The organism is Rhizobium sp. 10PS4, assembly GCF_032464805.1.
Classification (GTDB): Bacteria; Pseudomonadota; Alphaproteobacteria; order Rhizobiales; family Rhizobiaceae; genus Rhizobium; species Rhizobium laguerreae.
Genome location: NZ_JAWDIW010000009.1, coordinates 229,108 through 286,043, shown reverse-complemented (window position 1 = coordinate 286,043; position 56,936 = coordinate 229,108). Strand labels below are relative to the sequence as shown.

Genomic DNA, 56,936 nt, shown 5'->3' with positions numbered 1-56,936 from the left:
GAGGAGCAGCCCTGCGACGTGAAGAGTTCGACGACACCTTTCGGCGTGCCGTCTTCGGCCTGCAGCGGGCCTGAGAGAACAACGCCGGCGATTAGCGGAAGCAAAAAACGGGGGGACATTCACCTGCACCTCTTTTTCAGCGCCGACGGCATGTTTGAACCGGCGGCCCTGACATATGAACGTACGAATAATCCTTCCGGGTCCAAACGAAAAGTCACGAACGGGTGAGACGAAGCTCGACAGGAACTTGCGCAAAACAAATCATCGTGAGTGCCGTTTGAATACTGCCGCCGCAAAGAAAAAGCCGCCGGAAACTGCTCTCCGGCGGCCATTATCATGCGAGTTTCTTAAAAATCAGGCAGCGAGATCGCGCAGAACCGTCTGCAGGATGCCGCCATTGTTGAGATAGATCACCTCGTCGAGCGTATCGACGCGCGACAGCAGCGGAACCTCCTTCACGGTGCCGTCGCCATAGGTGATCCTGGCGATCTTCTTCTCGCGCGGCTTGATCTTTTCGAGGCCTTCGATGGTGACGAGTTCATCGCCCTTGAGGCCGAGGCTCTGCCAGGTCGTGCCCTCTTCGAAGACGAAGGGGATGATGCCCATGCCGACCAAGTTCGAGCGATGGATGCGCTCGAAGGACTGGGCGATCACCGCCTTGACGCCGAGCAGGTTGGTGCCCTTGGCAGCCCAGTCGCGCGAGGAGCCGTTGCCGTATTCGACACCGGCGAAGATGACGAGCGGCACGCCTTCCTGCTTGTACTGCATCGCGGCGTCGTAGATCGAGGTCTCTTCCTTCGAAGGGTAGTGGATGGTGTAGCCGCCTTCCTTGCCGTTCGGGCCGAGCATGTGGTTGCGGATGCGGATATTGGCGAAGGTGCCGCGCATCATCACTTCATGGTTGCCGCGGCGCGTGCCGTACTGGTTGAAGTCGGCAACGGCGACGTCATGGCCGATGAGGTAGGCGCCGGCCGGCGATGCCGCCTTGATCGAACCGGCCGGCGAGATGTGGTCGGTGGTGATCTTGTCGCCGAACAGGCCGAGAACGCGGGCGCCCTTGATATCGGAGACGCCGGTGCCCTTCTTGCCCATGCCAACGAAGTAGGGCGGGTTCTGCACATAGGTCGAATTGTCGTCCCAGGCATAGGTCTGACCCGGCGGGACCTGGACGGCCTGCCAGTTGACGTCCCCCTTGAAGACATCGGCATATTTGCTTTCGTAGAGTTCGCGGGTCACGTATTTCAGGATGAATTCCTGGACTTCCTTCGAGGTCGGCCAGATGTCCTTGAGATAGACCGGATTGCCGCTCTGGTCCTCGCCGATCGGCTCCTTGGTCAGATCCATCTGCACCGTACCGGCAAGCGCATAAGCGACGACGAGCGGCGGAGATGCGAGGTAGTTCGCCTGCACGTCGGGCGAGATGCGGCCTTCGAAGTTACGGTTGCCGGAGAGAACGCCGGAAACGATAAGGCCCTTGTCGTTGATCGTCTTCGAGATCGGTGCCGGCAGCGGGCCGGAATTGCCGATGCAGGTGGTGCAGCCGAAGCCGACGAGGTTGAAGCCGAGTTTGTCGAGATCGGCCTGCAGGCCCGATTTGGCGAGATATTCGCCGACGACCTGCGATCCCGGTGCCAGCGAGGTCTTCACCCACGGCTTCGTCTTCAGGCCCTTGGCAACGGCGTTGCGGGCAAGAAGGCCGGCGGCGATCAGCACTGACGGGTTGGAGGTGTTGGTGCACGACGTGATGGCAGCGATCGCCACGTCGCCGTGGCCGAGATCGAAGTCGGTGCCTTCAACGGCATAACGATTGTTCAACTGGCCGGGCTTCTTGTAGTCGGCATCCATGGAGCCGGCAAAACCGGTCGCGATGTTCTCGAGCGAAATGCGGCCTTCCGGACGCTTCGGGCCGGCCATCGACGGCACGACGTCGCTAAGATCGAGTTCCAGCGTATCGGTGAAGACGAGCTCGGAGCCGTCGCCCTCACGCCACATGCCTTGCGCCTTCGAATAGGCTTCGACGAGGGCGATCCGGTCATGCGTGCGGCCGGACATGGTGAGATAGTTGATGGTTTCGCCGTCGACCGGGAAGAAGCCGCAGGTGGCGCCATATTCCGGACCCATGTTGCCGATCGTCGCGCGGTCGGCGAGCGGCATGTTATCCATACCGGGGCCGAAGAATTCGACGAACTTCGAAACGACGCCCTTCTTGCGCAGCATCTGCACGACGGTGAGAACGAGGTCGGTCGCCGTGACGCCTTCCTTGAGCTTGCCGGTCAGCTTGAAGCCGATGACTTCGGGCAGCAGCATCGAGACCGGCTGGCCGAGCATCGCAGCTTCCGCTTCGATACCGCCCACACCCCAGCCGAGAACGCCGAGACCGTTGATCATCGTCGTGTGGCTGTCGGTGCCGACGCAGGTATCGGGATAGGCGATCGTCTCGCCGTCCTCTTCCTTGGTCCAGACGGTCTGGCCGAGATATTCGAGATTGACCTGATGACAGATGCCGGTGCCGGGAGGCACGACGCGGAAATTCTTGAAGGCCTGCTGGCCCCACTTCAGGAAGCGGTAGCGCTCGCCGTTGCGCTGGTATTCCAGCTCGACATTCTTGGCGAAAGCCTGCGGCGTGCCGAATTCGTCGACGATGACGGAGTGGTCGATGACGAGATCGACGGGAACGAGCGGGTTGATCTTCTCGGGATCGCCGCCGAGCGACACCATCGCGTCGCGCATCGCGGCAAGATCGACGACGGCGGGAACGCCTGTGAAGTCCTGCATCAGCACGCGCGCCGGGCGATAGGCGATTTCGTTTTCGACCGCACCCTTGTTGTTCAGCCATTCGGCAACGGCCAGGATGTGCTCCTTGGTAACCGACTGGCCGTCCTCGAAGCGCAACAGGTTTTCGAGCAGCACCTTCATCGAATAGGGAAGCTTCGACACGCCGGCCAGACCGTTTGCCTCAGCCTTGGGCAGGCTGTAATAGACATAGTCCTTCCCGTTCACGGAAAGCGTGGAACGACAATTGAAACTGTCAAGAGATTTAGACACGAGATACCCCGTTTCTGATAGCCAACACAGTCGTGCGAACGCCTATGCACTTAATGCACATCAGGATGCGGGTACGGCCATTTCCGCTGTCCGCACGTGGAACAGACGCTCCAAGTTCGGCGCAAGGATGAAATTCACGCCGACCGCTGGCGTGGTTGCAGGTCTTATAGATAATTTCCTAAAAACTTGCCATACCCGAGCACAGTCAAAATCGGACATTTTTTGACCCCGCCGCAAGCCGAAACCAAGAAAGAGCCGACGCATGCATCTCACCGCCGACAATCTGGCTGCAAGGCGCGGTGAGGATCTCATTTTCGTTAACATTTCCTTTCACTTGGCAGCCGGCGAGGCGCTTGTGCTGACGGGAAAAAATGGATCGGGAAAGTCCACTTTGCTTCGTGTCGTCGCCGGCCTCCTCAGGCCGGAAAAAGGCACTGTCATATTTCACGGCGAAGAGAGCCCGGGAGGCAGGCATCCCGGTGAGGTCAGCCACTACCTCGGCCATCGAAATGCGATGAAGAATGAACTTACGGTTGCAGAAAACCTCGATTTCTGGCGCACCTTTCTCGGCAATACAGACTCAGCCGCCGCCCTCTCCGTCGAAGACGCCACTGACGCCGTCGGTCTTTCCGGCATCACTCACCTTCCCTTCGGTTATCTCTCCGCCGGCCAGCAACGCCGGATAGCCTTCGCCAAACTGCTCGTCGCCCACCGCCCCGTCTGGATACTCGACGAACCGACCGCCGCCCTCGATGCCAGCGCCGACCGGCTGTTTGCCGATTTGATCACGGCGCATCTGACAAAGGGCGGCATCGTGCTGGCGGCAACGCATCAGCCGCTGGGGCTGGAGAATACGCAGGAATTGAAGATGGCGGGCTTTGCCGGCGTGGATCATGGGGTATGGGGTTGAGCTTGTCAGCGCATGACGTCAAGACCCCTCCCCAACCCCTCCCCACAAGGGGGAGGGGCTACGGTGCCGCGCTGTCTCGCACAAACCTCATCGTAGCAGTCGGCAGAACCGTAACAGCCGGCGAAACCTTTGCTTTCGGCCACCGGCGCGGACCACAGCTTAGCCCCTCCCCCTTGTGGGGAGGGGTTGGGGAGGGGTCTTCCTCACATCCCCGCAACGAGTGCCCCGCATGACCGCCCTCTTCCTCCGCGACCTGAAACTTTCCATCCGCGCCGGCGGCGGTGCGCTGATCGGCGTGCTGTTCTTCCTGACCATCGTCGCCGTCATCCCCTTCGGCGTCGGCCCCGATCTCAAGCTGCTGTCGCGCATCGGCCCCGCCATCGTCTGGATCGGGGCGCTGCTTGCCGCCCTTCTCGGCCTCGACCGCCTGTTCCAGGCCGAGCGCGACGACGGATCGCTCGACTTGATGCTGATGCAGGAAACGCCGCTGGTCCTCACCGTGCTGGTCAAATGCTTCGCCCATTGGACGGCCACCAGCCTGCCGCTGGTCATCGCCTCGCCGCTGCTCGGCCTCTTCATGAACATGGACGAAACGGCGATTGCTGCCACCATGCTGACGCTGCTGGTCGGCTCGCCCGCCATCACCTTCATCGGCGCCGTCGGTGCTGCCGTTGCCGTGGCGTTGCCCCGCGGCGGCCTGCTGGTCTCGATCCTCGTGCTGCCGCTGACCATTCCGGTGCTGATCTTCGGCGTCAGCGCCACCTATGCCGCAGTCGAGGATCCCGCCCCCTTCCTGCCGCCCTTTCTGATCCTCCTTGCGCTGACACTCTTCTTCGCCGTCATCGGCCCGGCAGCTGCGGCGCTTGCGCTACGAAACACAGCGGATTGATGGGCCATTCGATTGCGGGAAAAGCCGGATCAAGGTAAGGAAGCGGATATGAGCGAAGCCAGCCTTGCCATCAGCAAATTCAGTGATCTCGCCAACCCGACGCGGTTTCTGGCGCTGGCGGCGCGCGCCATTCCGTGGCTGGCCGGCATCACCGCCCTCTGTTTCGCGGTCGGCCTCTATCTGAGCTTCGCCACCGAAGGCGATTATCAGCAGGGCGAGACCGTGCGCATCATGTATGTGCATGTGCCCTCGGCCTGGCTTTCGATGATGTGCTATACGATCATGAGCCTCTCGGCGATCGGTACGCTGGTCTGGCGCCATCCGCTGGCCGATGTTTCCGCCAAGGCCGCAGCGCCGCTCGGCGCCGCCTTTACCCTGCTTGCACTCGTCACCGGTTCGCTCTGGGGCAAGCCGATGTGGGGCACCTGGTGGGTCTGGGATGCGCGGCTCACCTCCGTCTTCGTTCTCTTCCTGATGTATCTCGGGCTGATTGCGCTCGGCCGCGCCATCGACGATCCGTCGAAGGCCGCACGCGTCAGCGCCGTGCTCATCCTCGTCGGCTTCGTCAACATCCCGATCATCAAATTCTCGGTCGAGTGGTGGAACACGCTGCACCAATCGGCAAGCGTGCTGCGCCTCGACGGCCCGGCGATCGATCCGGAATTCCTGCGGCCGCTCTTCGTCATGGCGATCGCCTTCACCCTGCTCTTCTTCACGCTGCACATCATGGCGATGAGGAATGAGATCTGGCGCCGCCGCATTGCCGCTCAGCGCCGTCTTGCCGCCCGCATGGCGAGCCGGGAGGATTAATCGTGACGCATGCCTTCTACGTCTACGCTTCCTATGGTTTTGCAGCCCTGGTGACGGTCGCCGTCACGGTCTGGACCTGGGCCGACGGCCACGCCCGCCGCACGGAACTCGCCGCCCTTGAGGCTGCCGGCATTCGCCGCCGTTCGGCGCGCCCTAAGGACAGTGTGGGGGATGGCGAATGAACGACACGCCGGAAAACACCGTCGCCAAGCCGCGCGGGCTGAGCCGTTACGCATTGGCGCTGCTGCCGCTCGTCGTCTTCGGCGGCATTGCGGCCACGGCCGCAAAGATGCTCTACGACCAGGATTTCCATGGCAAGAACATCGCCGAAATTCCCTCCGCCCTGATCGGCACCAAAGCGCCGGCGCTGAACCTGCCGCCGCTCGACGGCTCCAACCTGCCGGCGCTGACCGATGCCGCAATCAAGGGCAAGCTGACCCTCGTCAACGTCTTCGCCTCATGGTGCCTCCCCTGCCGGGACGAACATCCGATATTGAAAGAACTGGCAAAAGACGGACGGCTGAACATCGTCGCCATCAATTACAAGGACCAGAACGACAACGCCCTGCGTTTCCTCGGCGAACTCGGCAACCCCTTTCGGGCGATTGGCATCGATCCGAACGGCAAGGCGGCGATCGACTGGGGTGTCTACGGCATTCCGGAAAGCTATCTGGTCGCGCCTGACGGCACGATCCTCTACAAGCGCGTCGGACCCTTCGACGATATCAGCCTCAAGGAAGGGCTTTTTCCTGCGATGGAAAAGGCGCTCGGGAAGCCGGCTTCGTAACGATCGCGCCCACAAAGACCCCTCCCCACAAGGGGGAGGGGCTAAGTTGTGGCACCCGCCTCACAAACAAATAGCCAACCGCACAGTCGATGTTCAATAGGGCTCACGACGAGAGCCGCCTGTTAAGCCCCTCCCCCTTGTGGGGAGGGGTTGGGGAGGGGTCTTGTTAGAACAAAGAAGCCCTACACCCCACCCTGCCAGACCTTGATCGCCTCCACCGGCCAGATCAGCATCACAACGTTGAGCGTCAGGTTGTCGCGGATTATGTAGCCGGTGAAAATCTCGAAGAAGATGGCGATCGCCACCGTGAGCGCCACCGGTGCGCGCCGCGCGAAGAAGAAGCCGACGCACATGAAGACGGTGTCCATCGCCGAATTCAGGATGCTGTCGCCGTAATAATCGAGCGCGATCGTCGCCGTGCGGTAACGGTCGATGATGAGAGGGGAGTTTTCGAGCAGTTCCCAGCCGGATTCAATCACCAGCGCCAGCAGCAGCCTTGCCGCCAGCGGCTTGCCGCGCAGGATGAGATGCGCGAGGCCGTAAAACAGGAAGCCGTGGATGATGTGTGACGGCGTGTACCAATCCGACAGGTGCTGCGAGTTGCCACTGGTATTGACCCCGCCCTCCCACAGCTTCACATAACCGCAGGCGCAGATCGGCACGCGGCCCATCATATATTCGGCGGCGATCTGAATGACCAGGATCGCAAGGCAGGCGACAAACCAGAAGTTCTGGTGTCTTACGCGAGATTCTACGTCGACAGCGCTCACTTCTCGCCTTCCGTTTCCAGGTTGACGCTATGTTTCAGCACCAGCGGCATCTGCGCCAGCGTGAAGATAATGGTGATCGGCATCGTGCCCCAGACCTTGAAGGCGACCCAGGTACCGTCGGAAAAATTGCGCCAGACGACTTCGTTCAGCACGGCAAGGAAGAGAAAGAAGATACCCCAGCGGATGGTGAGCTTGCGCCAGCCCTCGGCATCGAGCTGGAAGGCGGCGTTGAAGACATAGCCGAGCAACGACTTGCCGAAGGCCAGCCCGCCGAGCAGCGCCACGCCGAAGAGCGCGTTGACGATCGTCGGCTTCATCTTGATGAAGGTCTCGTTCTGCAGCCAGATCGACAACGAGCCGAAGATGACGACGACGATCCCGGATACAAAAGGCATGATCGGCAGATGGCCGAGCACGATCTTCGAAACGATCAACGAGATGATCGTCGCCGCCATGAAGAGGCCGGTCGCGACGAACAGCGGCCCGCCCAGCTCGGAAAGACCAGGAAATTTCTCCACCAGCCACTGGCCGCGCAGATTGGCGAAGAAGAAGATCATCAGCGGCCCGAGTTCCAGCGCCAGTTTCAGCAGCGGGTGATGCCGGTCGGCAGCAGACGGGGTGATATCGCTCTCGGTGCTCATGCGTTCTTAAACCTGTTTTCCTGGAAACTGTTTCCGGCCGTGCCCTGCAGGCTTTCGGCGGCATATCTGTGGCATCATTGTCCAAGTCCGGCAATGGCATGGGCAAAATCCTCGGCCTCGAACGGCTCCAGGTCCTCGACGCCCTCGCCGACACCGATGAAATAGACCGGCAGCTTGTGCTTGGCGGAGATGGCGACGAGAATGCCGCCACGCGCCGTGCCGTCGAGCTTGGTCATGATCAGCCCATTGACGCCGGCGACGTTGCGGAAGATCTCGACCTGGCTCAGCGCATTCTGCCCCGTCGTGGCATCGAGCGTCTGCAGCACGGTATGCGGCGCGTCGGGATCGAGTTTTCCGAGCACGCGCACGATCTTCTCAAGCTCGGCCATCAGCTCTGCCTTGTTCTGCAGGCGGCCGGCGGTATCGACGATCAGCACGTCGCATTTTTTCGCCTTTGCCTGTTCGAAGGCATCATAGGCAAGGCCGGCGGCATCGGCGCCGAGCTTGGTGCCGATGAATTCGGAATTTGTCCGATCGGCCCAGATTTTCAGCTGCTCGATTGCCGCTGCCCGGAACGTATCGCCGGCAGCCAGCATCACCTTCAACCCGGCGCCGGAAAGCTTTGCCGCAAGCTTGCCGATCGTCGTCGTCTTGCCGGTGCCGTTGACGCCGACGACGAGGATGACATGCGGCTTGTGCGAGAGGTCGAGCTGCAGCGGCTTGGCGACCGGCTTCAGCACCTTGGCGATTTCCGACGCCATGATCCGGCTGACATCCTCGCCGGTGACATCCTTGCCATAGCGCTCGGAAGAAAGCGTGTCGGTGACGCGCATGGCGGTCTCGACGCCGAGATCGGCCTGGATCAGCAGGTCTTCGAGATCCTGCAGCGTCTCGTCATCGAGCTTGCGCTTGGTGAAGAGCGCAGTGATCTGGCCGGTCAGTTGCGAAGAGGTGCGTGCAAGGCCGTTGCGCAGACGCTGGAACCAGCTGAGTTTCGGCTGCAAAACAAGCGGCGCCGGCTCGACGACCTTCGGGCCGGTGGCAAAGCCCCTGGGGAGGATGGGAGAGCCGGTCTCCGGTTCTGCTGCGGTCGTTTCGGAGGGCTCGCCGGGTGCGATACCCCCCTCTGCCCTGCCGGGCATCTCCCCCACAGGTGGGGAGATTGGCTGGGAGGGCGAATCCAACCCCGCATCATCCTCAGTCGGAATCTCTTCCGGAAGCTTTTCAACGATCTCTTCGAGGTCAGTCGGCTGTTCTAGCGCTCCGGTCTCCAGAGGACCTCCCGCCTCGTCGGGGAGATGTTCCAGAGGGACAGAAGCGGGTCTTTCCGTAACGGGTTCGGCGACCGTCTGGCTTTCAGCCTCCACCTCCGCTGCCGCCTCGGCTTCCAGCAATGAGAGCGGCACAACACTCATGTCGCTCAACTGGTCGGCGGCGGGCAGGATTGCGGATTCGACATCATCGTCAGCAACCGGTGCTTCGACTCCGCCGTCGTCAATATCGGCAGCCGGCCCGCCGGCCGTATCCATTTCCTCGGCCAGCACCGGATCGTCGGCAACCGGCAGATCTTCGTCGCGCGAACGCGGCTCCAGCTCCCTTTCCACGGCCGCAGGCACAGGTTCTTCAGCCGGCTTGCCGAAGGTGAAGACCTTTTTGATGAAACTGAGCGCCATGGGGATTCCGTGAAAGTCAGGCCGCTGCTGCAGCCGTCAATTGCATGTCGAGATGTTTGCCATTGTGGCCGGTGATCGTGACCGGCACAAGTTCGCCGGGACGAAGGCCGGGGGCCGCGACCAGCGTGAAGTTCTCCGTATGCGCCAGGCCGTTGTTTTCAACAAGCAGCCATTGCCGGGTTCCGATCATCCCATCGAGATGGGATTGATGCAGCATATGTCCAGCGGCGCGCAGCCTTGCGGCGCGATCCTTGACCAGCGACCGGTCGAGCTGCGGCATGCGGGCGGCCGGCGTGCCGGGACGCGGACTGTAGGGGAAGACATGCAGATGAGCGATGCCAGCCTCTTCGGCCAGCCTCACGGCATTCTCGAACATCTCTTCGGTTTCGGTGGGAAAGCCGGCAATCATATCGGCGCCGAAGCTCATCTCGGGGCGGAGGCGGCGCGCATCCTCGATGAAACGCAGCGCATCGGCGCGCAAATGCCGGCGCTTCATGCGCTTCAGGATCATGTCGTCGCCATGCTGCAGCGACAGATGCAGATGCGGCATGAAACGTGGCTCTCCGGCGATGAGATCCATCAGGTGGGCATCGGCCTCGATGCTGTCGATCGAGGAAAGCCTGAGCCGGTGGATATCGGGGATCTGTTTCAGCAGCGTCTTCGCCAGAAGCCCGAGCGTCGGGGCGCCCGGCAGATCGCCGCCATAGCTGGTGGCATCGACGCCGGTCAGTACGATCTCGCGATAACCGCCGTCGACGAGCTTGCGGGCCTGGTCGACGACGGCTCCCATCGGTACGGAGCGGGAATTGCCGCGGCCATAGGGAATGATGCAGAAAGTGCAGCGATGGTCGCAGCCATTCTGCACCTGGATGAAGGCGCGCACATGGCCGTCGATGTGCCTGACCATCTGCGGCGCCGTCGCCTCGACGCTCATGATGTCGTTGACCCGGAGCTTCTCTTCGGCCGAAACGCCGAAATCCGGCAGGCTGCGATAGGAGGCGCTCGTCAGCTTCTCCTCGTTGCCGAGCACAGCATCGACCTCCGCCATCGCGGCGAAGGTCTGCTTTTCCGTCTGCGCGGCGCAGCCGGTGACGATGATGCGGGCATGCGGATTGTCGCGCCGTGCCCGGCGGATCGCCTGGCGGGCCTGGCGCACGGCCTCGCCGGTCACGGCACAGGTGTTGACCAAGATGGCGTTGTTGACCCCGGCCTTTTCAGCCTGCGCCTTCATCACTTCGGATTCATATGTGTTGAGGCGGCAGCCGAAGGTAATGACCTCGATGCCGCTCACTGCGCCTCCGCCTCTCGGGTACCATCGCGCGACCAGAGACCGGTCGAAGGATCGACCCTGCCCGACCATTCCCATTCGGCCGGGCCGGTCATGATGACATGATCGTCGTGCTCGCGCCATTCGATGGAAAGCGTGGCCGGCGGCTTGGCGCTTGCCACATTGATCGTCACCTTGCGGCCGGTGCGGCCGGTGCGCGCAGCACTGACGGCAGCAGAACAGGCAGCCGAACCGCAGGCAAGCGTCAGTCCCGCGCCGCGCTCCCAGGTGCGCGTCGTCACCGATGTCGGTGACGTCACTTGCGCCAGCGTGATATTGGCGCGCTCGGGAAACATCGGATGGTTTTCGAGCAGCGGTCCGAAGCGGGCGAGATCATAGGACATCACATCCCTGTCCACCCAGAAGATCGCATGCGGATTGCCCATCGACACCACTGAGGGCGAATGCAGCACCGGCTTGTCGATCGGGCCGATCTGCAACTCGATGCGGCTGGTGTCGTGGAATTCTTCCGCCAGCGGAATCCTGTCCCAATCGAACACCGGCCGGCCCATATCGACCGAGATCGTCCCGTCCTCGTGCTCGACGGCGTTGAGGATGCCGGCGACCGTCTGGAAGGTAAAGACCTTCCTGCCGGTCTCGGCGGCAAGCGCCTGCACCACGCAGCGCGTGCCGTTGCCGCAGGCCTGCGCCTTCGAGCCATCGGAATTCAGGATATCGATGAAGGCATCGGTGCCTTGGGCCTTCGGATCATGGACCGCCATGATCTGATCGAATTCAGTCTGCGGATCGGCATTGAGCGCGACCGCCGCCGCCGGCGTCACCTTGTCCGGCCGGCCGCGCATGTCGACGACCAGGATCTTGTTGCCAAGCCCGTTCATCCTCACAAATTCGACCGTTGCGCTCATGGGTATCATTCCGTCTGTCTTTCCGGTGTATATGGCGGAAATGCGAAGGAATTACCAGTGGGTGAGTGCCGGGCAGGCGTTGCGGCCCGCTGACCCGTCGAGGCAGCGGTTCGGCTTTTACCGCTGCGCACCGTCGGGATCGAAGGACGCAGCATGGGCTTCGACAATAGCTGCGGTGATGACCTTTCTCAGCTCGTAGACCAGCGAACGGGACCGCTTGCGATCCAGATCCTGTGCCGCCTTCGCAAGATTCAGGCCTTCGTTCAGGACAATATGATGGGCCCGCGCCAGCGCCCAGCTCTCAATATCAGCATTTAGCATTCGATATCTCCGCCGATTCATTCGGCATCAAGGATATTCACGAATCATTTTACAGGACGCACTTAAGTAGAAAGTAGAATCATAAGCAGAATAATTTGCAACTGGCATTGACAGCGAATTCGGCCGCCGGGGTAGCAATATATATCGGCAAAACCTGAAACGCTGGCGGATTGCGCAAGCCAATACATCACTTTGTTTGAGTATGTACTTTCGCTGCAACCATTGGATGAAACACTGCCGCCCTCTCGTCAAACGGCTTCCGAGAAGTCGGTCATGCGGTCATTTGTCCGCATCGCCTTGACTTTCGCGCGGCTTTCCTGTTTATCGCGCCCAATCCGCGACGAGCCACACGACTCCGAGCCGCCGACCGGGACTTAGAGATCCCGGAGGTCAACACCCGACAGCGCGACGCGCCCTCGGGTGCTTTTTGGCTTTGCGTCTTGTTTTCGTCAAGGAAAAGCACGACGTTTCCGGGCATATCCCAACCTGCCCGAAACGTATCAAGGAAGAGCCGATGTTTGAAAACCTCCAGGACCGTCTTGGATCCATTCTGAATGGACTGACAGGCCGTGGCGCGCTTTCGGAAGCCGATGTTTCCGCAGCGCTGCGCGAGGTTCGCCGTGCGTTGCTGGAGGCCGATGTCGCGCTCGACGTCGTGCGTTCCTTCACCGACCGCGTGCGTGAGAAGGCCGTCGGTGCCGAGATCCTGAAGTCGATCAAGCCCGGCCAGATGGTCGTCAAGATCGTGCATGACGAACTGATCGAGATGCTGGGCGGCGAAGGCGTTGGCGTCGACCTTCATGCCGCTGCCCCTGTCGTCATCATGATGGTCGGCCTGCAGGGCTCCGGCAAGACGACGACGTCGGCGAAGATCGCCCATCGCCTGTCGACGCGCGAGAAGAAGAAGGTGCTGATGGCGTCGCTCGACACGCGCCGTCCGGCAGCCCAGGAGCAGCTTCGCCAGCTCGGCGCGCAGGCCAATATCGACACGCTGCCTGTTATATCAGGCCAGTCGCCGACCGATATCGCCGCCCGCGCCGTGCAGGCGGCCAAGCTCGGCGGCCATGACGTCGTCATCCTCGACACCGCCGGCCGCACGCATATCGACGAGCCCTTGATGGTCGAGATGGCCGACATCAAGAAGCGGTCGAACCCGCATGAAATCCTGCTGGTCGCCGACAGCCTCACCGGCCAGGACGCTGTCAATCTCGCCCGCAGTTTCGACGAACGCGTCGGCATCACCGGTCTGGTGCTGACCCGCATGGACGGCGATGGCCGCGGCGGTGCCGCCCTTTCGATGCGCGCCGTCACCGGCAAGCCGATCAAGCTGATCGGCGTCGGCGAGAAAATGAGCGAGCTGGAGGAGTTCCATCCACGCCGCATCGCCGACCGCATCCTCGGCATGGGCGACATCGTCTCGCTCGTCGAGCGTGCGTCCGAAAACATCGACGCCGAGAAGGCGGCCGCCATGGCCGCCAAGATGGCCAAGGGCAAGTTCGACCTCGACGATCTCGCCGACCAGCTGCGCCAGATGCAGAAGATGGGCGGCATGGGCGGTATCATGGGCATGATGCCCGGCATGGCCGGCATGAAGGACAAGATGGCCGCAGCCGGCCTCGACGACAAGCTTTTCGGCCGACAGATCGCCATCATCCAGTCGATGACCAAGGCCGAGCGCACCAATCCCGACCTGCTCAAGCATTCGCGCAAGAAGCGCATCGCCGCCGGTTCCGGCACCGATGCCGCCGCCATCAACAAGCTTCTGAAGATGCACCGCCAGATGGCGGACATGATGAAGATGATGGGCGGCAAGGGCAAAGGCGGCATGATGAAGCAGATGATGGGCGGCCTAGCCGGCAAGATGGGGCTCGGCGGCGGCATGGGTGGCGGCATGCCCGATCTTTCGAATATCGATCCCCGGCAGCTCGAGGCCTTGCAGAAGCAGGCGGAAGCGGCGGGGCTTGGAAAACCGGGTGGGGGCATGCCCGGTCTCGGCGGTCTGCCGGGTGGTTTGTCGGGCCTCGGCGGTGCCAAGCTGCCGGGCCTTGGCGGTGGTTTCCCGGGATTGCCCGGATTGCCGAAGAAGAAGTGAAAGGATCGCTTGCCCCATGATTGATCCAGACGTCAAAGCCCAGCTCGCGAGCTATCGTCAGTCGATCGACAATATCGATGCCGCTCTCGTGCACATGCTGGCCGAACGCTTCCGCTGCACCAAAGAGGTCGGCGTGCTGAAGGCCAAATACAATTTGCCGCCGGCCGACCCGGCGCGCGAGGAATACCAGATCGAACGCCTTCGCCAGCTGGCGAAAGCCGCCAATCTGGACCCGGATTTCGCCGAGAAGTTCCTGAACTTCGTCATCAAGGAAGTCATCCGGCATCATGAGCAGATCGCTGCGGATCACGCTGAACAGAGCGCTGCAGCCCGATAACCGTACCGCTCAAGAAAGCGGTCAAGAAAAGCCCAAGGAGTAAACAACATGGCACTGAAAATTCGTCTCGCCCGCGGTGGTTCCAAGAAGCGCCCGTACTACCACGTCGTTCTCGCCGATGCGCGCAGCCCGCGTGACGGCCGCTTCCTCGAAAACCTCGGTTCCTGGAACCCGATGCTTGCCAAGGGTGATGAGAAGCGCGTTCAGCTGAACGCCGAGCGCATCAAGCACTGGATCGAACACGGCGCCCAGCCGACCGACCGCGTTCTGCGCTTCCTCGACGAGGCAGGCGTTGCCAAGCGCGAAGCCAAGAACAACCCGGTCAAGGCAAAGCCCGGCAAGCGCGCCCAGGAACGCACCGCCGAAAAGGCTCAGAAGGTCGCCGACGCCGCCGCTGCTGCAGCAGACGCCGCGGAATAATCGCGACATTCCCTTCGAGCGGGCGGCATGGCGACATGCCGCCCGTTTTCGTTTCCAATCGCACGCACTTCGTTTATGAGAAACCTGTCTTTCGGCTTCACATGAAGGAACCCATGACAAAGCTTGAAAACCCCGTTCTGATGGCGACGATCGGTGGCGCGCAAGGCCTCCGGGGCGAGGTGCGCGCCAAGGCCTATACGGCCGATCCCGGCGCGCTTGGCGACTACGGCCATCTGCACAGCATGGACGGCCGCAGCTTCGAAGTCCTCGAAATCCGCGAGATGAAGAATGTCGTCGTCGTCCGTTTCCGCGGCGTCAACGACCGCAATGCCGCCGAGGCCCTGAACGGGCTTGAACTCTATATCGAGCGGGACAACCTGCCGGACGAGGAGCTGGAGGACGACGAGTTCTACTATGCCGATCTCGAAGGGCTCGAGGCGCGCGACGACAAGGGTGTCAGCTATGGCACGGTTACCGGCGTCTTCGATTTCGGCGCTGGCGACCTGCTCGAGCTCAAAGGTCCGGGCAAGCGCCCGGTGCTGATCCCCTTCTCCGAAGCCTCGGTGCTGGAGATCGACCTGGAGGCCGGCACGCTGCTGATCGATCCGCTGGCGGCGGGGCTGGTCGACGATCCCGAAGAGCTTTCGAAATTCACTCCCGACAAGCCGAAAAAGAAGAAGTAATGGCTTTCCGGGCGAGCGTGCTGACACTTTATCCGGAAATGTTTCCGGGGCATCTGGGCTTCTCGCTCGCCGGCAAGGCGATGGAGCGGGGGCAATGGTCGCTGGACACGGTGCAGATTCGCGACTTCGCCACCGACAGACACCGCACCGTCGACGACACCCCGGCAGGCGGCGGCGCCGGCATGGTGCTGAAACCAGACATTCTCGCCCGCGCGATCGACAGCGCCTCAGAAAACGATACCCGCCCGCGCCTGCTGATGAGCCCGCGCGGCAAGCCGCTGACGCAGGAGCGTGTGCGCGCGCTCGCGGCGGGCGACGGCGTCATCATCGTCTGCGGCCGCTTCGAGGGCGTCGACCAGCGGGTGATCGAGGCGCGCGGACTGGAAGAGGTCTCGATCGGCGACTACGTGCTGTCAGGCGGCGAGCCGGCGGCGCTGATCGTGCTCGATGCCATCATCCGCATCCTGCCCGGCGTCATGGGCAACGATCTTTCCGGCCTGCACGAAAGCTTTGAAGGCGGACTGCTGGAACATCCGCATTATACCCGGCCGCAGGAGTGGGAAGGCCGGGAAATCCCCGCGATCCTCACCTCGGGCAACCACGGCGCGATCGAGAAATGGCGGCATCAGGAAGCGGTGCGGCTGACGCAGGAGCGGCGGCCGGATCTGCTGGAAAAGGCCGGCGCATCGCCCGGAAAATCGGGATCGAATTTCGGAAAGCACGATGCGTAGATTCAAAATGCTACAGCGTCCTTTGCGCGTCTGAAAACACGCGGCTGCGCTATAAAGTGAGAAAAACGGCTGATTTCGCAGCCCTTTTCACAAAAATGCCGTCCAAGGGATGACAAGCCCTGGCCTTTCGTGTATTGGCGCACGCGGAAATGGGGTTTATCCCCGTCTGCCAGCAAACAAAGAATGGCGAATCCGCTCCCGCCCTTGACGGGCAAAGTCCTGAGGCCAGTTCCAAGGGATCAGTGTCGAGCGCTCTGGCTGTTTCAGAAGAACCAAAGGTTAAGACGATGAACATCATTCAGCAGCTTGAGGCCGAACAGGCCGCCAAGATCGAAGCCAAGCGCACGCTTCCCGAATTTTCCCCCGGCGACACCGTCCGCGTCAACGTCAAGGTCACGGAAGGCACCCGTACCCGCGTTCAGGCCTATGAAGGCGTCTGCATCGCCCGCTCCGGCGGCGGCCTGCAGGAAAACTTCACGGTCCGCAAGATCTCCTACGGCGAAGGCGTCGAGCGCGTATTCCCGGTCTACTCGCCGATGATCGAAAGCGTCGACGTCGTTCGCCGCGGTAAGGTCCGTCGCGCCAAGCTCTATTACCTGCGCGACCGTCGCGGCAAGTCTGCCCGTATCGTTGAAGACACCGGCGTCCGCGCCCGCAAGCTCAACGACGCCGAGCGCGCCGCCATTGCCGAGGAAAAGGCACGTATCGAAGCTGAAAAGGTTGCAGCAGCTCAGGCGCTCGCCGCCGAGAAGGCAGCAGCCGAAGCTGCGGAAGCCAAGGCCGCTGCCGAAAAGGCCGCCGCAGAAGCAGCCGCCGCTGCAGCGGAACCGGCCGCAGAATAAGATCTGCGCTACGCAAAATTCTTTGCTTGGAAAGGCGGCCTTCGGGTCGCCTTTTCTATTTTTTGCTTCGGTGCGCAGCCGGCGGCCTTGCCTCAGACCTATCTTCCGTGACAGTTTTTGCCGTTCAATTTGGGGGACCGTTCAATGTTGTTTCGTCGTACCGTTCTTGCGAGCTTCGCCGCCCTTGCTCTCGCACCCCTCGCCGCATTAGCCGCCGAGCTGCCCGATCTCGGCGGTAAGAGCGTCGTCGTCGTCACCGAGAATGCCTATCCGCCGCTGCAATTCGTCGATCCGAAATCCGGCAAGGCGATCGGCTGGGAATATGATGCGATGAACGAGATCGCCAAGCGGCTTAATTTCAAGGTCGAATACCAGAACATCAGCTGGGACGCGATGATCCAGGCGGTGTCCGACGGCCAGTACAACATCGGCATGACCGGCATCACCATCAAGGAAGACCGCAAGCAGAAGGTGGACTTCTCCGATCCCTATATGCGCTCGCAGCAGTTCATGCTGGTGCGCGGCGATGAGAAGCGCTTCACCGATGCCAAGTCCTTCGGCGAATTCAAGGATGGCCTGGTCGGCGCACAGCCCGGCACCACGCCCTTCTACACCGCCGTCTATGAAGTGCTTGATGGCAACGAGCAGAACCCGCGCATCAAGCTCTTCGAAACCTTCGGCGCCACCGTCCAGGCCCTGAAGGCCGGCGACGTCGACGTCGTGCTGACCGACGGCACCGCCGGCAAGGGCTATGTCGACGCCTCGAACGGCGCCTTGAAGCTGATCGGCGAGCCGCTCGGCACCGAAGATTTCGGCTTCATCTTCCCGAAAGGGTCCGACCTCGTCGCCCCTGTCAACGCCGCCATCGCCGCACTCAAGGCCGACGGCACGCTCGATGGGCTGAACAAGAAGTGGTTCCTCGACTACAAGATGGGCGAATGACGCCGAGCAGCCGCTGATGGCGTCGCGACCATCTCCCGACAGACACGTCAAGGACGACTATCCCTGGTGGCTGGTCGCCCTCCTCACGATCGGCATCGTCCTTGCCGCCGTCATCGTCGCCAACGATATCTATGCCCAGGTCTTCCGCACCGTCGTCAACGGTGTCGGCGTCACCGTCTTCGTCACGCTGGTCGCCTTCGTGCTCGCCACCGTGCTCGGCCTCGGCATCTGCCTGCTCGGCATGGCCGACAGTCAGGTGTTGCGTCAGATTGCGCGGTTCTACATCGAGATCATCCGCGGCATACCGATCCTCGTGCTGCTGTTCTACGTCGCCTTCGTCGGCGCGCCGGCTCTGGTCGTAGCCTATAATTTCCTGATTTCGCCGCTGGTGATTTCAGGCATGGCCGAGCCCATCCTGGTGCGCGACCTGTCGCTGATGTGGCGGGCGATCATCGCGCTGACGATCGGTTATTCCTCCTTCATCGCCGAAATCTTCCGGGCCGGTTTCCAGTCAGTCGATCTCGGTCAGATCGAGGCGGCCAAGGCGCTCGGCCTGTCGCGCTACCGGCGCTTCCGCTCCGTCGTCTTCCCGCAGGCGATCCGGGTGATCTTCCCGCCGCTCTCCAACGATTTCGTCTCGATGGTGAAGGACAGTTCGCTCGTCTCCGTGCTCGGCGTCGCCGACATCACCCAGATGGGTAAGGTCTATGCCGCCGGCTCTTTCCGCTTCTTCGAGACCTATTCGATCGTCACCTATATCTATCTGATCCTGACGATCGGCCTGTCGCTGGCGCTGCGGCGGACGGAGAAGTGGATGAAGTCGCGGTAAGCGATCAATAGCCGCCGCGCCGCTGAGAGGCCGGAGAGCGTCTGCTGATGATTCAAATTGAAGCCGCCGCGAAAAATCGCTATATGCAGGCCATGGAATCCAAGTTCAGATGCATTGGCGCGCATATTTTCGTGCTGCAGGATCATTATCGCCTGCCGGCGCGGTTTTTTGCGTGCGTGTCCGGCGCGCCCAACAGCCGACTTCGTTGATCGAATGACGGCCGGCGGAGCCTGATCCGCCATGTCTCGATTTTCCAAAGCTTCCAAAAAACGGACTTAACGCCATGAGCGCACCGCGTACCCTCTACGACAAGATCTGGGACGATCATCTGGTCGACGAACAGGCAGACGGCACCTGTCTTCTCTACATCGACCGCCACCTGGTCCACGAAGTGACCTCGCCGCAGGCGTTCGAAGGCCTGCGCATGACCGGCCGCAAGGTTCGCGCGCCGGAAAAGACGCTCGCCGTCGTCGACCATAACGTTCCGACCTCGCCTGATCGCCATCTCGGCATCAAGAACGAGGAAAGCCGAATCCAGGTGGAAGCGCTGGCGACCAATGCCGCCGAATTCGGCGTCGAATATTATTCGGCAAGCGACAAGCGCCAGGGCATCGTCCACATCGTCGGTCCGGAACAGGGCTTCACCCTGCCCGGCATGACCATCGTCTGCGGCGACAGCCACACCTCGACGCACGGCGCCTTCGGCGCGCTGGCGCACGGCATCGGCACCTCCGAGGTCGAGCATGTGCTGGCGACCCAGACGCTGATCCAGAAGAAGGCAAAGAACATGCTGGTGCGGGTCGACGGCGTGCTTCCGCCGCATGTCACCGCCAAGGACATCATCCTTGCCATCATCGGCGAGATCGGCACGGCCGGCGGCACCGGCCACGTCATCGAATTTGCCGGCGAAGCAATCCGCGCGCTGTCGATGGAAGGCCGCATGACCATCTGCAACATGACGATCGAGGGCGGCGCCCGCGCCGGCCTGATCGCCCCTGACGAAAAGACCTTCGAATATATCAAAGGCAAGCCACGCGCGCCGAAGGGCGAGGCGCTGGAACAGGCGATCGCCTACTGGAAGACCCTGCAGACCGACGAGGGCGCTCATTACGACCGCGTCGTCGTGCTCGACGCCGCCAGCCTGCCGCCGATCGTTTCCTGGGGCTCGTCGCCTGAGGATGTCATCTCCGTCCAGGGCATCGTTCCGAACCCGGATGACATTCCGGACGAAACCAAGCGCACCTCCAAGTGGCGCGCGCTCGACTATATGGGCCTGAAGCCGGGCACGAAGATGACCGACATCACGCTCGACCGCGTCTTCATCGGCTCCTGCACCAACGGCCGCATCGAGGATCTGCGCGAAGTCGCCAAGGTCGTCGAAGGCAAGACGGTTGCCCCAACCGTCGATGCGATGATCGTGCCGGGTTCCGGCCTCGTCAAGGAACAGGCGGAAGCCGAAGGCCTCGACAAGATCTTCAAGGCCGCCGGTTTCGACTGGCGCGAGCCGGGCTGCTCCATGTGTCTTGCGATGAACGACGACCGCCTAAAGCCGGGCGAACGCTGCGCTTCGACCTCGAACCGCAACTTCGAAGGCCGCCAGGGCTTCAAGGGCCGCACGCACCTCGTCTCGCCGGCGATGGCCGCCGCAGCCGCGATCGCCGGTCACTTCGTCGATATCCGCGAGTGGAACTGATCCGTCAAAACGGATGACGATCAAAAAGCCCACCGATGCCGCTGCGCATCGGTGGGCTTCACATTTTATGCCGCCCTGCCTCGGTCGCCTTATAAAACAGCTACCGCATGCGGTCTTTTGCGGGACGACCCTTGCCTGGCGATAATCGAGACGACGATCAGAAGGTTGCCGTCATCGGATCCGGCCCCATGCGGGCACCGGCGCTGTCGAGCCTGGCGATCGCGGCCATATCGTCGGCATCGAGCTTGAAGTCGAACACCTGGAAATTCTCCTCGATACGCGACGGCGTCACCGATTTTGGGATAACGACGAGGCCGGTGTCGATGTGCCAGCGAATGATGACCTGAGCCGGCGTCTTCTGATGTTTTTTGGCGATCTCGCCGATATCGGCGTTCGAGATGAACTTGCCCTGGCCGAGCGGGCTCCAGGATTCGGTGACGATACCAAGCTTCTTGTGAACCTCCTGCGCCGCCTTCTGCTGGAAATCGGGATGCAGCTCGATCTGGTTGATGACGGGAACGACGCCGGTTTCGCCGATGATGCGCTCGAGATGTTCAGGATTGAAATTCGACACGCCGATCGAGCGGGCACGGCCCTCTTCCCGGATGCGGGCGAAAGCCTTCCAGGTCTCCGTATAAAGGCCGCGATGCGGCGACGGCCAGTGAATGAGGTAGAGGTCGACATATGCGGAACCGAGCTTCTTCAGGCTGCCGTCGAAGGCCCGCAGCGCATTGTCGTAGCCCTGGTCGTCGTTCCTGAGCTTGGTGGTGACGAAGATATCCTTGCGGTCGAGGCCGGCAGAGCGGATGCCTTCGCCGACGCCCTCTTCGTTGTCGTAACCGGAAGCCGTATCGATATGACGATAGCCGGCGGCGATTGCCGTGCGCACGGTGGGAGCGGCAATGTCCTGCGGCGTCTGCCAGACGCCGAGGCCGACTTGCGGAATGGAATGTCCGTCATGGAAAGTGATGATGGGTTGAGCGGTCACAATATATCTCCGGGAGTTTGAAGAATTGGACGAGGCATGAATTGCGCCCGCACCTACGGGGCGTCCCAGAACGCATTTCAGCCGGAGCGTTCGGTCACCGCAAGCATATAGGTGACCGCATCCGGAAGACAATCAGACGATGCGGACAATCGTTCCCTTCCGAAGGTAAGGCAGCAGTCGGCGCATGTCGCGCAGGCTCACCGCCACGCAGCCCGCCGTCGGCTCGTAGCCCGGCCTGATGAGATGGAAGAAGATCGCCGAGCCGCGATTGCGCGCACGCGAGGAGATGTTCCAGTCCATCACCAGGCAGATATCGTAGAGCCCGTCGCTGCGCCGCATTTCCTCGTGACTTGCACTGAACGGCGCCCTGACGAGGCGGTTGTAGCTGGCACTGTCAGACTGATCGCACCAGAGCATGTCGGGGCGGATGCGGCGGATGGAAAGTGGAGTGACGAGCCGGCCGTTCCGCTCGCCGCGCCGGAAGCCTGATATCAGCTTCATCGAAGCGATCGGCGTGGCGCCGTCGCCCTCTCGTTTCATCACGGTGCGGCCGGAGCGGCCGATCGCAGCAGGCACGGTGATGGCGCCGAGCCGGACGATCGCCCGGCTCTTGCGCCCCGGCGCAGGACGCACCACGATCGTCGGCCGCTTTATCCCCCGCCTCTGCCTTGCTTTTTCCATTTTTCTCGCATGTCGTGCCTTGTCTGGGGCTTCGATTGAAATCATATCGAAACCGACCCGGCAACAGCCCGCTGCCCGATCCTTGCCAAACCAGGAATTTGGCGTAGGACTAGGGGACTTAACACGAGGACGCAAACGGCATGACCGCACGCACCATTCTTCTGGTGGATGACGACGATGACCTTCGACAGACGCTGACGGAGCAATTGTCGCTGTATGAGGAATTCACGGTTCTGCAGGAAGCCAACGCCGGCAAAGGTGTCGCGACCGCCCGTGCGACGCCGATCGACCTGCTGATCATGGATGTCGGCCTGCCCGATATGGACGGCCGCGAGGCAGTGAAGCTGCTGCGCAAGGGCGGTTTCAAGGCGCCGATCATCATGCTGACCGGCCACGATACCGACTCGGATACGATCCTCGGCCTCGAAGCCGGCGCCAACGACTATGTCACCAAGCCTTTCCGCTTCGCCGTGCTGCTCGCCCGCATCCGCGTGCAGCTGCGCCAGCATGAGCAGAGCGAGGACGCGACCTTCACCGTCGGCCCCTACCTTTTCAAGCCGAGCCAGAAGCTTCTGACCACCGATAACGGCCAGAAGATCCGGCTGACGGAAAAGGAAGCGGCAATCATCCGCTATCTCTACCGCGCCGAACAGAAGGTCGTTACCCGCGACGTACTACTCGAAGAGGTCTGGGGCTATAATTCCGGGGTGACGACGCATACGCTGGAAACCCACGTCTATCGCCTGCGCCAGAAGATCGAGCGCGATCCCTCCAATGCCGAAATCCTCGTCACGGAAAACGGCGGCTACAAGATCATACCCTAGAGCAGTTCCGTTTTCCTCCGAATCGCGGGAATGCTCTATCTCTTTGTTTTCACTCAATTTCGGACGCAGAACCGCGACGCGGTTTTGCTGGAATTGCTCTAAGGCGAAAAGCCCGCATGGCGCTGACCGACGACATCCACATGCTCGCGCAGCTTCCTCTGTTCAAGGACATGAGCGAGGATCAGCTGCGGTTGATCGCCTTCGGCGCCGACCGGCGCATGATCGCTGCCGGCCAGATGCTGTTTCGCCAGGGCTCGCCCGCCGAGAGCGCCTATGTCATCCTCAGCGGCAGCCTGGAGCTGAGCGCGACGAGCAGTGACGGCATGCAGAGGACAGAGGGAATCGCTGGCCCCGGTACCCTGGTTTCCGAGCTGGCGCTGGTGACGCTGGTGGAGCGCAAATTCACCGCGGTAGCGCGCGAGGATACCAGCATCATCCGCATCACCCGCGCCCTCTTCCACCGGCTGATCGAAGAATATCCGGACGCAGCCCGGCTGATCGAGAACCGCATTCGCGACAATCTCGCCGAGCTTGCGGCAAAGGCCGCAAGCCAGTTCTACCGCTTCAGCTGATCCCTGTTAGCGATAAGAATCCCTGCGCTTCCACGAAGCTGCACCGCTTAGAAATCGAAATGCGCCGTCACCGGCACGTGGTCGGAGGGACGATCCCAGCCGCGCGCCTCCTTCAGGATTTCTATCCGCTTGAGATGCGGCCCGAGATCCGACGACGACCAGATATGGTCGAGACGACGGCCGCGATCGGCGGCCTCCCAGTCCTTGGCGCGATAGCTCCACCAGGTGTAGAGCTTCTCGCTTTCAGGCACATGCTGGCGCATCAGATCGAGCCAGGCGCCGCGTTTCATCACCTCGAGCAGTCCGTCGGTTTCGACGGGCGTATGGCTGACGATCTTCAGAAGCTGCTTGTGCGACCAGACATCGTGCTCCAGCGGCGCGATATTGAGGTCACCGACGAGGATGGCTGAGGTGTCGGCCTCGCCATTGGCTTTCAGCAGCTTCATCTCCTCGATGAAATCGAGCTTGTGGCCGAATTTCGGATTGATCGTGCGATCCGGCTCGTCGCCGCCGGCCGGGACATAGAAATTATGCAGCCGAACGCGGCGATTGCCGTGCTCGAAGATCGCCGAGATGTGGCGCGCATCGCCGACACCGCAATAATCCTGCCGGTGATCCTCGGTTAGCGGAATGCGCGAGGCGATCGCCACGCCGTGATAGCCCTTCTGGCCATGGATGATGATGTGATTGTAGCCCATCGCCCTGAGTGGTGCCGCGGGAAACAGGTCGTTCGTCACCTTGGTTTCCTGCAGGCAGAGGATATCGGGCCTGTGCTTGAGAACGAGCTGCTCGACGATGGGCATGCGCAGCCGCACCGAATTGATGTTCCACGTGGTGATCGAAAAACCCATGCCCATACCCCTTCACGCTTTCATGAAAGGGCTTTAAAACAAAGGCGGACGCGAGGGAACCGGCCGCTTGTAAAAGGAGCGGCCGATCAACCGAAAAGGTTCAATCGCGCGACTGAGGCGTGCCTGGAATGGTCTCATAGGGCACACGGAAGACGCGATCCTCGAACTGCATGCCGGTTTTGACATTGAAGATCATCACCGAGGTGTCCTTGCCCTGATTGTCGGTGATCGTCCACTGCCGCAGATCGTAGGTCTTCGGGTCGAACATCATGGTAATGGTCGAGTTTCCGAACACCGTATTGTTGCCGAGTGCGATCGTCGTCAGGTCAGACTCTTCCTTCACGCCCTTCACCATGCCGGCCGACAGATCTATGCGCTGCGCCAGGAGCAGGCTGAGCGGGGTCTTGGAGAGCGGATAGAGATCCCAGGTTTTGAGCTTCATATTGCCGATGGCGACGTTCTTGCCGTCGGCGATCACCCGCATCGGCGACGGATCGTCATAGTTGAAGCGCAGCTTGCCGGGGCGCTGGATGAAGAACTTGCCGCCGGTCTGTTCGCCGCGCGGGCCGAACTGCACGAATTCGCCCTGCATCGTCGTAACGCCGGAAAAATGATCGGCGATCGCCTGCGCCGTGCCGGAGGCGGGAGCGGCCGCCTGCGCATAAGCGCCAAGGGGAATGGCGCTCGCTATCGCAGCGACGACAAAGGCGCCGAGAAGGTCGCGGCGCGTTACCGTCAGGCCGGAGAGGAAGGTATCGGAGTGACTCATCTAAATCTCCTTTATGCGATCTGCATGCTGCCGAAAGGCGGCGTCTTCAAGGCGTTGCGATCGGCCTGCGAGAGGTAACGGCTTCGATGCTATCAGGTTTCCGCAAAAGCGGCTGTATTGGAAATATATGCCTGTTATGTCAGCGGTCGAGGATGTCGCCTTCGGTCGGAACCAAAATTTCGCGTTTGCCGGCGTGGTTGGCTGGTCCGATGATACCCTCCTTCTCCATGCGCTCGACGAGCGAGGCGGCACGGTTGTAGCCGATACCCAGCCGGCGCTGCACGTAGGAGGTCGACGCCTTGCCGTCGCGCAGCACGATGGCGACCGCCTGATCGTAGGGATCTTCCGATTCGGAAAGATTGGACGTGCCGGCCGGACCGCCTCCACCACCGCCGTAATCGCCGTCTTCATCGTCATCGGCGGTAATCGCGTCGAGATATTGCGGCGAGCCCTGGGTCTTCAGGTAGGAGACGATCTCTTCCACCTCGACATCAGAAACGAACGGGCCGTGCACGCGCTGGATACGCCCGCCACCCGCCATGTAGAGCATGTCGCCCATGCCGAGCAGTTGCTCGGCGCCCTGTTCGCCGAGAATGGTGCGGCTGTCGATCTTCGAGGTCACCTGGAAGGAGATGCGGGTCGGGAAGTTCGCCTTGATCGTGCCGGTGATGACGTCGACCGACGGACGCTGTGTCGCCATGATCACGTGGATGCCGGCCGCACGCGCCATCTGCGCCAGACGCTGGACGGCGCCTTCGATATCCTTGCCGGCGACCATCATCAGGTCGGCCATTTCGTCGATGATCACGACGATATAGGGCATCGGCCGCAGATCGAATTCCTCGGTCTCGTACATCGCTTCGCCGGTATGGCGGTCGAATCCGGTCTGCACCGTGCGCGAGATCGCCTCGCCCTTCGACAGCGCCTGCTCGACGCGGGTGTTGAAGCCATCGATGTTGCGCACGCCGATCTTCGACATCTTCTTGTAGCGCTCTTCCATCTCGCGCACGGTCCATTTGAGCGCGACGACGGCCTTCTTCGGATCAGTGACGACAGGCGAAAGCAGGTGCGGGATGCCGTCATAGACGGAGAGTTCCAGCATCTTCGGGTCGATCATGATCAGCCGGCACTGTTCCGGCGTCATGCGGTAGAGCAGCGACAGGATCATCGTGTTGATGGCGACCGACTTGCCGGAACCGGTGGTGCCGGCGACGAGCAGATGCGGCATCTTGGCGAGATCGGCGATCACGGCTTCGCCGCCGATCGTTTTGCCGAGCGCCATGGCGAGCTTCGCCTTGCTGCCTTCGAAATCCCGGGAGGCGATGAGTTCACGCAGATAGACGGTCTCGCGCGTCTGGTTCGGCAATTCGATGCCGATCGCGTTGCGGCCGGGCACGACGGCCACGCGGGCGGCAATCGCGCTCATCGAGCGGGCGATATCGTCGGCAAGGCCGATGACGCGCGACGACTTGATACCGGGCGCCGGCTCCAGTTCGTAGAGCGTGACGACGGGACCGGGACGGACATGGATGATCTCGCCCTTGACGCCGAAATCCTCAAGCACGCCTTCGAGCATGCGGGCGTTCTGCTCCAGCGCATCGGCCGAAAGCGTGGAATCGCGCACCACGTTCTTCGGTTCGGCGAGCAGATGCATCGAGGGAAGCTGGAAACCCTCGGGACGGATGAACGAGCCCTGCGCCTCCCGCTCGATGCGGGCGCTGGGCTTCGGACGCGCAACGACGGGGACGACGCGCGGCTCCGGCTTGCCGGCCGCCTTTGCCGGTGCTCGAATCATCCAGTCGTCGTCATCGTCGTCGGGCAGGATATCGGCCGGGCGTGGCGGCATGTCGTTATCGAAGGGCAGGTCGTCGTCATTATCGTCGTCGTCATCGACGGACAGCGACGGTGCGGAGACGATACGCCGCGGCGAAGCCATCCTTGCCCCCATCGATGGTTCCATCGACGGCTCCATGCGCTCGCCTCGGACGGTCGGCGCCTTTGCGCGGACGGGTTCGTTCAGCGTGCCGAACTCGTCATCGTTGAAATCATAAGGTGATTCGTAATCGCCCTGGCGCCGCTTGCGCGGACCCATGCCGAACAGCCGCCGCAGTCGGCCCTGGCTCATGTACCAGGCATGCGTCACGGCGCCGCTGAGAGCGACCCAGCGGGACTCGTCTTCCTCCTCGTCCTCGTCTCCGACAACGCGGGCCTTGCTACTGCGTGTATCGACGTAGTCTTCCTCGATCTCCTCGTCGGCGTCGCTGCGGCCGACAAGGCCTGATGCAAACAGCATCAGCCAGGCGGTCGGCGCGGCAAAGATGCAGCCGATGACCATGGCGAAGGTGCCCGTCGGATAAGCGCCGACGAAGAGTGCGGGAAAACGCAGGATCATGTCGCCGATGACACCGCCGATACCGTTCGGGATCGGCCAGGTGAGCGGCGGCGGAAAGCAGCCGAGGACGGCGCAGGAAAGCACCGAACCGCCGAACCAGGCGCCGGCACGGGCAGGAATACGGCTGAATCGGCGGCCCGAGATCAGCGTCAGCGCCCAAGCGACGATCGGCAGCATCGAAACGACGCTGGCAAGCCCGAGGAACTGCATGACGATATCGGCAAAGGCAGCCCCGCTGTAGCCGAGAATATTCGTCGGCAGGTTGGCGGTCGCATAGGAGTAGCTCGGATCCGCAACATTCCATGTCGCCAGCGCCGCGACGCAGAACGCCAGCAGCAGAAAGATCGCAAAGCCGATGAGCGCCTGGATCTGCCGCAGCATGAATGCCGAGAAGGAGAACCGATCCGGACGGCCATCCATTGCCGGCGACGTGCTTCTTGCCATGTGTCTAACCCGTCCAATGCCTGAGGACACGCGAATCGCTGAAGCTTCGGTGCCAAAATGCGTCCGCTCTACCTAATCAGAGCCGGGTTAAAGCGATGTTAACCATGCATGCCTGGACGTGCATTCCGAACCGGGAAATGAAAAAAGCCCGAACCTTGAAAGGTCCGGGCCAAGTGCGGTCTATAGTTAGATAGGCCGCGACGGGCTGTGAAGCGGCGCCCTCATGCCAGGCGCCGCAAACCCTGTGATCAGGAAGCGTGGTAGGCGGCTTCGCCGTGGGTCGAAAGGTCGAGACCTTCGCGTTCGGCTTCAACGGTGACACGCAAGCCGATGACGACGTCGACGATCTTGTAGAGGATCGCCGAGCCGATACCGGACCACAGCAGCGTTGTCAGCACGCCCTTGGCCTGGTTCCAGACCTGGGTTGCCGTGCCAGCATAGGAGGCTGCGAAATCGGCGGTCGAGTAATCGACGATGCCTGCACCGCCGAGTGCCGGGTTGACGAGGATACCGGTGCCGAGAGCGCCGATGATGCCGCCGATGCAATGAACTCCGAAGACATCGAGGCTGTCGTCGTAGTTGAACTTGTTCTTCACGACGTCGACGAAGAAGTAGCAGACCGGCGAAACGATCAGGCCGAGAACGATCGAGCCCATCGGGCCGGCAAAGCCTGCCGCCGGGGTAATGGCGACGAGACCGGCAACCGCGCCGGAAGCGCCACCGAGCATGGAAGCCTTGCCGCGGCTGAGGGTTTCGACGATGCACCAGGACACAGCGGCAGCAGCCGCTGCGACGAAGGTGTTGATAAAGGCAAGCGAGGCGTAGGAATTGGCTTCGAGGTTGGAGCCGGCATTGAAGCCGAACCAGCCGACCCAGAGCAGCGAGGCGCCGACCATGGTCAGCGTCATCGAATGCGGAGCCATGATTTCCTTCTTATAGCCCGTGCGCTTGCCGAGCATGATGGCGCCGACGAGGCCCGCGATACCGGCATTGATGTGAACGACCGTGCCGCCGGCAAAGTCGATTGCGCCGTAGGAGAAGATCAGGCCGGCCGGCGAGGTGTAGGAGCTCGGACCGCCCCAGAACCAGACCATGTGTGCCATCGGGAAATAGATGAAGGTGACCCAGAGCACGACGAAGAGCATGACGGCCGAGAACTTGATGCGCTCGGCGAATGCGCCGACGATCAGGCCGGGCGTGATGCAGGCAAACGTCATCTGGAACACGATGAAGGTGTATTCCGGAATGGCGACGCCCTTCGAGAAGGTTTCTACGAGCGACGAGGTGTTGACGCCGGCGAGGAAGGCCTTGGAGAAGCCGCCGACGAAGCTGTTCAGCGAACCGCCGTCGGTGAAGGCGAGCGAATAGCCGTAGGTCACCCAGATCAGCGCCACGACGGCCGTGATCATGAAGACCTGCATCAGCACCGAGAGCATGTTCTTGGCGCGCACGAGACCGCCGTAGAAAAGCGCAAGGCCGGGGATGGTCATCAGCAGGACGAGCGCCGAGGAGACGAGCATCCAGGTATTATCACCCTTATCCATCGTGAGAGCAGGAGCAGCAGCGGCAGTGGCGGCTGGCGCAGCCTCCTGCGCGAAAGCGACGGCCGGCGCGAGAAGGGCGGCCGAAGCTGCGCAAATCCGCGCAAAGGTGGAAGAAAACTTCGAAATTGACATTGGAAAAAGCTCCTTGATCTGCCGTGCTTACAGCGCTTCTGAATCGGTTTCGCCCGTACGGATGCGCACGGCATGGTCGATCGAATAGACGAAGATCTTGCCGTCACCGATCTGACCGGTCTTGGCCGCTGCCGCGATGGCCTCGACTGCCCTGTCGACGAGTTCCGATGCAACCGCGATTTCGATCTTGAGCTTCGGCAGGAAGCTGACTGCATATTCGGTGCCGCGATAGATTTCGGTGTGCCCCTTCTGGCGCCCGTAGCCCTTCACCTCGGTTACGGTCAGCCCCTGAATACCGATCGCCGTAAGGGCTTCGCGGACCTCATCGAGCTTGAACGGCTTGATAATGGCCATCACAATTTTCATCTGGTTTCCCATCCTTCGTTATCCTCGGCGCGGAGCCGACTCTCCTTGCCGCTGACATTCCTGAACAGCGACCGGCCAATACACATTCAAGGGACGTGCCAGATTCGAAGCAAGACGTAAGTTATTGAAAAGTAAAGCTTATAATAAAGAGCGCCAATAAACAGGCAAATGATTGGCCAATAAGCGCACAAATAACGCGCAAATTTATAAAGTTGCACATTATTTATTCATTTGCCTTTTTCCGAATCAGGCCTTCCTGCGCGACCGATGCGATCAGGCTACCGGATCGTGTAAATAGGCTACCCCGGGTTAATCCTCTGGTGCCTGAAGCCGACGGACTGTCCTGCGTATAAAGCAGCCAGTCGTCGAGCTTGCAGGGCTTGTGGAACCACATCGAGTGATCGAGGCTCGCCACCTGCAGGCTCTGGTCGAAGATGGACGTTCCGTGCGCATAGAGCGACGTATCGAGCAGCGTCATGTCCGAAAGATAGGCAAGCACCGCCGCCTGATAGAGCCGGTCGTCGGGAACCGGGCCGGTGGCGCGCACCCAGACGTCCTGTTTGGGATCGAGCTTCCTGTCGGAAAAATAATGCGTCAGCGAGACGGGGCGGATCTCGATCGGCCGCTCACGCTGCCAGTATTTTCGGATCGCTTCCGGCGCGTGCGCCAGATACTGTTCCTTGATCTGCTGCTCGCCGAGCAGCGCCTCCGGCATCTCGACCTCGGGCATCGCGATCTGGTGCTCGAAGCCCGGCTCCTCCACCTGGAAGGAGGCCGACAGCGCGAAGATCGCCTTGCCGTGCTGAATGGCGACGACACGCCGCGTGTTGAAGCTCGATCCGTCGCGGATGCGCTCCGCCTGGTAGATGATCGGCACCGAGGGATCGCCGGGACGCATGAAATAAGCATGCAGCGAATGAACGAAACGTTCGCCGTCGATGGTCCGCTGCGCCGCCATCAACGCCTGGCCGATCACCTGGCCGCCGAAGACCCGCTGCCAGCCGACCTTGGGGCTGCGGCCGCGGAAGATATCGACCTCGATCGGCTCGAGGTCGAGCGTCGAAAGCAGCGTCTCCATCGCCGAAGGCCCTGATGTCTCGCCCGTCATTTCTATGTCTCCCAGCGGTAGGAAGTGAAGTTGCGATGATCTATATAGGTCACATCTGAGGCATAAGGTACGGGAGCGGCGCGATGCTTGATATGCTGGTTGTGGGCGGGGGTTATGTCGGCCTTTCCGCCGCTGTCGCGGTCAAGCAGGCAGCGCCGCATCTGAATGTCGCCGTCGTCGAGGCGGCCCCCGAACATGTCTGGAAAAACGATACGCGCGCTTCCGCCATCATCGCCGCGGCAGCGAAGATGCTCGAAGTCTTCGGCATCTGGAAGGAGATTGAGCCGGAGGCCCAGCCGATCACCAAGATGATCGTCACCGACTCCAAGACCTCCGATCCGGTGCGTCCGGTGTTTCTGACCTTCGACGGCGAAGTGGCCGACGGCCGGCCGTTCGCCCACATGATCCCGAATGTCGCGATGGTCGCCGCCCTGCGCGGTGCCTGCGAACGGCTCGGCATCGACATCCGCCACGGGCTTGGCGCGACGGAGCTGAAGACCCACGACACCCATGCCACCGTCACGCTCTCGGACGGCAGCGCGCTGGAAACCCGGCTGCTGGTTGCCTGCGACGGCGTGCGCTCGACGTTGCGCGATCTCGCCGGCATCAGGACCGTCACCTGGGACTACGGCCAGTCCGGCATCGTTGCGACGGTCGAGCATGAGCGGCCGCATGACGGCTGTGCCGAGGAACATTTTCTGCCGGCCGGCCCCTTCGCCATCCTGCCGCTTAAGAACAACCGCTCCTCGCTCGTCTGGACGGAGCGGACGCCGGATGCCAACCGGCTGGTCGCCGCCGACGACCTGATCTTCGAGGAAGAACTCGAGCGCCGCTTCGGCCACAAGCTTGGGAGCCTGAAAGTGATCGGCGACAAGCGTGCCTTCCCGCTCGGCCTGACGCTCGCCCGCTCCTTCGTCGCGCCGCGTTTCGCGCTGGCCGGCGACGCCGCCCACGGCATCCACCCGATTTCGGGTCAGGGGCTCAATCTCGGCTTCAAGGATGTGGCGGCACTTGCCGAAACCATCGTGGAGGCCGACCGCCTCGGCCTCGATATCGGCTCGATCAACATTCTCGAGCGCTACCAGACCTGGCGGCGCTTCGACACTTTCCGCATGGGGGTGACGACCGACGTGCTGAACCGGCTCTTCTCCAACGACGCGACGCCGATCCGCATCGCCCGCGACGTCGGCCTCGGCATCGTCGACCGGCTGCCGCGTCTCAAATCCTTCTTCATCGGCCAGGCGGCCGGAACGACGGCAAAGGACAATCCCCGCCTGCTTGCCGGCCAGACGATTTAACCTTTTACGCAATTTCCGGCAAAAGCGCCTCGCGCTTTGCCGGGGAAAAGCGCTTCCTGGAATTGCTTTAGTCGTCGAGGCGGCGGGCTTCGGACACCAGCATGATTGGAATGCCGTCGCGGATCGGATAGGCAAGCCGCGCCTTTTCCGAGACGAGTTCATTGTGCTCGCGATCGTAGGAAAGCCGGCCCTTGGAGAGCGGGCAGACCAAGAGATCGAGCAGCTTTGGATCGACGCGGCTGAGTTTTTCGTCCATGGCTGAAGTCTACTGCAGAACCGTGTCGGAGTCACCGAAGACGCGCGCCAGCACGATTTCGGTAATGGCGATCAGCGTCTCGGCCCGCGTCTTCAGGTCGGGCGCCTCCAGCAGCGCCTGTTTTTCCGCCGGCCCGAAGGGCGACATCATCGCCAGCGAATTGACGAGCGTCAGATTGCTCGCCCGCTCGACGCTCTCCCAGTCCGCCTCCAGTTTGTTGGCATCGAGATAGGCTTTAAAGGCGGTCAGAAGCGCTGCGCGGTCGACGGCCTCCTCCTCATTCTCGGCCGAGAGGTCGGCGATAAAAGGGGCGATACGGAAGGTGCGGAAGGGATCGCTGGTCGCTTTCTCCTCCAGTAGCCGGAAGCGGCAAACGCCGGTCAGCGACACGATATAGCGCCCGTCGCCGGTCTCGGCGAAGGAGGTGATGCGGCCGAGGCAACCGACAGCAGCAAGGTTGGGCTCGCCGCCCTTGTCCTCATGTTCGCCGAGCGCCGGCTGCACCATGCCGATCAGCCGGTTTCCGGTCAGCGCGGCATCCAGCATCGCCAGATAGCGCGGCTCGAAAATGTTGAGGGGAAGCTGCCCGGCCGGCAGGAGGAGGGCGCCGGTCAGGGGAAAGACAGCAATCACATCAGGCAGATCGCCCGGCTTCAGGTATCTGGCATTCCCGACTTGCATGAAACCGTCCCGCATTCTTGTAACGGGCATGCCCGTCTTGACGAGAATGTGGTGCCCTCGTCCGAAAACGCAAGGGCAGATGCTCGAAACTTACAGCGCCGCGCGTCTTTTTAGACGCGCGGCGCTGTAACACTTTGAATCGCTGCATAATTTAATCGCTAAATCGATTCCGATTTAACGAATTATGCAGTGGCGAATACCCGAAAATCGGAATCGATTTTCGGAAAAGATCACGCACGGATTCAATGCGATAGACCGTCCGTGACGTGTCCTGTCGGACGCGCGGCGCCCTACGAGAACAGCATCGCCGAAAGCTTGCGGCGCGCTGCGACCGTCGCCGGATCCTTGAAGCCCCAGACCTCGAAGAACTGCAGCAGCTGGCGGCGGGCGCCGTCATCGTCGAAGGCACGGTCCTTGCGCATGACCAGCAGCAGATGGTCGGCCGCCTCGTCGCGCCGGCCTTCGACATTGCGGATCTTCGCAAGCTTGATCCGCGCCTCGTGGTCATCGGGATTGGCGGCCAGTTCACGCTCGAGCGCAACGGGGTCGCCGAGCTTGCGGGCTTCCTCGATCTGCTCGAGCTTCATCAGCACGGCCTGGATGCCGGCATCTTTTGCCAGCTCTTCCGGCAATTCTGTCAGTACTTCGCGCGCCCGCTGATGCTGGTTGGCGGCGATCATGCATTCGGCCATGCCGGCAAGCGCCTTGGCATTCTCGGGATCGGCCTGCATCACGGCGCCATAGAGCTGAGCGGCCTCGTTGATATTGCCGGCGGCAAGCAGTTCCGCCGCTTCCGCAAGCACCGCTTCGATTTCGGCCGCCTCATCGGCGCCGGCCGGACCGGCGATCCGGTCGATGAACTGCTGGATCTGGCTTTCCGGCACCGCGCCCATGAAACCGTCGGCAGGACGGCCGTTGACGAAGGCGATGACGGCGGGGATCGACTGGATGCCGAGCTGACCGGCGATCGACGGATGGTCGTCGATGTTCATCTTGACCAGCCGGACACGGCCCTTGGCTTCGTTGACCACCTTTTCCAATACTGGCGTCAGCTGCTTGCACGGACCGCACCAGGGCGCCCAGAAATCGACCAGCACCGGCTGGCTACGCGATGCCTCGATGACATCCTTGGAAAAATTCGCGGTCGTCGTCTCCGTGATGTAGCTGCCGGCCGCAGCCGCGGGTTCCGGCGTAGCACCGAAGCTTGTCGTCGCAGTCATCTGATTTCCGAAGGAACCGTTATAGGGGTTGTCGCTGCCGCTCATAGGTATCTCCCGCCGCGCCGATCCTGCCGGCGTCTTTGCTAAAGCATCTCGCGCAAAACTGTGGTGCGGTTTTGCGATAAAGACATGCACAAAACCAAAGACTAAAGCGCGGCAAGCGAATCTAAAAGATCGCGACGCGCTTTAGCGCTAAAATCGTATGTCAGGACGTCACTTTCAAGACAAGCGGCTTATGTCCCGTCGCTTCCATGAAACGGATGAGATCGCTGCCCGCAATCGATGTCGTCGCATCGTTGGATAGCGGATGGCAGTTGACGATCTCGTGCGCCATCAGCTCGGCATCGAGCACGAAGGTGACATTCTCGGCAGTATCGTTGATCGCGCCGAAGGCGGTCACCGAACCCGGAGCGACGCCGAGATACTCCATCAGCTTCTCCGGTCTGCCGAAGGAGACCCGGCCGGAGCCGCCGATGGCATTATGCACCTGCTTGAGGTCGACGGCAGCATTTTCCTCCACGGTCAGCAGAAAATACCTGTCCTTCTTGTCTTTGACGAACAGGTTCTTGGTGTGGCCGCCGGGAATTTCATCGCGCAGGGCGACCGATTCCGCCACGGTGAAGACCGGCGCATGGTCGACCGTCTTATGGGCGATGCCGAGCCCATCGAGAAAGGCAAACAATTCTTCTCTTGTCTTCGGGGCATTTTCGGACATCGGGCAATCCATTGGGCAGGAAGGGAAAAAAGCGAGGCGTCCTGATTAAGTCGGTCCACATCGTTTGGCAATCTTTGTGACCGACGCTTTGCCCCGCATTTGCGGCCTTTCCGCCGGGCGTCTGCGAACACCACAATTTTTCTTCGCCTCTCCGTCATTTCCCTGTTGCATTTGAAAACCCGTTAGGCCATATAGCGCCGGTCGCCGCGAGGCGGCGCCCACGGTCCAACAACTACCCCGGACCGATGCGGATTGAGCGGGTGTAGCTCAGGGGTAGAGCACAACCTTGCCAAGGTTGGGGTCGAGGGTTCGAATCCCTTCGCCCGCTCCAGTTTTCCAATTGTCCATACCGAAGACAAAGGTAACAGATTGTCCCTCGGACAGGGGTGACAACCTCGTGCCGAACGGGTGGCCTCCTTCCTCAACGTCAGATGCATGCGCTCGTGGCGACCGTTCTGCTGCGGATGGTTTGATGCGTTCGATACCTGCCGAACCTCAGCCACCAGACCAGCTTCGACAGGTTGCAGAGCCCGTTGGGGCTGGCAAAGGGCAGGCCTTTTAAGCCAGGGTCATACCACCATCGACATGAAGCTCGATTCCGTTGACAAAGCTTCCTGCATCGGAGGCGAGGAAAAGTGCGGCGCGCGCCAACTCTTCCGGTCGGCCGAGACGGCCGGCGGGGATCAGGGAAGCCATGTAATCTTCGAATGCCGGCCGCTCGGCCTCCGATACGCCCAGCTTGGCGAGGATTTCCGTCTCGACCGGTCCCGGGCTCAGGATGTTGACGCGGATCCGCCGCGACTTGAATTCGATCGCCCAGTTTTTCGCAAAGGCGGCGGTTGCTGCCTTTGAACCGGCATAGACGGTATGGTCCGGGAGGACCTTCGTGGCCGCGAGCGAGCTCGTAACGATGATGTTTCCGCCGTCGCGGATCAGAGGGGCGATCGTCTGCACGCCGAAGAACACGCCGCGCGTATTGATTGCGAAATGCCGGTCATAGTCTGCCGGATTCACCTCGGCGGAGGTGGTGAGATTGATGATCCCAGCATTGGCCATGTAGATGTCGAGCCCGCCGAAGCGGCTCTTCACGGTGTCCGCCAGCCTGCGATGAGCTTCTAGGTCGGCGGCATCACCCACGAAGCCGATGGCCGACGGACCGATTTCTTGCACGGCGCGGTCGACAGCATCCTGCCGGCGCCCGGAAATGATGACCTGCGCTCCTTCTTCCGCGAACAGCCGAGCGGTCGCCTTGCCGATGCCGCTATTGCCGCCGGTGATGACGGCGACCTTGTCTTTGAGGTGTTGCATTGTTTATCTCCTTTCAACGAGAAATTAGATAAACGCTGCCACCCTTCGTCATTAGATCATGGGCGGGCACATGATCTGTGCCGCGGAGGTGCAAATGCCGAATCTGCTCAACGAGATGCCCGGTTTGATGGCTTTTGTGCGGACGGTAGAAGCCGGCTCGTTCAGCGCCGCGGCCCGCGATCTGGCAACGACACCGTCAGCGGTGTCGAAGAGCGTGGCGCGGCTGGAAAAGAAGATTGGCGCCCGGCTGTTCCTGCGCTCCACGCGCGCCCTGACGCTTACCCAGGACGGGCAACTTTTCTTCGACCGCGTTGCGCCGCTGTTGCGGGACCTGGATGCAAGTGAAGAGGCGATCAGGTCCGACGTTGCGCCCTCGGGTCGCTTGCGCATCAGCATGCCCAGCGAAATGGCGCCTCTACTGCTGCCGCGCCTCTTCGGAAGCTTTGCAGCAGACTATCCGAACCTGCATCTCGAAGTCGGACTTACGGATCGGTTCGTCGATCTGATCCGGGAGGACTACGACGTTGTGCTGCGCGTTGGGAATCCCGCACCGGGAGACCTCATGGTTCGTCACCTGGCCGACCTGCCGATGACGATCGTCGGGTCTCCGACCTTTCTGAAGACCTGGGGCAATCCTGCAACTGCCGAAGCGCTGGCGGCTCTGCCCTTTGCCCGCTATGCACTGGGTGGCATCACGCAGCCTCTGCGCCTGCCGGACGGGACGAGCTTTATTCCCTTCGGGCGCGTCGATTGCGACTCAGGGGCCGCACTCATTCAGGCTGCGCTGAGTGGGCTGGGAGCGGCCTATCTTCTGCGATGTCTGGTCGCGAAAGACCTGGCAGACGGCACGCTTGTTACACTCGCGGCGGGGTTTGCGTTCCCGAGCGCTCCCTTTAATGCACTGCACGCCTTTGGCCGCACCGTACCGTTGCGCGTAAAACTGGTCTGCGATTTCATCGCCCGCGAGGCAAAAGCCCTCGAAGCCATCTGAGCACCTGATGTTGGGGTTGGTCAGAATTCAGGTCCGTCGGTCTCGCGCATTGTCGGGGGTAAGGTCTCCCATGCCCCGATCAGCTCACCGACGGAGCGGACCTCCATCTTGCGCATGACATTGGCACGGCGCAGCGCGTCACCACCTCGCGTAGGATCTCGGGCTCGCGATGCGTCAGCGTCCCTAAACGTTCAAGATTGCGCTTGACGATGACCGCCTCCGTGCGCCGGGGCCATCCAAAGCGATACCGGCTATCACCGCATCGAGCAGCGCCGGGTCTGACACCGGCTTGGTGAGGAGATCCACAGCGCCGCCTTCATCGTTTTGGCAGCGTTCCGCCACTTGGGAAAAGGCGGCGAGCTTCAATCAACGGCCGGCGAACCTGTCGAGCGCTTGGCTGACTTCATCGGTCAGCCAGGCCCCCACCATAATCTATATAGCACTTCGGAATCCCGAAATTGGTTGGGGTGTTGAAATCATTGGATGTTTCCCCACGGCGACACCGCCCAAAACGCGACGAATTTCGGAATCCCGAAGCGGGGGAATTTCGGGATCCCGAAGTGGGATTTTTTCTTTATGGCGATGCTGACGCGTATGTCGGCAGCAATCGGCGCGGCATCCGACGGAAGAAACCGAGTCGGTCGGAGGCTCAGCGATTACAGCGCCTTCCACCTCGACGCCGGTTTAGAAGATCAAGATTGTAATTTATTTTGGTTGATTGGTTCGTTTGTGAACCTATTGTCGAGGCAAAAGGACGCGTCTTCGGATCCCGAATGTTCAGTTTATCGCAGCACAAACTTCGTCGACCGACACAGATCCGCACCCGGCGCGTCGATACCGGCGCTGCAGCCGGGTTGCCAGCATCGCCCATGACTTCCTGATTGCTCCCAACACCAACTGAGGTTTCCCATGCGCATCGCCGTCGGTGGCATTCATACCGAGTGCAGCACATACAATCCCGTCCTGAACGAGGAGAAGGATTTTCGAGTCTTGCGCGGCGAGGCGCTGCTGGCCGCGCCCTATTTCGCCTTCCTCAGGGATTACGATGCCGAGTTCCTGCCGACGATCCATGCCCGGGCCATTGCCGGCGGCCCGGTTTCACGTGCCACCTACGAGGCCTTCAAGGGCGAGTTCCTCGAGCGGCTGAAGCCGATGCTGCCGCTTGACGGTCTCTACCTCGCCATGCACGGCGCCGTGTATGTCGAGGGCATGGAGGATGCCGAAGGCGATTGGATCAGTGCAGCCCGCGCGCTGGTCGGCAAGGATTGCACGGTCTCGGCGAGCTACGACCTGCACGGCAACGTCACGCAGCGCATCATCGATGCGCTCGACATCTATTCTACCTATCGCACTGCGCCGCATATCGATGTCGAGGAGACGATACGCCGCTCCGTCTCCATGCTGGTCAAGAGCCTAAAAACCGGCGAGCGGCCGCTCGTTCTCTGGGCGCCGATCCCGGTGGTGCTGCCCGGCGAGCGCACCAGCACCGTCGATGAGCCGGCAAAGAGCCTCTATGACATGCTACCCGGGATCGATGCGCTTGATGGCGTTTGGGATGCATCGCTGATGGTCGGCTATGTCTGGGCCGATGAACCGCGCGCCACCGCCGCCGCCATCATGACCGGCACCGACCGCACTGTGCTGGAGCGCGAGGCGAAACGCCTCGCAAGGGCTTATTGGGATGCGCGCGAGGACTTTGTCTTCGGCTGCGAGACCGGCTCGCTCGAAGAATGCGTCGCCAAGGCGATCGCAAGCCCGACCGCCCCTGTTGTGCTTGCCGAATCCGGCGACAACCCCACCGGCGGCGGTGTCGGGGACCGGGCCGATGTTTTGGCGGAACTGATCGCCAAGGGGGCCACCGGCGTCGTCTTTGCCGGCATTGCCGATAAGGCGGCGACCGAGGCCTGTTATGCCGCAGGCATCGGCGCCGAGCTGGAGCTCAGCGTCGGCGCCTCGCTCGATACCAAAGGCAGCAAGCCGGTTGTCGCCCGTTTCACGGTCAAGTTCCTGCACGAAACTTCTGATCCGACCGACCGCCAGGCGGTCGTTTCGACCGGCGGCATCGATCTGGTGCTTTCCGCCAAGCGCCGGCCCTATCACAACATCGTTGATTTCACCCGGCTCGGCCTCGACCCGCACCGAGCGAAAATCATCGTCGTCAAATCGGGCTATCTCTCACCGGAACTGGCACCGATTGCCAATCCCAACCTGATGGCGCTGTCGACAGGTGTCGTCGACCAGTTCGTCGAGCGCCTGCCGCGGCTGCGCAAGCAGCATCCGACCTACCCCTTCGACAAGGATTTTGCCTTCGAGCCGCAGGTCTTCCTCTCCGCACGCTCGACGCCGGCCTGAGTTTCACCTGAACCAATTGCATTTTTTGAGATGATATTGTCGATCGCGGCGGCGCCCTGCCGTCGCGATCAACCGTTTCCCGTATCGCAGCAGCAGGATTTGAGCAAAAAACGAGCAGATTTTCATTTGCACAAAAAAGCGCTTGACGGTCGGCACGATTTGGTTTGCACTGAACCAATAGAAAATTGGTACGGACCATTTAAGCCAATGCCGATGGATGAGACGCGGGGCAATTCGAATTATGCGCTGGAGAGGCTGAGGGCTCTCCTGCGGTCCGACAGTCTCGACGCCGACGGCAAGCTGCCGACCGAACGCACCCTTTCGGAAATGCTTGGCGTCGGCCGCCGTGCCGTGCGTCGCGCCCTCGAAGTGCTGGAGGCCGAGGGTCGCATCTGGCGCCGCCAAGGCTCCGGCACCTATGCCGGCCCGCGCCCCGACGGCTGGAGCGATCATGTCGGCTCGATCGTTGCCGGCACCGATCTCATGGAAGTCATGGAAGTGCGCCTGCGCATCGAGCCGCAGCTCGCCCAGCTTGCCGCCATGCGCGCCAACGCCGCCGATATCGAGCGCATGTACGAACTGGCGAAGAAGATCTACGAAAGCACCGATGCCGACGGGCGCGAACTCTGGGACGGGGCGCTGCACCGCCAGATTGCCCAATGCGCCGGCAACGGTTTCTTCCTCACCATCTTCGACGTCATCAACCGGGTGCGCCAGGACGAGGCTTGGCAGACGATCCGCGAGCGCGCTCGCAGCGCCAGCCGGACGCGGCCCGTCACCTTTAACCAGCACACGGCGATCGTCGATGCGATCGCCGCCCGCGATCCGGCCAGGGCGGGCGAAGCGATGCGCCGGCATCTGCTGACGCTGCAGGAAAGCCTCGTCCGTATCACCTCGCTCGACCACAGCGAAATGGAGGTCGACAAGACCCTCGCCTGAGCCGGGAAGTGAACCGGGAGAAAAAATAAGGGCGGGCCATAACCGCCGGAATGGAAGCAAAAACCAAACAAAAATAGACAGAGGAGAATGGAATGAAGATCGCCAAATTGCTGACCACCGCCGTTGCCGGCGCACTGTTTGCCCTTCCTGCCTTCGCCGTCGATCTGAAGATCGGCCTGCAGGACGATGCCGACGTGCTCGATCCCGCGCAGTCGCGCACCTTCGTCGGCCGCATCGTCTATACCGCGATGTGCGACAAGCTGGTCGACGTCTCACCGGACCTGAAGATCGTACCGCAGCTTGCCACCGAATGGAGTTGGTCGGCCGATGGCAAAGAGCTCACCATGAAGCTTCGCCAAGGCGTCAAGTTCCATGACGAGACCCCCTTCAACGCCGAAGCCGTCGTCGCCACCATCGAGCGCAACATCACCCTGCCGGAATCACGTCGCAAGAGCGAGCTGACCTCGGTCGCAAAGGTCGAGGCGGCAAGCGAATACGAGGTCAAGTTCACCCTCAAGGCGCCTGATGTCACCCTTCTTGCCCAGCTTTCCGACCGCGCCGGCATGATCGTCTCGCCGAAGGCCGCCAAGGAACTCGGCGCCAAGTTCGGCGATCACCCGGTCTGCGCCGGTCCGTTCAAGTTTGTCGAGCGCGTCCAGCAAGACCGCATCGTGCTCGAAAAGTTCCAGGACTACTGGAACAGGGACAAGATCTTCATCGACAAGCTCACCTATCTGCCAATCCCGGATACGACGGTGCGCCTCGCCAATCTGCGGTCCGGCGATCTCGACATGATCGAGCGCCTGGCCGCGACCGACGCGGAAGCCGTGAAGTCCGATTCGAGCCTCGTCTATGCCGATGCCGTCGGCACCGGCTACATGGCGCTCTACACCAATATCGGCAATGGTGCGCGGGCCGACAATCCTTTCGGCAAGGACAAGCGCCTGCGCCAGGCCTTCTCGCTGGCGATCGACCGCGATGCCGTCAACCAGATCGTCTATGAGGGCACGGCGGTTTCCGGCAACCAGCCCTTCCCGCCAAGCAGTCCGTGGTTCGACAAGGATATTCCCGTCCCCGCCCGCGATCTCGACAAGGCCAAGGCGCTGATCAAGGAAGCTGGCTTCGACCGCGTGCCGATCGAACTGCAGATCCCGAACAATCCTGTTGCCATGCAGATGATGCAGATCATCCAGTCGATGGTCGGCGAAGCCGGTTTCGACGTCAGCCTGAAATCGACGGAATTCGCCACGCTGCTGAGCGAGCAGACGGCCGGCAACTATCAGCTCAGCCGTTCCGACTGGTCCGGCCGCGTCGATCCCGATGGCAACATCCATCAGTTCATCACCTGCAAGGGCGGCATCAACGACACGAAATACTGCAACGCCGAGGTGGACAAGCTGCTGAACGAAGCCCGTGCATCGACCGACGAGGCCGTGCGCAAGCAGAAGTATGATGCCGCCGCCGTCATCCTGAACGGCGATCTGCCGATCATCTATCTCGGCCATCAGTCCTGGATCTGGGCGCTGCACAAGAACATCACCGGCTTCGTTCCGTCGCCGGATGGCATGATCCGCCTCGTCGGCGTCAAGAAAGCCGGCTGATCAGAAGCCGTTCATGCGGCGGACTCCGCCGCATGATCCCAGTCGTGTCAGGATCGCCCATGTACACCTACGTCGCCAAACGGCTCTTGGTCGCCATACCGACGCTTTTGATCATTTCGGTCTTCGTCTTCTCGCTGCAGAAGCTGCTGCCCGGCGACCCGATCCTCGCCATGGCCGGCGAGGAACGCGACCCGCAGGTTCTCGAATTCCTGCGCGAGAAATATCGGCTGAACGATCCCGTGCCCTATCAATATGTCCGCTGGCTGGGTGCGGCACTGCAGGGCGACCTCGGCATCTCGCTACGCACCAACCAGCCGGTTCTGCAGCTCATCGGCGAAAAGCTGCCGGTCACCATCCAGCTTGCCATCATGTCGATGGTCTTCGCCTTTGTCATCGGCGTGCCGATGGGCATCCTGGCGGCCGTCAAGAAGAACACGATGATCGACTATCTCGCCAACATCATCGCGCTGACCGGTCTGTCGATCCCGAATTTCTGGCTCGGCATCATGCTGATCCTGCTGGTTTCGGTCAATCTCGGCTGGTTGCCGGCATCAGGCTACGAACCCTTCTTCAGCAATCCGCTGCGTTCGCTGGAAACCATGCTGATGCCATCCTTCGTGCTCGGCAATGCGCTGGCGGCGACGCTGATGCGGCATACCCGTTCGGCAATGCTCAGCGTGCTGAGCGCCGATTACATCCGCACCGCGCGCGCCAAGGGACTGCCGGAAAGCACTGTCGTGCTCGAACACAGCTTCCGCAACGCGATGCTACCGATCGTGACGTTGACCGCGCTGCTCTTCGGCGAACTGCTTGCCGGCGCCGTGCTGACCGAGCAGATCTTCACCATTCCGGGTTTCGGAAAGCTCATCGTCGACGCCGTCTTCAACCGTGACTACGCCGTCGTCCAGGGTGTGGTGATCTGCACGGCGATCGGCTTCATCCTGATGAACCTCTTGGCCGACATTCTCTATGTCCTGCTCAATCCACGCATGAGGGCCGCCCTATGACCGCGATCGGTGAGATCGGCATTCCCTCCGCGATCGACCGCACGCCGAGCCGTGCCTGGCGCAAGCTGAAGGCCAACAAGGGCGCCCTCGTCGGCCTTGCGATCATCGCCTTCTTCGCCATCCTCGCCATGGCCGCCCCCCTTCTTCCGATTCCCGATCCGAACGCCACAAGCTGGTCGGCGATCCGCAAGGCGCCCTCCGCTGCCCATTGGCTCGGCACCGACGACATCGGCCGCGACATTCTTTCCCGGATGATCTGGGGTGCGCAGGCGTCGCTGATGGCCGGCGTCTTCTCGGTCGCCATTGCCGTTGTCATCGGCGTGCCCTTCGGCCTCGTCTCCGGTTATTTCGGCGGCTGGATCGACATGGTGATCTCCCGCATCACCGAAGCCTTTCTGGCCATGCCTTTCCTCATCACCGCCATCGCGCTTGCAGCCTTTCTCGGCCCGAGCCTGACCAATGCGATGATCGCGATCGGCCTTTCAGCCATGCCCGTCTTCGTGCGGCTGACGCGCGGCCAGGTGCTCTCGGTCAAGACCGAGGAATATGTCGAGGGCGCCCGCTCGATCGGCCTCCGGTCCTCGAGCATCATCACCCGCTACATCCTGCCGAATGTTTTTGCCCCGATCCTCGTCCAGGCGACGCTGACCGTCGCAACGGCGATCATCGCCGAAGCGAGCCTCTCCTTCCTCGGCCTCGGACAGCAACCGCCGGCGCCGAGCTGGGGCTCGATGCTGAACGTCGCCAAGAATTTCCTCTCCCAGGCGCCATGGATGGCGATGTGGCCGGGTGCCGCGATCTTCCTCGTCGTCATCGGTTTCAATCTCTTAGGCGACGGCCTGCGCGATGCGCTCGATCCGCGCGAAGCATGATTTCTAGAAAGGACATTTGACATGACCGCTTTCACGACCCGTCCAGAAATCCTCGGCACCTTCGGCGTCGTCACCTCCACGCACTGGATCGCTTCGGCCGTCGGCATGAGCATTCTCGAAAAGGGCGGCAACGCTTTCGACGCGGCAGTGGCGACGGGTTTCGTGCTGCAGATCGTCGAGCCGCATCTTTGCGGTCCGGGCGGCGACCTGCCGGCGGTGATCTATTCGAAGAAGAAGGACAAGGTCGAGGTCATCTGCGCGCAGGGCCCCGCCCCCGCCGGTGCGACGATCGAACACTATACGGCGGAAGGCCTGAGCCTGATCCCTGGCGACGGGCTGCTTGCGACCGTCATCCCCGGCTCCTTCGATGGCTGGATGCTGATGCTGCGCGACTATGGCTCGATGAGCGTGCGCGATGTGCTGGAACCGGCGATCTATTACGCCGAGCACGGCCATCCGATGCTGCCGCGCGTCTCCGCCACCATCAAGGGGCTCGCCGCCTTCTTCGAGAAGGAATGGCCGACCTCCCATGAGACCTGGCTGCCAGGCGGCCGTGCCCCCGAAGCGCATGCGAATTTCAGGAACCCAGTGCTTGCCGAAACCTGGAAGCGCATCCTCGCCGAGGCGGAAGTGAAAAGCGGCCGGGAAGCGCAGGTCGAGGCGGCCCGCGACGCCTTCTATCGCGGCTTCGTCGCCGAGAAGATCGACGACTATCTGAAGACCGCAGAGGTGATGGATGCAAGCGGCAACCGCCACAAGGGCGTTTTGACCGCCAACGACATGGCGAACTGGTCGGCGACGATCGAGGAGCCGCTGACCTATGATTATCATGGCTGGACCATCGCCAAGATCGGCCCCTGGGGCCAGGGTCCGGTCTTCCTGCAGACCCTGTCGATCCTCAAAGGCTTCGATCTCGCCGCGATGGATCCCGCCGGCGCCGATTTCGTCCATACCGTCGTCGAAGCGATGAAGCTCGCCTTCGCCGACCGCGAAGTCTATTACGGCGATCCTGACTTTTCGGAGGTTCCCATCGCGCATCTGCTGTCGGAGACCTATGCCGCCGAGCGCCGCAAGCTGGTCGGCGCGAACGCCTCCTTCGATCTTCGCCCCGGCATCGTGCCAGGCTTCGAAGCGCAGCATGATCTGACGATGAAGATGCTCGGCGCGGATTCGAAGACCGGTGCCGTCTACGAGCCGACCATGGCGCATCTTTCCGAAAAGCGCGGCGACACCGTGCATATCGACGTCATCGACCGCGACGGCAACATGGTCTCCGTCACGCCATCAGGCGGCTGGCTGCAATCCTCCCCGACCGTGCCCGGCCTCGGCTTCTGCCTCAATTCCCGCGCCCAGATGTTCTGGCTGAAATCAGGCCTGCCGACGTCGCTTGCGCCCGGCAAGCGGCCGCGCACGACGCTGACGCCGTCGCTCGGCCTCTATGAGGGTCGCCCGACGCTCGCCTTCGGCACGCCTGGCGGCGATCAGCAGGAGCAGTGGCAGCTTTCCTTCTTCCTGCGGTATGCGCACCACAAGCTGAACCTGCAGGCGGCGATCGACCAGCCGCTGTTCCACACTTCGCATTTTCCGGGCTCCTTCTATCCGCGCACCCGAGAGCCCGGCAGCCTGATGGCGGAAGCGAATTTCGGCCCTGAAGTCCTCGATGCCCTGCGCCGCAAGGGCCACACGCTGACGGTCGCCGATGTCTGGACGATCGGCCGGCTGACCGCCGCGAGACGCGATGCCGATGGACTGCTGCGCGCCGCAGCCACCCCGCGCCTGATGCAGGCCTATGCGATCGGGAGATAGCCATGACCTGGTCCATCGTCGCCCGTGATCCCTTGACCGGCCATCTCGGCATCGCCGTCGCGAGCCGCTTCTTTGCCGTCGGCGCCCTTGTGCCGCATATTCGCGGCGGCATCGGCGCCGTTGCTACCCAGGCCTTCGTCAGCCCGCTTTACGGCGTCGACGGCCTGTCGCTGCTGGCTGCAGGCAGGGCGCCGGAGGAGATCATCGCCGGGCTGACCACGCGTGACGCCGGCCGCAATCAGCGGCAGTTGCATCTCATCGATGCGAAGGGGCGCAACGCCGCCTTCACCGGTCCGGCATGCATCGACTGGGCGGGGCATCTGATCGACGAAAACGTCTCGGTCGCCGGCAACATGCTCGCGGGGCCTGAGGTCATCACTAAGACGCTTGCCACCTACAACAAGGCGGTGGACAAGCCGCTGGCCGAACGCCTACTCCTGGCGATGCAGGCAGGCGAGGATGCCGGCGGCGACAAGCGCGGCAGGCAGTCCGCCGCCCTCGTCATCCATCGCGACCAGGATTATCCCTGGCTGAGCCTCCGCGCCGACGACCATCCCGATCCGCTCGCCGAACTTGTTCGTCTGCATGCGGTGGCGGGTGAACGTTATCTGCATGTCGCCGAGACGATGGCGACGCGGCAAAATCCGAACGGCATGGCCGACAGGCGCGAGATCGATGAAAAGATCGCGGCGCTGGAAGCGGCCCGCATCGCTGAAGGCAGGCCATCCGCCTCCTTTGCCACACCTTTGAAGACGTGACCCCAGACAAGAACAAGGGAACGACATGAGTGATGTTTCTTCGGCCCCCGCCTCTCCGGTTCTTTCCGTCCGGAACCTGACGACCTCCTTCCTCGTCGATGGCGACTGGAAACCGGTAGTGCGCGATGTCTCCTTCGAGGTCATGCCAGGAGAGACGGTGGCGATCGTCGGCGAAAGCGGCTCGGGCAAGAGCGTCACCTCCCTTTCGATCATGCGATTGCTCGCCAAGGGATCGAGCCGCATCGATGGCGCCATCACCTTGAACGGCAAGGATGTTCTCGCTCTTTCGGAAAAGGAGATGCGGCGAGTGCGCGGCAACGACGCCGCCATGATCTTCCAGGAGCCGATGACATCCCTCAACCCGATCTTCACCATCGGCCGCCAGATCTCCGAAGCGCTGACCTGCCACGGCGATATCGGCAAGGCCGAGGCGCGGGCCGAGACGATCAGGTTGCTGGAAAAGGTCCGCATCCCGAACGCCGCCTCGCGCTTCGATGAATATCCGCACCAGTTCTCAGGCGGCATGCGCCAGCGCGTGATGATCGCCATGGCGCTCGCCAGCCGGCCGAAATTGCTGATCGCCGATGAGCCGACGACGGCGCTCGACGTGACGATCCAGGGCCAGATCCTCGACCTGATCAAGATGCTGCAGGAAGAGGAGGGCATGTCCGTTCTCTTTATCACCCACGACATGGGCGTCGTCGCCGAAATCGCCGACCGCACCATCGTCATGTATCGCGGCGAGGCGGTGGAAACCGGCACGACCGACGACATCTTCCATCGCGGCAGGCATCCCTATACCCGCGCTCTGCTCTCGGCCGTGCCGCGCCTCGGCTCGATGGCCGACCGGAAATGGCCGCTGCGTTTCCCGGTCGTCGATACCACGACCGGCGAACGCCGCGAGCCGATCGAGGTGGCCGATACCGTCGACCGCCGCCGGACGCCAATCCTCGAAGTCAAGAACCTCGTTACCCGTTTCGATATCCGCGGCGGACTGCTCGGCCGCAAGACCGGCGCGATCCATGCGGTCGAGGACGTCTCCTTTGATCTCTTCCAGGGCGAGACTCTGTCGCTCGTCGGCGAATCCGGTTGCGGCAAGTCGACCACCGGCCGCTCGATCACCCGCCTCGTCCAGCCGAACGGCGGCAGCGTCAGCCTCGACGGCTATGACGTGCTGAGCCTTGACGCGGCCAGTCTCAGACGGATGCGCCGCAGCATCCAGATGATCTTTCAGGATCCCTTCGCCAGCCTCAACCCGCGCATGACCGTCGGCGCCGCCGTTGCCGAACCGATTACGGAGCACGGCCTCGGTACTGGCGCCCAGGCCCGCGACAAGGCGGCCGATCTTCTCGAACGCGTCGGGCTGAAACCGGACATGATGAAACGGTATCCGCACGAATTCTCCGGCGGTCAGCGCCAGCGCATCTGCATTGCCCGCGCGCTCGCACTCGATCCGAAGGTGATCGTCGCCGACGAAAGCGTTTCGGCACTCGACGTGTCGATCAAGGCGCAGGTCTGCAATCTGCTGATGGACCTGCAGCAAAGCCTCAACCTCGCTTTCCTGTTCATTTCCCACGACATGGCGGTGGTCGAGCGCGTCAGTCATCGGGTCGCGGTGATGTATCTCGGCGAAATCGTCGAGATCGGCCCGCGCGCGCAACTGTTCAGCAACCCGCAGCACGCTTACACGAAGAAGCTGATGGCAGCCGTGCCTGTTCCCGATCCCTCACGGCGCGGCATCAAGCGCAACCTCGGAACCGACGAGCTCAAGAGCCCTGTCCGCCCGGTTGGGTACGTCGCGCCGCCGCGCCGATATCGGGAAGTGTCGGCAGGTCATCTGGTGCGGCTCGATGAAGCCGCCTGAACGTGAAAACCCACTCTCCAAAGCATCAGGAAAACAAGTATTGCGGGAAAACAACCCGTGCCCGTGGCGCGCAGGCCATCTTTTTTGCTGCACCGCTTATATGACTTCTGCTAGATATTATTTTACCGATAATTATTAACGACCGATTCCACCCTTTTGTGTTCTCTTATCCTTGCGAATCAAAAAGGTTTGATTTGCCCGGGGACGGCCACCATGTTGAAGCATGGGGCGATGCAACAGTTGGGTAGGAGCCTATGCTGCAACGGATTGAAGACATTGATGCAGCGCTCGTCGACAGGCTGCAGCATTCGGCGTTCAACTACTTCCTGAAATATACCAATCCCGAAAACGGCCTTGTGGCGGATACCTCGATCGGCGGGGTTCCGTGCAGCATCGCAGCCGTCGGCTTTGCGCTTTCCTCCTATCCTGTTGGTGTCGAGCGTTTATGGATCAGCCGCGAGGAGGCAGCCGAACGCACGGTCAATACGCTGCGGTTCTTCGCCGAGGCGCGTCAGGGGGACGAACGCCACGCGACCGGCCATCGCGGCTTCTTCTACCATTTCCTGCACATGGATACCGGCCATCGCGCCTGGAACAGCGAGCTTTCGACCATCGACACGGCGCTGCTCGTCGCCGGCATCCTGACGGCTGCGCAATATTTCAATCGTGAAGACGACGAGACGGAAACCGAAATCCGTGAACTCGCCACCTTCATCTACGAGCGCGTCGACTGGCGCTGGGCGCTGAACAAGGGCGACACGATTGCCATGGGTTGGAAGCCCTCTTCCGGCTTCCTGCGCTGGCGCTATCACGGCTTCGACGAGGCGATAATCCTGTATACGTTGGCGCTTGCCTCACCGACACATCCCATTCCGCAGTCGTGCTACGACGCCTTTACGTCAAGCTATTCCTGGATGCTGCACGGCGAGCAGTCCTATCTCTATGCCGGACCACTCTTCATCCACCTCTTCTCGCATGCCTGGATCGATTTCCGCACCATTCAGGACAAGCCGATGGCGGAGCGGAACTGGGACTATTTCCGCAACACGCAGGTGATGATCAACGTCCAGCGTGACTATGCCGAGCGCAATCCCGGCCAGTTCGTCGGCTATAACAGAAATATCTGGGGTTTCTCCGCCTGTGACGGCCCGCCGCCGACACGGCGCATGCGCGGCGGCCGCCAGCCGAAGGTTCTGGGTTACGCTGCCCGCGGCGCCCCGCTCGGCCCCGATGACGGCACGATCGCACCCTGGGCAGCCCTTGCGTGCCTGCCTTACGATCGGCAGGCGGCTCTCGACGGCACCAAGGCGCTTCTGACGACCTATCCGAACCTGCTCTTGGAAGGCGGCTTTCCCGGCGGCTTCAACCCGACGGTCAAGACCAAGCGGCCGGAAGGCTGGGTGGACGACCGCACCGTCGGCATCGACCAGGGGCTTGTCGTCATGACCATCGAGAACGACCGTTCGGATTTCATCTGGAAGCTGATGCGGCAATCGCCGGTCATCCGCCTCGGCCTCGAACGCGCCGGCTTTACCGGCGGCTGGCTCGAAGGCATCGAGCCGGAAGAAGTGGTGCGCAAGTTCGGCTAAGTCTTATCAGTTCTCGAAGACATGCGCCTTGCCGGCGATGTCGAGGCGAACGAGATCGCCTCGCGCCGGAAGAGCGACGCTCGAGGTCTTGATCAGGATCGGCGGCAGCGCCACGCCGTCAAGCGAAACCGCAACGGTGCAGACCGCGCCGCCGAATTCCACCTCGACGACACGTCCGCCGTGGTTGCTATCGCTTTCATCGGCAACGACGCGGATCTGCTCGGGCCGCAGCATGATCTCCGCCTTGCCCTGACGGCTGCCTTCGACGGCGACGCGGCCGAGGGCGCAGTCTGCGAGGCCGTTCCGGATGATGGCGGGAAGCAGCACGGCATCGCCGAGAAACAGTGCCGTCTCGCGATCGCGCGGATGCAGATACAATGATTGCGGCGACCCGGCCTGGATCAGCCGTCCCTCCCTCAGAACCGCGACCTGATCGGCAAAGGTCAGCGCCTCTTCCTGGTCATGGGTGACGAGGATGGTGGTGATGCCGGCCGCCTGCAGCACGCGCGCAACGGCCTTGCGCATATTTTCCCGCAAACCGGTATCGAGGGCCGAGAAAGGTTCGTCGAGCAGCATCAGCCGCGGCTTGCGGCCGAGCGCACGGGCGAGCGCCACACGCTGTTGCTGGCCGCCGGAGAGCTGATGCGGGCGCCGCGCCAGCATGCCGCGGTCGAGCTCGACCATGTCGAGCAGCTCGAGCACGCGCTTCTCGCGATCAGCAGCCCCTCGTTCGAAGCCGAAGCCGATATTCTCGGCAACGCTTAAATGCGGAAACAGCGCGCCGTCCTGCGAAACGATTCCGATGCCGCGTTTATGCGCCGGTACTGTCGCCGGACCGTCGGCAAGCAGGTCGCCATCCAGCGTCACTCTGCCGACATCGGGTTGCTCGAAGCCGGCAATGATGCGCAGCAGCGTCGTCTTGCCCGAACCGGACGGGCCGACAACGGCGGTGCGGCTGCCCGCCTGGACGTCGAGCGAAATATCCTTCAACGCCTGGACGGGGCCATAGCGCTTGCTGATGTTCTCGATCGTAAGCAGCGTCATTGGCCGGCAGTCCGTTTCGATTGGGTATAGAGCATCAGGGTGAGCGGCAGCGACAGCACGACCATCATGAAGGCGTAGGGGGCGGCCGAGACATAGTCGATCTCGCTGGTCAGCGACCAGAATTTCGTCGCCAGCGTATCGACGCCGTTGGGCGATAGCATCAGTGTCGCCGTGAGTTCGTTGGTGATGCCGAGTGCGGCCAGCGCGACACTGGCGGCGGCTCCCGGTGCTGCAAGCCGCATGGTGATCTGCCGCACCGCCTGGCCCGGGGTGCGGCCGAGGCCCATCGCGGCGCGCTCCAGCTCTACCGGGGCCTGAGCGATGCTGGCACGCAGCCCGACCATGGCGCGCGGTAGGAAAAGCATCACATAGGCGACGAGCAGCGTTGCGAAGGTTTGGTAAAGCGGCAGCACGAGACGCACGGAAATCGTCACCAGTGCCAGCGCCACGACGACGCCCGGCAGCGAGCCGACATAATAGTGGCAGGCTTCAAGCACGCGCTGGAGGCGGCCGGGCGCACGCACGGAAAGCCAGGCCATCGGTGCTGCGGCAATCGTCGCCAACACGCCGCCGATAACGGCAAGCACGATGGTCTGCAGGAAGGCGGTGCCGACTTCGATGCGCCAGATATCGGTGCCACCGAGATAGAGCCAGCGGCCAAGCGTCACCAGCGGCACGCCGAGCGTCAGCGCTGCCAGGATGATCGGCAGCAACATGGCCGGCACCACGAACCAGCCCAGCCGGCGGCGGTCGGCCGGACGCGGCGAGCCGGAGCCGACGCGGGCATAGCGTTCATTGCCGCGCACCAGTACCTCGAGGCCGAGCAGAAAAAGACAGCAGGCGACGAGCACGCCGCCGAGCATGTTGGAGGCAGGGCTGTTGTAGGAGGACTGGAACTGATCGACGATCGCAGTCGCGAACGTATCGAACCGGATCATGACGAACAGGCCGTATTCCGAAAGCAGATGCAGCGCGATCAGCAGTGAGCCGCCGCAGATGGCAAGCCTCAGCTGCGGCAGCACGGCGCGGAAGAAGACCCGCCAGGGATTAAGACCCAGCGAGGCCGCGGCATCCTCGATGGCCGGATCGAGACGGCGCAGCGCGGCTACGACCGGCAGGTAGAGGAACGGATAATAGGCGATGACCGAGACGAAGACACCGCTTTGCAGACCACGCATGCCGGGAACGAGGCTGACCCAGGCATAGCTGTGCACGAAGGCAGGCACGGCGAGCGGGGCGATCGCAAGCCAGGCCCAGAGCCGCGCGAAAGGAATGTCCGTCCGTTCCGTCAGCCAGGCAAGCGTCACGGCAAGCGCGATCGACAGCGGGATGGTGATCGATTCCAGCAGAACCGTATTAACGAGGAGTTCGCCGACGCGCGGCCGGAAGACCAGGGCCTTTACCGTTTCCCAGCCGACATCGTAGGTGACCCAGCCGATGAAGCCGAGCGGCACGAGACTGAAGATCGCAACGAGGGTCGCAAGCAGGATCACGGAAGCGTGCGGCATGCGTCCGCGCAGCAAAACCATTCGCGCGGCCCTCGGCGCGGCCGGCGCCTCGTTGCCGAATGCGAGCAATCTGTTGTCCTGCAGCAAGGCCGATGCCTTTACACGCTGAAAAAGGAAGGCAACCGCCCTTGAAAGGCGGTTGCCGGATATCGTCATGCCCTAAGGTTTTCTTGAGCCGAAAGCAATAGTTTTGGCCGAAGGAAGCCTGCGGCAGAAAGGTTAGATCAAACCGGCGGCCGTCATCAGCTCCACGACCTTCTTGCTGTCGAGGGTCGAAGCTTCGACTTTCGGGGCGTTGAGATCGGCAAGCGGAGTGAGCTTGTCGTTGGAGGGCGCATCCTTGCCGATGGCATATTCATAAGAATCGCGGTCCTTGAGGACTGCCTGGCCAGCCTTGCTGGTGAGGAACTTCAGGAAAGCCTGCGCTTCCTTCATGTGCTGCGTGGACTTCAGGATGCCGCCGCCCGAAACGCTGACGAAAGCGCCAGGATCCTGGTTCCTGAAGTAGTGCAGGCCGACATTCTTGCTGTTCTCGCCGGTCTTGGCCTGATCGCCGAACCAATAATAGTGATAGATGATCGCGCCTTCGACTTCGCCTGAATTGACCGCTTTCATGGCAACGCTGTTGCCCTTATAGGGCGTGGCGTTTTCCTTGAGAGCCTTCAGCCAGTCGGCCGTCGACTGTTCGCCCTTGAGTTGCAGCAAGGCGGCGACGATGGCCTGGAAGTCGGCACCGGCAGGTGCTGCACCCCAGCGGCCCTTCCAGACCGGATCTGCGAGGTCGAGCATCGACTTCGGCAGCTTGTCTTCAGTCAGCTTCGTCTTGTCATAGGCAAAAACGGTGGTGCGGGCCGCGATGCCCGTCCACATGCCGTCAGCCGGGCGATACTGGTCCGGAACCTGATCCAGCGTTTCCTTTTCGATGGGGGCGAAGAGGCCCGCGCCATCGACCAGCGTCATTGCTGGCGAATTCTCGGTCAGGAAGATATCCGCGGGAGAGGCGTCGCCTTCCTGGATGATCTGGTTGGCGAATTGCATGTCGCTGCCCTGACGCATGGTGACCTTGATGCCGGTCTCCTTGGTGAAAGCAGCGATCCATTCGCGGCCTAGGCTTTCGTGCTGGGCATTGTAAACGACGAGACCTTCGTCCTGCGCATGGGCGCTGCCTGCGAGCGCGGTGGCGGAGAGAAGCGAAGCGGCAAGCGCTAGGGAAAAGCGGTTAAGAGCGATGTTCATGATGGCCTCCATGGCGATGTCACCCGAGCTCTCCAAGGGCGATGAGAGGCGTATATTTTTCCTGACTGCCGATTTCAAGTTTGGCTTGGCCGGAAAAGCCACACAATATCTTGACTACATGTTTCATATTACATGGGAATAAATCGCGATTGATCAAAATTGATCAAAAAAGGCGACGCTCCGCGAGCGCCGCCCTCTTTTGCAGCCTCTTGCAGCCGGCTTATTCGACGTCGAACTTGACGCCCTGCGCAAGCGGCAGCGTCCTGCCGTAATTAATCGTGTTGGTGGAGCGGCGCATATAGGCCTTCCAGGCATCCGAGCCGGATTCGCGCCCGCCGCCGGTCTCCTTCTCGCCGCCGAAGGCGCCGCCTATCTCGGCGCCCGATGGTCCGAGGTTGACGTTGGCGATGCCGCAATCCGAACCGCGGGCGGAGACGAAGGTTTCGGCCTCGCGCATGTCGTTGGTGAAGATCGATGACGACAGCCCTTGCGGCACGGCATTGTGCAGCGCCAGAACGTCGTCGAAGTCACTGTATTTCATCACATAAAGGATCGGCGCGAAGGTCTCGTGCTCGACGGGGCCGGTCTGATCCGGCATTTCGACAAGCGCCGGACGAACGTAGAAGGCGTCAACCGAGCCATTGTCGACGCGCTCGCCGCCGGTCACAATGCCGCCAGCCGATTTCGCCTCGCCAAGCGCTGCCTGCATCTTCTTAAAAGCCTGGCCGTCGATCAGCGGTCCCACAAGCGTACCGCTTTCCAACGGATTGCCGATGGTGACGGAGCCATAGGCCTTCTGCAGGCGCGGCACCAGCTGGTCGTAGACGCTGTCATGCACGAAGAGACGGCGCAGCGTCGTGCAGCGCTGGCCGGCCGTACCCATGGCGGAGAAGGCGACGCCGCGCAGCGTCAGGTCGAGATCGGCGCTCGGGCAGACGATCGCCGCATTGTTGCCGCCGAGTTCGAGAATGGCGCGGGCGAAACGCTGCGACAGGCGCGGACCGACGGCGCGGCCCATGGCCGTCGAGCCCGTGGCGGAGACGAGTGGGATCTTCGGATGATCGACCAGCACTTCGCCGACCTCGCGGCCACCGATGATCAGCGTCGACAGATTGGCCGGTGCGCTACCGCCCTCGGCGACGAAACGCTTCAGCGCCTTTTCGAACAGCGCCTGCACGGCAAGCGCCGTCAACGGCGTCTTTTCCGAGGGCTTCCAGACGGTGGAATTGCCGCAGACCATCGCGAGCGCCGCATTCCACGACCAGACGGCAACCGGAAAGTTGAAGGCAGAGATGATGCCGATCACGCCGAGCGGATGCCAGCTTTCCATCATCCGGTGCTCGGAGCGCTCGGTGGCGATCGTCAGGCCGTAGAGCTGACGGGAAAGGCCGACGGCGAAATCGCAGATGTCGATCATCTCCTGCACTTCGCCCAGGCCTTCCGAGGTGATCTTGCCGACCTCGATCGAAACGAGACGGCCGAGCGCCGCCTTGGAGGCGCGCAGCTCCTCGCCCAGCAAGCGGACCAGTTCGCCGCGCTTCGGCGCCGGCACGGCACGCCATTCGAGGAAGGCCTGGTGCGCCTCTTCGATCGCCGTCTTCGTCTCGGAAACGGAATGTTCCCTGAGTTTGCCGATTTCCTTGCCGGTGACCGGCGAGGTGACGGAAAGCGTGCCGCCGTGATAGCGGCCGGCATCGACGCCGAGTTCGGCAAGCAGCTTGGCGGTTTCGGAGGCGAGATCGAGGACGGCGATGGTCATTGTCGTGTTTCCAATCTTATTATTCTCAGAAGCGGGCATCGGCGAAATGGGCGACCTGAGCGCCGGCTTCGTACCATATTTCCTTGAGTGCACGGAAGCTTGGCTCGGCGGGCGAAGTCAGCGGCAACGGCAGATCGGCTTCCGGAAGCCGGCCGAGGATATGCTCCGCCAGCGTACGGCCGAAGACCGTACCGGGGGCAATGCCGCGGCCGTTGTAGCCCGAAAAGCCGACGACACCAGGTGCGAATTTGTGGAAGCGCGGCAACGCATTATCGGTCATGCCGATCCGGCCATACCATTCGCACTCGAATTCGACGTTGCCGATAACAGGGAAGAGCCGCTTCAATGCGCGCTTGGCCCAGCCCTTGTGTACGGCCAGTCCGGTATTGCGCAGCGCCCCGACACTGCCGAAAACGAGACGGCCGGCCTGGTCCATACGGAAGGAGGAGAGGATTTCTTTGGTATCCCATGCGCCTTCCCGCCCCGGCAGGATCGACTGACGCAGATTGTGGCCGAGCGGCACAGTGGCGAAATTGAAATAGGGCAGATGCACCTGTTCGCTGCGCACCTGCTCCCACGGGCCGGTGCTGTAGGCATCAGTCGCAACGATGATCCACTCCGCGCTGACTTCACCCTTGGCTGTCTTCACCATCCAGCGGCTGCCATTACGCTCCGTCGCGATGACCGGGCTGGATGTATGAATGGCGACGCCCGCCTTGACGGCGGCATGGGCAAGGCCGCGCGCATAGGCAAGCGGCTGCAGCGTGCCGGCGCGTTTGTCGAGCAGCGAGCCTGTATAGCCATCGCTGCCGATACGTTTTGCCGTTTCGGCCGCATCGAGCAGCCTCACGGC

General features: G+C 62.0%; 54 protein-coding genes, 1 tRNA gene and 2 pseudogenes (2 of these 57 only partly in view). 29 read left to right on the top strand and 28 right to left on the bottom strand.

What is annotated here, in order from left to right; translation table 11 throughout:
• Both RWJ89_RS19165 and acnA read right to left on the bottom strand, forming a co-directional pair.
• Positions 1-119, bottom strand: partial view of a DUF1223 domain-containing protein gene (locus RWJ89_RS19165; RefSeq protein ID WP_168346069.1) — the beginning only. It extends 622 nt beyond the left edge of the window; only the first 119 of its 741 coding nucleotides appear in the window; the start codon lies at positions 117-119; its stop codon lies beyond the left edge, outside the window.
• Positions 120-354: 235 nt separating this feature from the next.
• A complete protein-coding gene (gene acnA, locus RWJ89_RS19160; RefSeq protein ID WP_131663167.1) occupies positions 355-3,045 on the bottom strand; it encodes an aconitate hydratase AcnA in 2,691 nt (896 codons plus the stop codon).
• 262 nt (positions 3,046-3,307) lie between these two features.
• Between acnA and ccmA the strand changes: the two genes are divergently transcribed.
• The 5 genes from ccmA to RWJ89_RS19135 all read left to right on the top strand — a co-directional run bounded on the left by ccmA (position 3,308) and on the right by RWJ89_RS19135 (position 6,441).
• Complete coding sequence (gene ccmA, locus RWJ89_RS19155; protein WP_168283333.1) at positions 3,308-3,955, top strand: heme ABC exporter ATP-binding protein CcmA; 648 nt, start codon at positions 3,308-3,310, stop codon at positions 3,953-3,955.
• A gap of 229 nt (positions 3,956-4,184) precedes the next feature.
• Positions 4,185-4,844 carry a heme exporter protein CcmB gene (ccmB, locus tag RWJ89_RS19150; RefSeq protein WP_168255942.1) on the top strand — a complete coding sequence of 220 codons (660 nt, stop codon included), beginning with the start codon at positions 4,185-4,187 and terminating at the stop codon, positions 4,842-4,844.
• Between the two features lie 48 nt (positions 4,845-4,892).
• On the top strand, positions 4,893-5,654 hold the full coding sequence (locus tag RWJ89_RS19145; protein ID WP_168255943.1) for a heme ABC transporter permease: 762 nt from the start codon (positions 4,893-4,895) through the stop codon (positions 5,652-5,654).
• Between the two features lie 2 nt (positions 5,655-5,656).
• Positions 5,657-5,836, top strand: a complete 180-nt coding sequence (gene ccmD, locus RWJ89_RS19140; protein ID WP_168321247.1) for a heme exporter protein CcmD — start codon at positions 5,657-5,659, stop codon at positions 5,834-5,836.
• On the top strand, positions 5,833-6,441 hold the full coding sequence (locus tag RWJ89_RS19135) for a DsbE family thiol:disulfide interchange protein (protein WP_168283331.1): 609 nt from the start codon (positions 5,833-5,835) through the stop codon (positions 6,439-6,441). Before ccmD ends, RWJ89_RS19135 begins: the two co-directional genes overlap by 4 nt.
• A gap of 182 nt (positions 6,442-6,623) precedes the next feature.
• On the opposite strand, the gene RWJ89_RS19130 is transcribed toward RWJ89_RS19135, so the two are convergent.
• The 6 genes from RWJ89_RS19130 to RWJ89_RS19105 form a co-directional block, all read right to left on the bottom strand.
• On the bottom strand, positions 6,624-7,211 hold the full coding sequence (locus RWJ89_RS19130) for a DUF2585 domain-containing protein (RefSeq protein ID WP_168283330.1): 588 nt from the start codon (positions 7,209-7,211) through the stop codon (positions 6,624-6,626).
• Positions 7,208-7,852: a septation protein A gene (locus RWJ89_RS19125; RefSeq protein ID WP_168283329.1), complete on the bottom strand. Its 645-nt coding sequence runs from the start codon at positions 7,850-7,852 to the stop codon at positions 7,208-7,210. Before RWJ89_RS19125 ends, RWJ89_RS19130 begins: the two co-directional genes overlap by 4 nt.
• 74 nt (positions 7,853-7,926) lie before the next feature.
• On the bottom strand, positions 7,927-9,525 hold the full coding sequence (gene ftsY, locus RWJ89_RS19120; protein WP_316031259.1) for a signal recognition particle-docking protein FtsY: 1,599 nt from the start codon (positions 9,523-9,525) through the stop codon (positions 7,927-7,929).
• Between the two features lie 16 nt (positions 9,526-9,541).
• Positions 9,542-10,816: a tRNA (N(6)-L-threonylcarbamoyladenosine(37)-C(2))-methylthiotransferase MtaB gene (mtaB, locus tag RWJ89_RS19115; RefSeq protein WP_222061696.1), complete on the bottom strand. Its 1,275-nt coding sequence runs from the start codon at positions 10,814-10,816 to the stop codon at positions 9,542-9,544.
• A complete protein-coding gene (gene dapF / locus RWJ89_RS19110) occupies positions 10,813-11,718 on the bottom strand; it encodes a diaminopimelate epimerase (protein ID WP_316031258.1) in 906 nt (301 codons plus the stop codon). The genes mtaB and dapF overlap by 4 nt, the downstream gene beginning before the upstream one ends.
• Before the next feature lie 117 nt (positions 11,719-11,835).
• Entirely contained in the window at positions 11,836-12,060 is a 225-nt protein-coding gene (locus RWJ89_RS19105; protein WP_017962453.1) for a hypothetical protein, read from the bottom strand.
• A 493-nt stretch (positions 12,061-12,553) separates the two neighbouring features.
• Between RWJ89_RS19105 and ffh the strand changes: the two genes are divergently transcribed.
• The 10 genes from ffh to leuC all read left to right on the top strand — a co-directional run bounded on the left by ffh (position 12,554) and on the right by leuC (position 20,608).
• Positions 12,554-14,131 (top strand): signal recognition particle protein, encoded by a 1,578-nt coding sequence (gene ffh, locus RWJ89_RS19100; protein WP_222061699.1) that lies wholly within the window; start codon positions 12,554-12,556, stop codon positions 14,129-14,131.
• 16 nt (positions 14,132-14,147) lie between these two features.
• A complete protein-coding gene (locus tag RWJ89_RS19095; RefSeq protein ID WP_011427149.1) occupies positions 14,148-14,468 on the top strand; it encodes a chorismate mutase in 321 nt (106 codons plus the stop codon).
• 48 nt (positions 14,469-14,516) lie between these two features.
• Positions 14,517-14,888, top strand: coding sequence for a 30S ribosomal protein S16 (gene rpsP / locus RWJ89_RS19090; RefSeq protein ID WP_221999452.1), 372 nt, complete (start codon positions 14,517-14,519; stop codon positions 14,886-14,888).
• Between the two features lie 113 nt (positions 14,889-15,001).
• Complete coding sequence (gene rimM / locus RWJ89_RS19085) at positions 15,002-15,571, top strand: ribosome maturation factor RimM (RefSeq protein WP_029767597.1); 570 nt, start codon at positions 15,002-15,004, stop codon at positions 15,569-15,571.
• Complete coding sequence (gene trmD, locus RWJ89_RS19080; protein WP_168283323.1) at positions 15,571-16,302, top strand: tRNA (guanosine(37)-N1)-methyltransferase TrmD; 732 nt, start codon at positions 15,571-15,573, stop codon at positions 16,300-16,302. The genes rimM and trmD overlap by 1 nt, the downstream gene beginning before the upstream one ends.
• Positions 16,303-16,589: 287 nt before the next feature.
• Positions 16,590-17,144, top strand: a complete 555-nt coding sequence (gene rplS, locus RWJ89_RS19075) for a 50S ribosomal protein L19 (protein ID WP_003582945.1) — start codon at positions 16,590-16,592, stop codon at positions 17,142-17,144.
• Positions 17,145-17,288: 144 nt separating this feature from the next.
• Entirely contained in the window at positions 17,289-18,086 is a 798-nt protein-coding gene (locus RWJ89_RS19070; RefSeq protein ID WP_316028361.1) for a transporter substrate-binding domain-containing protein, read from the top strand.
• A gap of 16 nt (positions 18,087-18,102) precedes the next feature.
• Entirely contained in the window at positions 18,103-18,915 is an 813-nt protein-coding gene (locus RWJ89_RS19065; RefSeq protein WP_168283322.1) for an amino acid ABC transporter permease, read from the top strand.
• A gap of 47 nt (positions 18,916-18,962) precedes the next feature.
• Complete coding sequence (locus RWJ89_RS19060) at positions 18,963-19,124, top strand: hypothetical protein (RefSeq protein WP_168283278.1); 162 nt, start codon at positions 18,963-18,965, stop codon at positions 19,122-19,124.
• 74 nt (positions 19,125-19,198) lie between these two features.
• Positions 19,199-20,608 carry a 3-isopropylmalate dehydratase large subunit gene (gene leuC / locus RWJ89_RS19055; RefSeq protein WP_020052055.1) on the top strand — a complete coding sequence of 470 codons (1,410 nt, stop codon included), beginning with the start codon at positions 19,199-19,201 and terminating at the stop codon, positions 20,606-20,608.
• Between the two features lie 157 nt (positions 20,609-20,765).
• Here the strand turns inward: leuC and RWJ89_RS19050 are convergent, their stop codons facing one another.
• Together RWJ89_RS19050 and RWJ89_RS19045 are read right to left on the bottom strand one after the other, a co-directional pair.
• On the bottom strand, positions 20,766-21,596 hold the full coding sequence (locus RWJ89_RS19050) for an aldo/keto reductase (RefSeq protein WP_316031257.1): 831 nt from the start codon (positions 21,594-21,596) through the stop codon (positions 20,766-20,768).
• A gap of 132 nt (positions 21,597-21,728) precedes the next feature.
• Positions 21,729-22,250 (bottom strand): L,D-transpeptidase family protein, encoded by a 522-nt coding sequence (locus RWJ89_RS19045; protein ID WP_168283397.1) that lies wholly within the window; start codon positions 22,248-22,250, stop codon positions 21,729-21,731.
• Between the two features lie 167 nt (positions 22,251-22,417).
• Here RWJ89_RS19045 and RWJ89_RS19040 point away from each other — a divergent pair, with 167 nt between their 5' ends.
• Together RWJ89_RS19040 and RWJ89_RS19035 are read left to right on the top strand one after the other, a co-directional pair.
• On the top strand, positions 22,418-23,101 hold the full coding sequence (locus RWJ89_RS19040; RefSeq protein ID WP_017995455.1) for a response regulator transcription factor: 684 nt from the start codon (positions 22,418-22,420) through the stop codon (positions 23,099-23,101).
• Positions 23,102-23,217: 116 nt separating this feature from the next.
• On the top strand, positions 23,218-23,673 hold the full coding sequence (locus RWJ89_RS19035) for a cyclic nucleotide-binding domain-containing protein (RefSeq protein WP_017962463.1): 456 nt from the start codon (positions 23,218-23,220) through the stop codon (positions 23,671-23,673).
• Positions 23,674-23,720: 47 nt separating this feature from the next.
• On the opposite strand, the gene RWJ89_RS19030 is transcribed toward RWJ89_RS19035, so the two are convergent.
• From RWJ89_RS19030 to tesB, 6 genes are all read right to left on the bottom strand, one after another.
• Positions 23,721-24,524, bottom strand: a complete 804-nt coding sequence (locus tag RWJ89_RS19030) for an exodeoxyribonuclease III (protein WP_221999458.1) — start codon at positions 24,522-24,524, stop codon at positions 23,721-23,723.
• A 100-nt stretch (positions 24,525-24,624) separates the two neighbouring features.
• Entirely contained in the window at positions 24,625-25,293 is a 669-nt protein-coding gene (locus RWJ89_RS19025; protein WP_221999459.1) for an outer membrane lipoprotein carrier protein LolA, read from the bottom strand.
• Between the two features lie 139 nt (positions 25,294-25,432).
• Complete coding sequence (locus RWJ89_RS19020; protein WP_168283317.1) at positions 25,433-28,129, bottom strand: DNA translocase FtsK; 2,697 nt, start codon at positions 28,127-28,129, stop codon at positions 25,433-25,435.
• A gap of 248 nt (positions 28,130-28,377) precedes the next feature.
• On the bottom strand, positions 28,378-29,805 hold the full coding sequence (locus RWJ89_RS19015; protein WP_168283316.1) for an ammonium transporter: 1,428 nt from the start codon (positions 29,803-29,805) through the stop codon (positions 28,378-28,380).
• A gap of 27 nt (positions 29,806-29,832) precedes the next feature.
• The gene (locus tag RWJ89_RS19010) at positions 29,833-30,183 is read right to left on the bottom strand and encodes a P-II family nitrogen regulator (protein ID WP_017962468.1); all 351 of its coding nucleotides are present in this window, start codon (positions 30,181-30,183) and stop codon (positions 29,833-29,835) included.
• 211 nt (positions 30,184-30,394) lie between these two features.
• A complete protein-coding gene (tesB, locus tag RWJ89_RS19005) occupies positions 30,395-31,279 on the bottom strand; it encodes an acyl-CoA thioesterase II (protein WP_316031256.1) in 885 nt (294 codons plus the stop codon).
• An 83-nt stretch (positions 31,280-31,362) separates the two neighbouring features.
• Between tesB and RWJ89_RS19000 the strand changes: the two genes are divergently transcribed.
• Complete coding sequence (locus RWJ89_RS19000) at positions 31,363-32,577, top strand: ubiquinone biosynthesis hydroxylase (RefSeq protein ID WP_316031255.1); 1,215 nt, start codon at positions 31,363-31,365, stop codon at positions 32,575-32,577.
• A gap of 67 nt (positions 32,578-32,644) precedes the next feature.
• Here the strand turns inward: RWJ89_RS19000 and RWJ89_RS18995 are convergent, their stop codons facing one another.
• The 4 genes from RWJ89_RS18995 to RWJ89_RS18980 all read right to left on the bottom strand — a co-directional run bounded on the left by RWJ89_RS18995 (position 32,645) and on the right by RWJ89_RS18980 (position 35,449).
• Positions 32,645-32,833 carry a Trm112 family protein gene (locus tag RWJ89_RS18995; protein WP_017962471.1) on the bottom strand — a complete coding sequence of 63 codons (189 nt, stop codon included), beginning with the start codon at positions 32,831-32,833 and terminating at the stop codon, positions 32,645-32,647.
• Between the two features lie 9 nt (positions 32,834-32,842).
• A complete protein-coding gene (locus tag RWJ89_RS18990; protein ID WP_020052065.1) occupies positions 32,843-33,529 on the bottom strand; it encodes an LON peptidase substrate-binding domain-containing protein in 687 nt (228 codons plus the stop codon).
• 275 nt (positions 33,530-33,804) lie between these two features.
• Positions 33,805-34,779, bottom strand: a complete 975-nt coding sequence (gene trxA, locus RWJ89_RS18985; RefSeq protein WP_077977900.1) for a thioredoxin — start codon at positions 34,777-34,779, stop codon at positions 33,805-33,807.
• Between the two features lie 160 nt (positions 34,780-34,939).
• Positions 34,940-35,449 (bottom strand): prolyl-tRNA synthetase associated domain-containing protein, encoded by a 510-nt coding sequence (locus RWJ89_RS18980; RefSeq protein ID WP_032999270.1) that lies wholly within the window; start codon positions 35,447-35,449, stop codon positions 34,940-34,942.
• Between the two features lie 256 nt (positions 35,450-35,705).
• On the opposite strand from RWJ89_RS18980, the gene RWJ89_RS18975 reads away from it, so the two are divergent.
• Positions 35,706-35,780: transfer RNA gene (locus tag RWJ89_RS18975), tRNA-Gly, on the top strand.
• A 73-nt stretch (positions 35,781-35,853) separates the two neighbouring features.
• On the opposite strand, the pseudogene RWJ89_RS33235 reads toward RWJ89_RS18975, so the two are convergent.
• Positions 35,854-36,005 (bottom strand): annotated as a pseudogene (locus RWJ89_RS33235) (IS481 family transposase); the annotation flags it as partial.
• A 2-nt stretch (positions 36,006-36,007) separates the two neighbouring features.
• Positions 36,008-36,757, bottom strand: coding sequence for an SDR family NAD(P)-dependent oxidoreductase (locus RWJ89_RS18970; protein ID WP_168283314.1), 750 nt, complete (start codon positions 36,755-36,757; stop codon positions 36,008-36,010).
• 58 nt (positions 36,758-36,815) lie between these two features.
• Between RWJ89_RS18970 and RWJ89_RS18965 the strand changes: the two genes are divergently transcribed.
• Positions 36,816-37,748 (top strand): LysR family transcriptional regulator, encoded by a 933-nt coding sequence (locus RWJ89_RS18965; protein WP_168283313.1) that lies wholly within the window; start codon positions 36,816-36,818, stop codon positions 37,746-37,748.
• 20 nt (positions 37,749-37,768) lie between these two features.
• Here RWJ89_RS18965 and RWJ89_RS18960 read toward each other — a convergent pair.
• Positions 37,769-38,060, bottom strand: a pseudogene (locus RWJ89_RS18960) (DNA-binding response regulator); the annotation flags it as partial.
• 597 nt (positions 38,061-38,657) lie between these two features.
• Here RWJ89_RS18960 and RWJ89_RS18955 point away from each other — a divergent pair.
• The 9 genes from RWJ89_RS18955 to RWJ89_RS18915 all read left to right on the top strand — a co-directional run bounded on the left by RWJ89_RS18955 (position 38,658) and on the right by RWJ89_RS18915 (position 50,536).
• Positions 38,658-40,100, top strand: coding sequence for a M81 family metallopeptidase (locus RWJ89_RS18955; protein WP_316031254.1), 1,443 nt, complete (start codon positions 38,658-38,660; stop codon positions 40,098-40,100).
• A gap of 207 nt (positions 40,101-40,307) precedes the next feature.
• Positions 40,308-41,039 (top strand): FadR/GntR family transcriptional regulator, encoded by a 732-nt coding sequence (locus RWJ89_RS18950; RefSeq protein ID WP_316031253.1) that lies wholly within the window; start codon positions 40,308-40,310, stop codon positions 41,037-41,039.
• Between the two features lie 92 nt (positions 41,040-41,131).
• Positions 41,132-42,640 (top strand): ABC transporter substrate-binding protein, encoded by a 1,509-nt coding sequence (locus tag RWJ89_RS18945; protein WP_222009788.1) that lies wholly within the window; start codon positions 41,132-41,134, stop codon positions 42,638-42,640.
• Positions 42,641-42,699: 59 nt separating this feature from the next.
• Positions 42,700-43,647, top strand: coding sequence for an ABC transporter permease (locus RWJ89_RS18940; protein ID WP_316031252.1), 948 nt, complete (start codon positions 42,700-42,702; stop codon positions 43,645-43,647).
• Complete coding sequence (locus RWJ89_RS18935) at positions 43,644-44,519, top strand: ABC transporter permease (protein ID WP_131663149.1); 876 nt, start codon at positions 43,644-43,646, stop codon at positions 44,517-44,519. The genes RWJ89_RS18940 and RWJ89_RS18935 overlap by 4 nt, the downstream gene beginning before the upstream one ends.
• Before the next feature lie 21 nt (positions 44,520-44,540).
• Complete coding sequence (locus RWJ89_RS18930) at positions 44,541-46,325, top strand: gamma-glutamyltransferase family protein (RefSeq protein ID WP_131663148.1); 1,785 nt, start codon at positions 44,541-44,543, stop codon at positions 46,323-46,325.
• Between the two features lie 2 nt (positions 46,326-46,327).
• A complete protein-coding gene (locus RWJ89_RS18925) occupies positions 46,328-47,083 on the top strand; it encodes a DUF1028 domain-containing protein (RefSeq protein WP_316031251.1) in 756 nt (251 codons plus the stop codon).
• 25 nt (positions 47,084-47,108) lie between these two features.
• Positions 47,109-48,947 carry an ABC transporter ATP-binding protein gene (locus RWJ89_RS18920; RefSeq protein ID WP_316031250.1) on the top strand — a complete coding sequence of 613 codons (1,839 nt, stop codon included), beginning with the start codon at positions 47,109-47,111 and terminating at the stop codon, positions 48,945-48,947.
• 254 nt (positions 48,948-49,201) lie between these two features.
• Positions 49,202-50,536: a glucoamylase family protein gene (locus RWJ89_RS18915; protein WP_131620024.1), complete on the top strand. Its 1,335-nt coding sequence runs from the start codon at positions 49,202-49,204 to the stop codon at positions 50,534-50,536.
• Between the two features lie 6 nt (positions 50,537-50,542).
• On the opposite strand, the gene RWJ89_RS18910 is transcribed toward RWJ89_RS18915, so the two are convergent.
• From RWJ89_RS18910 to RWJ89_RS18890, 5 genes are all read right to left on the bottom strand, one after another.
• A complete protein-coding gene (locus RWJ89_RS18910; protein ID WP_131620025.1) occupies positions 50,543-51,580 on the bottom strand; it encodes an ABC transporter ATP-binding protein in 1,038 nt (345 codons plus the stop codon).
• The gene (locus RWJ89_RS18905; RefSeq protein WP_316028366.1) at positions 51,577-53,244 is read right to left on the bottom strand and encodes an ABC transporter permease; all 1,668 of its coding nucleotides are present in this window, start codon (positions 53,242-53,244) and stop codon (positions 51,577-51,579) included. Before RWJ89_RS18905 ends, RWJ89_RS18910 begins: the two co-directional genes overlap by 4 nt.
• Before the next feature lie 63 nt (positions 53,245-53,307).
• Positions 53,308-54,324: an iron ABC transporter substrate-binding protein gene (locus RWJ89_RS18900; protein WP_131663142.1), complete on the bottom strand. Its 1,017-nt coding sequence runs from the start codon at positions 54,322-54,324 to the stop codon at positions 53,308-53,310.
• Positions 54,325-54,544: 220 nt separating this feature from the next.
• Positions 54,545-56,083, bottom strand: coding sequence for an L-piperidine-6-carboxylate dehydrogenase (gene amaB / locus RWJ89_RS18895; protein WP_131663141.1), 1,539 nt, complete (start codon positions 56,081-56,083; stop codon positions 54,545-54,547).
• Positions 56,084-56,108: 25 nt separating this feature from the next.
• Positions 56,109-56,936, bottom strand: partial view of an NAD(P)/FAD-dependent oxidoreductase gene (locus RWJ89_RS18890; RefSeq protein ID WP_316028368.1) — the 3' portion only. Its footprint extends 456 nt past the window's final position; the window shows 828 of its 1,284 coding nt (coding positions 457-1,284); its start codon lies off the right edge, out of view — the gene reads right to left on this strand; it ends in the stop codon at positions 56,109-56,111.

Coding starts and splice junctions, on each gene's coding strand:
- ccmA (WP_168283333.1), top strand. CDS start 3,308: ATGCATCTCACCGCCGACAATCTGGCTGCAAGGCGCGGTGAGGATCTC.
- ccmB (WP_168255942.1), top strand. CDS start 4,185: ATGACCGCCCTCTTCCTCCGCGACCTGAAACTTTCCATCCGCGCCGGC.
- RWJ89_RS19145 (WP_168255943.1), top strand. CDS start 4,893: ATGAGCGAAGCCAGCCTTGCCATCAGCAAATTCAGTGATCTCGCCAAC.
- RWJ89_RS19135 (WP_168283331.1), top strand. CDS start 5,833: ATGAACGACACGCCGGAAAACACCGTCGCCAAGCCGCGCGGGCTGAGC.
- RWJ89_RS19125 (WP_168283329.1), bottom strand. CDS start 7,852: ATGAGCACCGAGAGCGATATCACCCCGTCTGCTGCCGACCGGCATCAC.
- ftsY (WP_316031259.1), bottom strand. CDS start 9,525: ATGGCGCTCAGTTTCATCAAAAAGGTCTTCACCTTCGGCAAGCCGGCT.
- dapF (WP_316031258.1), bottom strand. CDS start 11,718: ATGAGCGCAACGGTCGAATTTGTGAGGATGAACGGGCTTGGCAACAAG.
- RWJ89_RS19105 (WP_017962453.1), bottom strand. CDS start 12,060: ATGAATCGGCGGAGATATCGAATGCTAAATGCTGATATTGAGAGCTGG.
- ffh (WP_222061699.1), top strand. CDS start 12,554: ATGTTTGAAAACCTCCAGGACCGTCTTGGATCCATTCTGAATGGACTG.
- RWJ89_RS19095 (WP_011427149.1), top strand. CDS start 14,148: ATGATTGATCCAGACGTCAAAGCCCAGCTCGCGAGCTATCGTCAGTCG.
- rpsP (WP_221999452.1), top strand. CDS start 14,517: ATGGCACTGAAAATTCGTCTCGCCCGCGGTGGTTCCAAGAAGCGCCCG.
- rimM (WP_029767597.1), top strand. CDS start 15,002: ATGACAAAGCTTGAAAACCCCGTTCTGATGGCGACGATCGGTGGCGCG.
- trmD (WP_168283323.1), top strand. CDS start 15,571: ATGGCTTTCCGGGCGAGCGTGCTGACACTTTATCCGGAAATGTTTCCG.
- rplS (WP_003582945.1), top strand. CDS start 16,590: ATGAACATCATTCAGCAGCTTGAGGCCGAACAGGCCGCCAAGATCGAA.
- RWJ89_RS19070 (WP_316028361.1), top strand. CDS start 17,289: ATGTTGTTTCGTCGTACCGTTCTTGCGAGCTTCGCCGCCCTTGCTCTC.
- RWJ89_RS19065 (WP_168283322.1), top strand. CDS start 18,103: ATGGCGTCGCGACCATCTCCCGACAGACACGTCAAGGACGACTATCCC.
- RWJ89_RS19060 (WP_168283278.1), top strand. CDS start 18,963: ATGATTCAAATTGAAGCCGCCGCGAAAAATCGCTATATGCAGGCCATG.
- leuC (WP_020052055.1), top strand. CDS start 19,199: ATGAGCGCACCGCGTACCCTCTACGACAAGATCTGGGACGATCATCTG.
- RWJ89_RS19040 (WP_017995455.1), top strand. CDS start 22,418: ATGACCGCACGCACCATTCTTCTGGTGGATGACGACGATGACCTTCGA.
- RWJ89_RS19035 (WP_017962463.1), top strand. CDS start 23,218: ATGGCGCTGACCGACGACATCCACATGCTCGCGCAGCTTCCTCTGTTC.
- RWJ89_RS19030 (WP_221999458.1), bottom strand. CDS start 24,524: ATGGGTTTTTCGATCACCACGTGGAACATCAATTCGGTGCGGCTGCGC.
- RWJ89_RS19025 (WP_221999459.1), bottom strand. CDS start 25,293: ATGAGTCACTCCGATACCTTCCTCTCCGGCCTGACGGTAACGCGCCGC.
- RWJ89_RS19020 (WP_168283317.1), bottom strand. CDS start 28,129: ATGGCAAGAAGCACGTCGCCGGCAATGGATGGCCGTCCGGATCGGTTC.
- RWJ89_RS19015 (WP_168283316.1), bottom strand. CDS start 29,805: ATGTCAATTTCGAAGTTTTCTTCCACCTTTGCGCGGATTTGCGCAGCT.
- RWJ89_RS19010 (WP_017962468.1), bottom strand. CDS start 30,183: ATGGGAAACCAGATGAAAATTGTGATGGCCATTATCAAGCCGTTCAAG.
- tesB (WP_316031256.1), bottom strand. CDS start 31,279: ATGACGGGCGAGACATCAGGGCCTTCGGCGATGGAGACGCTGCTTTCG.
- RWJ89_RS19000 (WP_316031255.1), top strand. CDS start 31,363: ATGCTTGATATGCTGGTTGTGGGCGGGGGTTATGTCGGCCTTTCCGCC.
- RWJ89_RS18995 (WP_017962471.1), bottom strand. CDS start 32,833: ATGGACGAAAAACTCAGCCGCGTCGATCCAAAGCTGCTCGATCTCTTG.
- RWJ89_RS18990 (WP_020052065.1), bottom strand. CDS start 33,529: ATGCGGGACGGTTTCATGCAAGTCGGGAATGCCAGATACCTGAAGCCG.
- trxA (WP_077977900.1), bottom strand. CDS start 34,779: ATGAGCGGCAGCGACAACCCCTATAACGGTTCCTTCGGAAATCAGATG.
- RWJ89_RS18980 (WP_032999270.1), bottom strand. CDS start 35,449: ATGTCCGAAAATGCCCCGAAGACAAGAGAAGAATTGTTTGCCTTTCTC.
- RWJ89_RS18970 (WP_168283314.1), bottom strand. CDS start 36,757: ATGCAACACCTCAAAGACAAGGTCGCCGTCATCACCGGCGGCAATAGC.
- RWJ89_RS18965 (WP_168283313.1), top strand. CDS start 36,816: ATGGGCGGGCACATGATCTGTGCCGCGGAGGTGCAAATGCCGAATCTG.
- RWJ89_RS18955 (WP_316031254.1), top strand. CDS start 38,658: ATGCGCATCGCCGTCGGTGGCATTCATACCGAGTGCAGCACATACAAT.
- RWJ89_RS18950 (WP_316031253.1), top strand. CDS start 40,308: ATGCCGATGGATGAGACGCGGGGCAATTCGAATTATGCGCTGGAGAGG.
- RWJ89_RS18945 (WP_222009788.1), top strand. CDS start 41,132: ATGAAGATCGCCAAATTGCTGACCACCGCCGTTGCCGGCGCACTGTTT.
- RWJ89_RS18940 (WP_316031252.1), top strand. CDS start 42,700: ATGTACACCTACGTCGCCAAACGGCTCTTGGTCGCCATACCGACGCTT.
- RWJ89_RS18935 (WP_131663149.1), top strand. CDS start 43,644: ATGACCGCGATCGGTGAGATCGGCATTCCCTCCGCGATCGACCGCACG.
- RWJ89_RS18930 (WP_131663148.1), top strand. CDS start 44,541: ATGACCGCTTTCACGACCCGTCCAGAAATCCTCGGCACCTTCGGCGTC.
- RWJ89_RS18925 (WP_316031251.1), top strand. CDS start 46,328: ATGACCTGGTCCATCGTCGCCCGTGATCCCTTGACCGGCCATCTCGGC.
- RWJ89_RS18920 (WP_316031250.1), top strand. CDS start 47,109: ATGAGTGATGTTTCTTCGGCCCCCGCCTCTCCGGTTCTTTCCGTCCGG.
- RWJ89_RS18915 (WP_131620024.1), top strand. CDS start 49,202: ATGCTGCAACGGATTGAAGACATTGATGCAGCGCTCGTCGACAGGCTG.
- RWJ89_RS18910 (WP_131620025.1), bottom strand. CDS start 51,580: ATGACGCTGCTTACGATCGAGAACATCAGCAAGCGCTATGGCCCCGTC.
- RWJ89_RS18905 (WP_316028366.1), bottom strand. CDS start 53,244: ATGACGATATCCGGCAACCGCCTTTCAAGGGCGGTTGCCTTCCTTTTT.
- RWJ89_RS18900 (WP_131663142.1), bottom strand. CDS start 54,324: ATGAACATCGCTCTTAACCGCTTTTCCCTAGCGCTTGCCGCTTCGCTT.
- amaB (WP_131663141.1), bottom strand. CDS start 56,083: ATGACCATCGCCGTCCTCGATCTCGCCTCCGAAACCGCCAAGCTGCTT.